This window comes from Shewanella sp. (genome assembly GCF_047975355.1).
Lineage (GTDB): Bacteria > Pseudomonadota > Gammaproteobacteria > Enterobacterales > Shewanellaceae > Shewanella.
Map to the genome: position 1 here is coordinate 1 of NZ_JBKEDJ010000028.1, position 57671 is coordinate 57671.

The following is a 57671-nucleotide window of genomic DNA, read 5'->3' on the forward strand; positions in this document are numbered from 1 at the left end:
ATCGCTTGGGAAGGATGGGAATTGGCAGAAAACCAGCCGCGTTATCAAGAGGTCACTCAGGTGAGCAAAGTGGTGACCTATGAACGTGAGTTTGCCTTTTTAAAGCAAGATGGCACTGTGGTTGATGGTCACTCTGGGCCCAAAACTGACATTACTCAAGCAACGGATATTTTTCCCACGGGTTTAGGCTTCACGGTTAAACGCCAAGATGGCTCAATTGCAGTATGGATGGGGGAAGATCCAGCGGTGACGCTAGATAAGCAAGCCGTTGATTTGAGTCACATGCGCGATATTCGCAGTAATTTACTGGATGTGATTGCCCTAATGGACAATGGCACGGTACAGGCTTGGGATGTAATAGGTAGAACGAGCCATGTGCTCTAAGCCAATGAGCAATCCCATTTGAAGCTATCAAGCTGATAAAAACAAAGGGCTAAGATGAACATCTTAGCCCTTTGTTTTTAAGCGAGGCTTTTCTCGCTTTCGGTTTGATTGGCTTTGATTTCACGCAGATAGCGATAGATCGAATGCACTGATATCCCCAAACGAGTGGCGGCCACTTGGGCGCTGTCCTTGAGTTCAAAAATCCCTAACTCATGGAGTTGATTGACGATTTCGCGACTCTTTTGTGAAGGGGAAATCGCGGGATTCGCACGTACCTCGTGGTTAACACTATCTATAGTGCTGTGCAGCGCCTCATCAATATTGCGCGCAAACACCTCGGGCGAACTGGTCAGTTCGCTGCCAAGGAGTTGCTCCGGCATCATAGTGCGCAGCACAGATTGCAGCGGTGCATCCATATCGCTATTAATGCACAGCAACCCAATCGGCAGGTTTTTGGGATTGCGGATCACAGTGGTGATCGAGCGTAAGGTCTTACCATTGGCACATTTAGTCAGATAAGAGTTGGAAATATCCTGACCCGTTTTAAGCTTAAGCAAGGCAAGGTTGGTAATGGGCGCACCGACCTCGCGGCCAGTAACATGGCCATTGGCAATTTTGATCACCGAAGGGTGCTTAGCATCCAAACTGTGCAGCACCACTTCAGTGTGTTGGCCATACATGGCAGCAATCCCATCGACGATATTTTCGATGGACTTGAGTATATCCAGATCGCTTTGAGTTAAGTCTTGCAATTTCACTCTTTTGACCCTTTTCAGCTGCTTATCAGGAATAATCGTCTTATTCTGACATGATATTAATGATGGTGACATCCGTAGATGACATGCCGTTAAGTACCATTTTGCCTATGTTCTTAATGGTTTTCTCTACATCTTTGGCTATGATGCCTTGGCCTGACACGTTTTGGCTACTTAGCGCCATTAAGAATGAACGTACAGCCGCACTCGAAGAGGTACTGACCTTCATAGCGCAGGAGGCTTTGGCACCGTCACAGACCATGCCCGAGCTGTCACTGATGACGTTTTGAATCGCATAGCAGGATTGCTCGAAGCTGCCGCCCGCTAAATACACCATGGCCATAGAGGCTGCGGCACTGGTGACCGTATTGCCACAGAATGCCGATAACGGCGGGTAGTGGGATTTGATATAAATCGCCCCGAGGTGGCTCATGATCAGCGCGCGAGCCAGTTTCTCTTCGCTGACCTTATAACATTGGGCGGTGATCACCACAGGAATCGTCGCCGCAATCCCTTGGTTACCACTGCCTAAATTGCTCATGGCGGGCAGATTAGCGCCGCCCATACGCGCATCCGAAGCCGCCGCGGTGAGCATCACAATCTTATTGAGTAAGTCTTCGCCAATGATCCCAGCGGCAATGCCGTTTTTCATGGTACGGCCAACTTCCAAACCATAGGGTTTGGACATGCCTTCATCGGATAATTTACTATTTAATTCAGAGGCTTTAAGGATAAATTGAATTTCTTCAAAGGGGACTTCTTGGGCGAAGCGGTAAATCGATTCAATATTGATATCTATGCCGTCGCAGATGGAGCCCGTGGCCTTGGCTTGGGCGCTATCGGCGGTAAACACCAACTCACCATTTAAACGCTTCTCGGCGATTAAGGTATGGCCGCCACAGATTTTTACCATGGCCTCTTGCTCGCCTGCGGTTAAGGTCACGCAGCAATAGATAAATTCGTCGGTTTCGGTACGCTCGACCTTCACTTTACCTGCATCGATTAGGGTTTGCGCCTTTGTGACTTGCTCTGGGGTTACGTTGGCAAGGACCTCTAATCCCGCTTCGGCATTACCCGCAAGTGCGCCAGCCGCTGCGGCGATCGCTAGGCCGATTTTACCCGTGCCGGGCACATAGACGCCCATCGAGTTTTTATACAAGTTATCAGAGACTTGCACTGCAATTGACTCTGGTTCTATCGGTAACAAGGTACGAGCCACGGCCGCCGCATAGGCCGCGGCAATGGGCTCGGTACAGCCTAAAGCGGGTTTAACCACTTGGTTAATGATCTGAATATATTGCTGCCATAAAGGTTTCATCGGGCTACAACCTTACCAATATTTATGCGTGAATGTGGGCGATAGCTTCGACTTCTACTTTGACACCCAGTGGAAGATCTTTTACCGCAAAGCAGCTGCGGGCAGGGCAGTCGGTTTTGAAATAGCTTTTATAGACTTCATTAAAGGCGGCAAAGTCGCTGATCTCACTTAAGTAACAGGTGGTTTTTAGCACGGTTTCTAGGCTGCCACCGCCGGCTTCAATCACGTATTTCAGATTCTCGAGGCACTGCACAGATTGTTCGCTGATCCCGCCAGCGACAACGCCACCTTTCTCTTTGCAAACCGGTAGTTGTCCAGAAGTAAAAATAAGGTTGCCATAACTCGTGCCGTGGGAATAAGGGCCAATGGCGGCAGGGGCACGTTCTGCATGAATGATGCTTTTCATTATCTCTCCAATCTTGCAAATAAAATTGAATGTTATCGAATTTTTCTGTGCAATATTATTTGCACATTTCTGTTTGGTTGCAATTATTTTTTAATTTTTTCTGCCGTAAAGACGAGTTTATGCGTCTTTTGGCGCGTTTTAGACCTAATTGTGAGCGATGACACTTTGTTCAACAAAAGTTGAATATTTTGTTTGCTGAGTTTGTTTTGTTCAAATATATTTGCATAAAATAACGTCAACTCGGTTAGGTGAGATATGGATGCAACGATAACAGCAGCACAATGGAAAGAGGATACCCGCTTCGATAGTACGGATTGGGGTTGGATCATTATGAGTATTGGTATGGCGATTGGGGCTGGGATCGTTTTTTTGCCAGTACAGGTGGGATTGATGGGTTTGTGGGTATTCTTGCTCTCAAGCGTGATTGGTTATCCCGCCATGTATTTGTTTCAACGCTTGTTTATCAATACCTTGGCCGAGTCGCCCGAGTGTAAGGATTACCCGAGTGTGATTTCGGGGTATCTGGGCAAAAACTGGGGCATCTTACTCGGCGGCTTGTACTTTATTATGTTGGTGATTTGGGTGTTTGTGTATTCCACGGCCATCACCAATGATAGCGCCTCCTTTTTACAGAGCTTTGGTGCGACCACCTCATTACTGTCTGAAAACCCCTTCTATGGCTTGGCGCTGATCTGCGGTTTAGTCGCATTGGCTTCCCGTGGTGAAAATCTCTTATTCAAGATTTCCACTTTTATGGTGCTCACAAAGCTTGGGGTAGTAGCAGTGCTCGGGCTAATGATGGTCGATAAGTGGCATATCAATAATATCGGTAGCGTGCCCAGCACGGGCGATTGGCTCAAGGATGCAATTGTGATGCTGCCTTTCACGCTGACATCGATTTTATTTATCCAAAGTTTAAGCCCTATGGTGATCTCCTACCGCTCGCGGGAAAAATCCCTTGCCGTTGCTCGCTTTAAGGCGATGCGCGCGATGAACATTGCCTTTGGGGTATTGTTTGTTGTGGTGTTTTTCTATGCAGTGTCCTTTACCCTTGCCATGGGTCATGAGCAGGCGGTGCGCGCCTCCCATGAAAATATCTCCGCCTTAGCCATGGTTGCTCAGGGCATGCCAGGGCAAACCTTAAAACTGCTTAGCCTGACTTTAAATATCTTTGCCGTGATGACGGCGTATTTTGGCGTGTATTTAGGCTTTAGAGAGGCGTGTCAGGGATTGACCATGAATATGCTGCGCCGCGTGATGCCCGAGGAGCGGATCAATAAGTCGTTAGTGGGTTACGGCATCATGATCTTTACCATTCTATTGTCGTGGGGTGCGATTGTATTAAATGCCCCTGTGTTGAGTTTTACCTCTATCTGTAGTCCTATCTTCGGTTTAGTGGGATGCTTGATCCCCGCTTATTTGGTCTATCGAGTGCCTGCACTGCACAAGTATAAAGGCGTGTCGCTGTACATCATTATCATCACTGGCTTGCTGTTATGTGTCTCTCCTCTGCTTGCCTTTAGTTGACCCTTTATTCTTATTGATACAAAACAGGTATGGCATCAATGCTGTACCTGTTTTTTTGTCTTATATTCAGACAAATTGTCTTAACCCACTCGGTATTTGTTAGGTTCATTGTGCGCTAGTAGCGGTTTTTAGCACGCCGTCATGCTTGGAGGCTATTCGACGATTGTGTCGGATCGATAACTTCCTATAATCCTGCTAAGTACTTTAGTGATCTCTTTTTTTCTAATGCTTATCAAACTAAGGAATGCCTAATGCAAAGACGTGATTTTTTGAAGGGTGCAGCCATTCTGTCGGCGGCGGGAACCGTGATGCCAGTATTGGCCGCGTCGACGCAAGACCATGGCATGGCCGATAAGAACTGTGGCCGTCGACGTTTTATCTTAACGAACACCTATCAGCTCGTCGCGCCTGAAGGCTCCGAGGGCGTGGTGAAGTTATGGGTACCGCTCCCCGAAAACACGGCTTTTCAGCAGGTTGAAAAACTTAACTTTAGCGGGACTTATCAGGATGCTTATATCAGTGCTAATAACCACTATGGTGCTAAAACCCTGTTTGCTACTTGGCCCGATGCCAAGGGGAAGATGACCCTAACGCTAGAATTAGTGATGGAAACCCAAGATTGGGAACCCGTTAAAAGTGGCGAGTTAACCCATTATCGCGCGCCAGCCAAGCCTGAGTATCCTGCCGACGTCGCCATCTACCTTAAGCCAACTAAACATATGCCAGTCGATGGTATCGTTAAGCAGACCGCCGATAAAATTATCGGTAAAGAGACAGAACCGCTCAAACAAGCGCAACTGATTTATAACTGGGTGAGTGCGAATATGTACCGTGATAACAGTGTGATTGGATGCGGTAATGGTGATGTGGCCACGATTCTTGAAAGCGGTAAACTCGGCGGCAAGTGTACCGATATCAACTCGGTATTTGTGGCGCTGATGCGCGCCGTGGGTGTGCCTGCCCGTGAAATGTTTGGTATTCGTTTAGGCCAAGCCATCAAGATGGGCAAGTATTCTAAGAAAGCATTTGGTAGCGCCGATGATAAGGGATTTGCCGATGTGACTGGCGGCCAACACTGCCGTGCCATGTTCTACCTTGCTGGCTATGGCTGGTTACCCGCAGATCCTGCGGATGTGACTAAAATGCGCCTTACCGAGAATAAGGAGCATAGCGATCCTGCAGTGCAAGCGGTGAATGATTATCTATTTGGGAACTGGGAGATGAATTGGGTTGGCTTTAACTATGGCCGCGACTTTGACTTATTCCCTGTAGCGGAGCAGACTCCACTCAACAATTTTGGTTATCCCTATGCCGAAGTGGACGGCGATCCAGTTAATTACTATGAACCAAAAGTCTTTGCCTATGACTACAAGTCAAGCGAGCAGCGCTAAACCGCTGCTTGCCACCATGGCTGCCGCCGTTGTTGCGGCAGTTGCCTCCAGCCTTTGCTGTATCGCGCCTTTAATCTATTTAGTGTTTGGCGTGTCTGCGGCGGGGTTGTCGGGATTATCGAGTTTAGCTTGGTTGCAAGTGCCTATGTTGATCCTGTCAACAGGGCTGATCTTGCTTGGCTTTTGGCGTTTATATTTTGCTAAAAAGCCGCTTTGCACAGGCAAGTTTAGTCAGGGACAAATGTTATTAGTCTATTGGCTGACGGTGCCTATTGTGTTGGCGTTCCAACTGTATCCCTTTGTTCTACCTTGGCTACTTGAGGTGTTCGAATGAAGCCACTATTACGTATTACACCACTCCTACTCATCACATCGCTGGGGTTTACGCCATTCACTTGGGCGGATAATGTGCAGGTCACACTCGATGTTAAAGGCATGACCTGCCCACTGTGTGTCACCGTCGTTAATCAGGCGCTGCGCAAAACCGATGGGGTAATCAAAGCCAAGGCGAACTTGAAAACCGAGCAGGCCGTGGTCACAGTCGCCGATGATTTTAACCTCGATAAATTAATTACCGCCGTTGATGCCACAGGCTACAAAGGCAGTATCAATAAGGTCGAAAAGCAGAGCTGAGAAGATTTCAGCCGTTCGAGTGACTACTTAGCACACGCTAATCTTGTCTTTCTAGAATAGCTTTTATGCGCGTAAAGGTTTTCATTGAGCCCATGGCCGACATCTTTTGATACTCTGGATTTTGGTTGTGTAACTCATATTGATTCGGCGCAATCTTACGCATAACGCATAATCACCAGATCTCATTTCGTTGATAGAGATAAGTTGGAACAGATGAAGCCATGTAGCACACTCCTGTAGCACAGTTGTGTCAGGCTCAGAAAAGAAAAAAGGACTGAAACCTTAATGGAATCAGTCCTTTAGGAAGGTGGTGGAGGCGGCGGGACTTGAACCCGCGTCCAGAAAACCTACATCCAAGGCGCTACATGCTTAGTCTTTCTATTGTTTAACCGTTTGAACTCCGAAAGACAGGATTCCACACGGTGAGTCCGGTACTGTTTCGCGGTTCACCCCCGGACAAGGTTCCCTCGCTAGCACGATGTGAGATGACCATCAAATCCACTGCCCATGTGCGAAACGTGTGGTAGATGGCTAGCGGCATTAAGCGGCTAGAGCGTAGTTATCGTCGTTTGCAACTATAACTTTGCGGCTTTTTACGAGGCCAACCGCCCCTCGGCATGCTCCCAGGGTTTCGTGAATCCTGTCGAATCCAGAATCGCCCCCAAGAAAGTTGATTGTAACTCGTAGCGTGGCGATAACCTAGTATCATTTGCTGCAAGTTCAATCGTTTGTTCATTATCCGCGCGTTTTTTCCTTTTTCATTACGCGGGCTTTTTCAACTTCCCACTCGCGCGCTTTGGTATCTTCACGCTTGTCGTGGTCTTTTTTACCTTTACCTAGGCCGATTTCCACTTTGACCCAAGCCCCTTTACGCCAGTACATGGAGATAGGGATAATCGAGTAGCCTTGGCGCTCAACAAGACCGGCTAATTTGTCTAACTCTTTACGACTTAAGAGCAATTTCTTCAGTCGAATCGGGTCGCACACTACATGGGTCGATGCGGTATTGAGCGGAATAATGGTACAGCCGTGCATAAAGGCTTCGCCATTTTTTAAGAAGACGTAGCAGTCCGATAGGTTCACTTTACCCATGCGGATAGACTTCACTTCCCATCCCATAAGGGACAGGCCGGCTTCCATTTTTTCTTCGAAACGGTATTCGAAGGTTGCGCGCTTATTACGTGCGATTGTCGCAGGCGCGGCTTTTTTTGAGTTTTTCTTTACCATAGTGGCGCCATTATACGCACGGTGAATCAATTTGAAATGGATATAAGGGTTTATTTGAGCTATTTCAAGCCCCCATCAATTTATTGCTGTTTTTTTATGCGGTTTTTGCTGTGTCATCATAGGGATATGTGAGGGGTGCGTTTTTTAAGTATCGTGGTAGAATCCAAACCAATTTTGTTAGCTTCCCTAGAGATTAGGGCGCGCGGAGTTCGCTTGAGATCGCGTGTTTCCTTAGATTGAGAGTGCCAAGCCCTATGCCGCAGATTTCTCGAAGTGTGTTAGTTCGTTTTAGTGCGATGCAAATGTATGATTTAGTGAATGATGTTGAGTCATACAAAGAGTTTTTACCCGGTTGTGTTGGCGGTAAAGTGCTTGAGTTTGATGGTAAGACCATGGTGGCTTCGGTTGATGTGAGTAAGGCGGGGATCCGTAAGACCTTTACCACGCGCAACCAGGTAGTGCCGGGAAAGAGTATTGAGTTAAGACTTGAAAATGGGCCTTTTAAACACTTATTCGGCCAGTGGCGTTTTACCGAGTTGACAGAAGATGCCTGTAAGGTGGAGTTTGACTTAAATTTTGAGTTTTCCAGCTCATTGGTCGATATGGCTTTTGGTAAAGTGTTTAATGATCTTATGGTGTCAATGGTGACGGCATTTACCAGCCGCGCTAAGGTAATTTACAGTGACAAATGAAGCAGATAAGTTCGTCGTCGATGTTATTTATGCGCTGCCTAGTCAGCAGAAGGTGATTTCTGTTAGCGTGTTGCCCGGCACGAGTGCGATTGACATAGTGCGTCAGAGCAATATGGTGAGTTTTTTCCCTGAGATTGATTTAGAAACGGTAAAGCTTGGGGTGTTTAGCAATGTGGTTAAGCATGACCAAGTGATTTTACCGGGGCAGCGAGTGGAGATTTATCGCCCGCTGATCGCCGATCCTAAGGATGTGCGTCGCCGCCGTGCCGATAAGGCCAAGGATGAAGGTCGTGCCAATAAAGTGACTGGTGGACGGGTGTCTTAATTGGTCCGCAACACGAGCAAACAAAAAGCGCCATGGGCGCTTTTTGTGTTTAAGGCAAGTGTTTAACCATTGTGCTTACTTGATTGGCTTTTGAACTTGCGATTCTGTTTGATTTTCTTTCACTAATGGTTTTTCGTCAGGGCGCTGTGCAGGCACGAGCGGCGCAGACTCGGCAGTGTTTGTCATAGGTAACTTACTCTGCTCAAGCGGCGTATTGAACTCTGGGCTTAATTCATAGTCGCCCTTCACTAAGCTCAATTTATTACCAGTAAAGTGCAGGATCAGTTCTTTGTGGATAATGCTCGCATCACGGCCACTCTTATAATGGTACACATAATACCAAGTGTCATCGGCAAAGCTGTCACGCAATACTGGTCGACCAAGAATGTATTCGGCCTGCTCTTTGGTCATGTCGATACGCAACTTTTCAACCTGTTGCGGCTCCATGTAGTTGCCTTGCGGAATATCGGGCTTATAGATCAGCCAATCAAACACGCTACAGGCACTGAGCGAAACTGAGAGCGCAATGGCGCTCAGCAGGGTAAGACTTTGCTTTTTATTGATCATTGTATGCGCTACTTCTGAAAATCTGGCGGCCATCATACCCAAGCACTCCCCCTTATGACAAGGGTAATTGGGCGTTGCGGTGCTTATCGTTGCAATTGTGTGAGTTTTCGACCTAAGCTGCGGGTTTTAGTTCGCTGTGTGCGAAGACTTTTATGCTGTTTATTGAGCCTATATGAACTGACCCGGGGTAAATTGCGCTGCAAAACCGTAAAGTTAAGCAAAGTCGAGATGCTGATGTAGCAATGTTGTAAAAACATGGGTAGAGTTGTGAAAATGTTTTACTTTGATGATGTTAGCATTTTTTCGCTACTTTAGGGAGTAGCATAGGGTTTAGCGGTTGCTATCAAGGTTTCGGTTTGAGTTCATGAATAAAAGCCTGTGGTAGTGCATTTTAGGAGAGACCATTGGGATCACTCGTCTGTGTGGGTACGGGGTTACAGCTTGCGGGGCAAATTAGCGTGTTAAGTCGCAGCTATATTGAACATGCCGATATTGTATTTTCACTCTTACCCGACGGTTTCTCGCAGCGTTGGTTGACGAAGCTCAACCCAAATGTCATCAATTTGCAGCAGTTTTATGCGCAAAATGGTGAAGTTAAAAATCGCCGAGAAACTTACGAGCAAATGGTTAATGCCATTCTAGATGCGGTGAGAGCGGGTAAAAAAACCGTGTGTGCACTTTATGGTCATCCGGGGGTGTTTGCCTGTGTATCCCATATGGCTATCACTCGCGCCAAGGCCGAAGGTTTTTCGGCCAAGATGGAACCGGGGATTTCGGCCGAAGCCTGTCTATGGGCAGACTTAGGGATTGATCCAGGTAATTCAGGGCACCAAAGCTTTGAAGCCAGCCAGTTTATGTTTTTCAATCATGTGCCGGATCCCACTACCCATTTATTACTCTGGCAAATCGCCATAGCGGGTGAACATACCTTAACCCAATTCCATACCTCGAGCGATAGGTTGCAGATCCTCGTGGAGCAGTTGAATCAATGGTATCCCCTCGACCATGAGGTGGTCATATACGAAGCGGCCAATTTGCCAATCCAAGCGCCGCGTATCGAGCGTTTACCTTTAGCGAATTTACCCCAAACGCACTTAACGCCGATTAGCACTTTGTTAATTCCGCCAGCAAAAAAGCTGGAGTACAACTATGCTATTTTGGCTAAGTTAGGGATCGACCCCGAAGATTTGGGCTAAATTGAAGTGTGATATTGAGTCATTATTAACAATAAGGAATAAGCATGTCTGCATTATCTGATTTTTTTACCCAGTTAGGCCAAGATGCGCAGTTAATGGAAGACTATAAACAGAATCCAGAGGCGGTGATGCGCGCCCATGGGTTAACTGATGAAGAAATTAACGCTGTAATGACTGGGGATATGGAAAAGCTCAAAGTCTTGAATGGCGACCAAAATTATCAAACCTTTGTTTTAGTTAATCACGGTAATAATTAACTTATCTTGAAACGGTTGCGTTGTGCCCTATTAGCCATCTTTGCTTTGTGTTCGACAGCGTTGATGGCTAACTCTTTCGATTTTGATCAGGCACTCAATGAGCTTGATGTATTACTGCAATCTGATCTTAGTACTGCGCAGAAAAAACTGGCCGAATATGAGAAAGAATTCAGTAAATTAACTTCAGTGCAACAAGGTCGACTGAGGATAGATAGAGCGATAGGTTATTTTTTCACAGGTGAATATGCCAAAGCGTTAGACGATCTGCATCAGGCGGAAACCTTAATCACAAGTTCTGAGTTATTAGCGTCGGTTTATAGTTATAAAGCCACGGTCTATATAGGGATGCGCGACTATGATAAAGCCTTGTCGGCTGTCGCCAAAGCATTAGCCCTAGTGGTGAATATCGATGATGTTACGATTAAACGCCACTCTTATCTGAAAATTGCCAATATTTATTCCGAAATGGACGCTTATAGTGATATGGGCCTCTATGCCAATAAGGTGTTACAACTCGCTCAGGAAACCGATGTTCGCGATATTTGCCATGCCAAATTGCTGCGGGCGATTTACTTGCTCGGTGTGAAAAGTCCCGACACCTTCAATGCCTTCGAAGATAGCCGTCAATATTGTGATGCGCAGCAATTTCCCCTTTTGGCGACTATGTCGATGAAAGGCAAAGGTATGGTTTTGCAGGAGCGGGGTGACTATTTAGGCGCGAGAGCGATTTTGCTATTAGCGTTAAAAGGGTATGAAGCTTTTCAATTTCAATTAGAAATCAGCCATGTGCATGCACTACTTGCCGAGAATTACTTTGCAACGGGTGAGCAGGTGCAAGCAAAAAGTCACGCTGTTAAAGTGCTCACATTTCCCGATGATAATAGTTATATCGAACATAAGCATATTGCCTATAAAGTGTTTGCCGAGTTGATGGCGGCGGATAAACAATTTGAACAAGCCTATGAATACTCAAGAAAAGAGCAACATTATAATCAACTGATTTTTGACCAATCGAAGATGAAAACCCTTGCTTATCAGGCGGCTAAGTTTAATGCCGATGAGCAGGCGCGTGAAATCAACTTGCTGAATAAAGAGCGTCAACTTTACATCGCTCAGCAAACGGTAAAAGAGCGTGAATATACTAATATGCTGATGTTTATCACGATATTAGTTGGTGGGCTGTTTTTCCTCGCGATTTTGTTAGTGGTCGGCAGTTTGCAAAAACGTCGATTTATGCGTATGGCCAGAATGGATGCGTTGACGGGCGTGCTTAATCGTGGTGCAGGGCAGGATTTGGGCGAAAATCTGTTTGTACAAGCCGCCGCCCGTGGGGGCGATTATTGCGTGATTTTATTCGACTTAGACCATTTTAAACGGATTAACGATTCCTACGGCCATGGTACGGGTGACTGGGCGCTGAAAAAAGTCGTGGAAGTATTAAAACCCCATGTTCGTAATGGCGATGTGTTTGCTCGGATTGGTGGTGAAGAATTTGCGTTGTTCTTGCCCTATGCCAATGAGGCCAAGGGGATGGAAGTTGCCGAACAATGTCGTCGACGACTCGAAGCTATTGATACTCATCTGTCGGGGCATAAATTTACCATTACCGCGAGCTTTGGGGTCAGTGGTATGACAAAAGAAGATTTAAGCCTAGACCCTCTGTTGCACCGTGCCGATATGGCGCTTTATGCCGCGAAATCGAGCGGCCGTAACAGTGTGTTCTGTTATGAGGATGCTTTAGCCTCAGATAAACGCGCTACGAATATTACTAGCAAATTGGCAAGACAGACTTAAACTGATTTGTACTCTCTATGTAACTGATTGTTTAGGCTTATGTAAATCTGTTTCCTTCTTTCGTTTCCTAGCTCCTTTTTAGCGTTCTTTCGATGATTTTCAGGTCAATTTTTCACACTTTTTCCTGCATAAGTAGAGTATGATTGCGAGCGGTAGCCAAAGCTTTTTTCGCTTAAGGTCATACCCATATTTTTGCCTTTCGCTAACGTTGTGGAGCCCTAATGGAAGAGTCGAGTCTGCTCACTTCTGTACTGTTATTTTTATTGGCCGCGGTGATTTTTGTGCCCTTGGGCAAACGTTTTGGCGCAGGACCGATTCTGTCTTATCTCGCTGCCGGGGTGATTCTAGGCCCCGGAGGCATGGCGCTGGTGTCTGATCCCGCCGCCGTGCTGCATTTTGCCGAGTTGGGTGTGGTACTGATGTTGTTTGTGCTCGGGCTTGAACTCAATCCGAGCAAGTTATGGGAGCTACGCAGTGCCATTTTTGGTCTCGGTAGTGGTCAGTTACTCCTTTCTTGGGCGGCAATAGGCGGTTTAGCCTGGGGATTTGGCTTATCCATTGAGGCGGCATTAGTGGTTGGCGCAGCGTTATCACTATCATCGACGGCTTTTGCGGTGCAGTTGATGAGTGAACATCGACTACTGACCACCCCGCTTGGCCGCGATGCCTTTGGGGTGTTGTTAATGCAAGATCTCGCAGTGATCCCCATGTTGCTGTTAACCGCTTACCTTGCGCCTAATTCGGCCCAGATTGAGCACCATGCTGTGCCATGGTATTGGACCTGTGTGGCCTTAGTGGGCTTTGTGTTGGTGGGCAAATATCTGTTGCCGCGGTTACTTAAACTCGTTGCCAGTAGCGGGGTTCGAGAGGTGTTAACCGCCTTTGCATTATTGCTGGTGATGGGCAGCGCCGAATTGATGGAATGGCTGGGGCTGTCGGCGGGTATGGGGGCATTCTTAGCCGGAATTATGCTGGCGAACTCCAGTTACCGACATCAGCTCGAAACCGATATCGAACCTTTTAAGGGCTTACTGCTTGGACTGTTTTTTATGGCCGTGGGCATGAGTATGGATCTCAAGCTGTTTTTAACCGATCCCTTACTTATCCTCGCGATTTTGCTGGGCATGTTACTGATTAAGACCCTCGTGCTGATGCTCCTTGGGCGCTTGCGCCACCATACATGGCGCCCGAGTATTGCCCTAGGTCTTATCTTGGCTGAGGGCGGTGAGTTTGCCTTTGTGCTGCTGTCGCAGGCGCAATTATCCAGCATAGTGGATGATAAAATCGCTCAAATCTTAGTGCTCGCCATCGGTTTATCCATGGCAGTCACGCCGATGATTTTCACGCTTTTTAGAGCCACTAAACCTAAGGTGGTGGATACACGTTTGCCCGATACCATTAATGTGACTGAATCTGAGGTGGTCATTGCCGGATTTGGGCGGGTAGGGCAGATCACTGGGCGGATTTTAGCGTCATCGGGTATTCCGTTTGTGGCCTTAGATAAGGATGCCAGCCATGTGGATGTGATCCGCAAATACGGTGGTGAGGTCTATTTTGGCGATGCCAGACGTTTAGATATGTTGATGTCGGCGGGGATTGCACGCTCGCGCTTGTTGCTGCTGGCCGTTGATAATGTTGAGGATTCGATTGAAATTGCTCTGCAGGTGAAAACCCATTTCCCCCATATCAATATCGTCGCTCGGGCGCGGGACCGTAACCATGCCTATCGATTAATGAGCCTTGGGGTGACTGATGTGTTTCGTGAAACCTTTGGTTCGGCTTTATCCGCCAGTGAGAAGATATTGCAGGGCTTAGGTTTATCGCAGGTGCAAGCCAATGAACGGGTGAAGATTTTTGCCGAACACGATAAAAAGCTGGTGATAGCCAGCGCGGCCCATCAACATGATTTAGCCAAGCTCCTTGATTTATCCAATAAAGGGAAAGCTGAGTTAGAGTCGCTGATGCGTGGCGACCGGGAAAACGTCAGTTAAGTCCGCCAGTTAAAACAAGAGAGCCTATTGGCTCTCTTGTTGTTTATGGGCTTAAGGAAAACGCTTAGAAGCTGTAGCTATATTGCAGCTTCACATTACGCTCTTCGCCCGGCATGCCACCGAGGAACATGGCCTTGCTGTAATAGTCTTTATTGAATAGGTTGTTGATATTCAATTGTAACTTCCAGGAGTCGGTGGCATAGCTGATGGCTGAATCCACTAAGGTGTAGCTCGGCACATAACCATCTGGGATACCAAATGAGCTTGAGTGTGTGCTTCTATCATCCACATACTTAGCACCTAAACTCAGCTCAATAGGGCTTGTTAAGGCAAACCAGTCTGCACCATAGGTTACCCAAGCGCTGGCGGTCACATAGGGCACACCTTTTTGACGGCTGTCGTAGTTGGCTTTGTCATTCGGGTTTTGTTTATCCCTAGCGTCTTGATACATGCCGTTAAGGTTGATGCGCCAGTTATCGTTTAAGTGGGCATTGAGATCCAGCTCGACCCCTTGGGTATCTTCGCTGCCATCGTAAAAGTACACGGGCACCTCGGCACCAGACACGCCAGCGTTATAGTCTGGGTTGTTGTAAGGCACATTAGTGCGTGAGCTTTTAAAGAACACCAGCGATGCTAGCATCTGATCGTCAAAGGCTTTAAAGCGCATACCGAGATCGTTACTGACGGATTCTGAGTCTTCGCGGTCGGTATTTTCCCCAGTGATAGAACCTAAAATGCTATAGGCGGTACGGCCCTTTGAGTAATTGACGAAAAATGATAAATCATCAATGGGCATATAAGTTAAGCCCAAGTTGTAGGTCACACCGTTATCTTTGCTATCTTCCTCAGGGGTTGGGCTGGCTTGACTCGCGCTGTAGCGCTCATCCACGCCTAAGTGCTCATAGCTCTGTTTGATTTCGTTAAAGGCCACGCCAACACGGGTGGTAAAGCCATAACCTAGATAACCCACATGTTGCACGCCTAGGCCCCAAGCGCTGACTTTTTTGTTGTAGTTGGCGGTTTTGAGTGGATCATCGTCGGCAAATTTACCCGTTCCCCAGTTTGGATTGCGGATATCGTAAATGTACGGTAGCGAACCACGGTAAATCACTTCGCCTTGTTTGTTTTTAATGACTTGGTCTGCATCGTAAATCGAGAATTGCTCGAGGCGAATGTTGCGATCTTCGTAGTTAGCGTTCACCAGTAATTCGTTGTCGATATTGCCGATTTGGAAGTCGTAATGTAGATCTGCAAAATACTGCCATGAGGTTTCTTCGGCATCGAGCTGGCGGTATTCCTGACGTCTGGCGGCAAAGGGATAGAGCACGCCATTTTCAACCAGTGGCGCGCGGGGATCGGCGTTTATCTTGCCTTTGTTATTCCAGTACACATAGTTGTAAGCGCCAGTTTGACGGGCAAAACCTGTGGTGTAGTCGCGATATTGCAACTGTTGGTTGAGGAACAGATTATCGGTAAAGTAGATATTGTGGGTCAGCTTGAACCTTAATTCTTCACCTTCATTATCCTTTGCCATGGGAGAAATTAATCCCGCGTCACCGAAGGAGTAGGGAGTTAAACCATCACCGCTAGCGAGTGACGCCGCCAATTGCTGACGCTGCTCGTCGGTTAGCTGGATGCCTAGCCCCTTAGGATCGTTAATCAAATCTTGCCAAGTGACTTCGCCCGCGGTTTTACCGCCGACAGAATCGGCATTGTAGATACGGATTGGATGGCCGATGGAGTCAACGGCAATGGCGTCTTTGATATACGCGCCGGATAGCATCAGATCTTGGCTATCACTTAATACCCATTTGAGTGAGCCGAACACTTCATCACGGTCGGCGCCTAAATCACGGTAGCCTTCACTGCGGGCGGTTTTGGCGACTAAGCGGTATGCAAGATCATCGGTAATTCCCCCCGTACTGTCGATAGCGAGCGAGTAGGTATCCCACTGACCAACTTCTGTGGTGATTTTGTGTTTGGATTCAAATTGCGGTTTCTTTTCAATCAGGTTGATTACGCCGCCCGCGCTGCCCATGCCATAGAGTCCTGTCGCTGGCCCTTTTAAAACCTCAACGGATTCCACATTGGTTAGGGAGCGAGTGGGGTTAAAGGTATTGCCAAGGCCGGCACCGCCATACATGCCGTCATAGGTGTAGTTTGCGCCGAGGCCGCGAATCACTAAGTTATCCCCAATGCCGTAGTTATTGCCCGCTTGAGTCACCCCGCTGATATTGCGAATCAAGTCCTGCAGATTGTCGACTCCTTGGCTGTTAATCAGCTCCTGGTCAACGATAACAACCGCCGCAGGGGTTTCCATTAAGGACATATCTGACTTAGTCGCAAGTCCTGAGTTTTTCACCACAGAGTTTTGTCTGCCATATACCGTTATACGCTCGACGTTTTCATCGCGAGCTGAAGGTGTGTCATCGGCGTAGGTTGTGTGTGGTAAAGCACTGAGGCAGGCGAGTGCAATAAGCGATAAGCGAAATACAGGCTGTAATACTGGCATTGAAAGTCCCCCAATCAGAAAGGTCGCGAATGATAATGATTTTCATCTAGTTTGCAACCCCTTGTTCGGCACTTAAAAGACCATGAACCTTGGTTATCTTTACATACAAAATACGGTTAACTGCGTTGGGTATAAAGACCTTCACTATCACCTGTTGCCCTCATTTGAAGCAACACTGGGTCAGAATTCTAATTTGTTTCATTTTTTTTATAAAAAAGTGATTTATTTTTTGGGTTAACCATATCGACTCGGCTTTTTGATCGAGAAACATAACCCGTGATCCCTGTCACTCTCTCTCTCTTTGTTTGACTGTTTACGTAAACGTAATAGTTAAACGAGTGTTTAAATTTTTAATCTGTTTCTATTTTGTTAATTGATTGGTTTTGTTGATTTTTACCGCTTTCCTCCGGGTGGAGTTCAAAACGCGCACTGCTTTCTACTTAGGTCGAATAGGTCAAAAATGCTGTATATTTAAATTTTCAATCAGTAATTAAATTACGTATAAAATTACAATGGGCTTTAAGTGGTAAAGTTGTCTGACAAATTTCACGATAAGAAAATCCTTATTTACCGAATGATTTTAAATTCAATATTTATTAATGTCTTATTGTGTATTTATTATCTTGGTCAGACCAATTTTGAGAGGTTTTTTGGTCAAATTTTTTAGCGGTTATGGCACTTTTGGATAGTTGCAAATACAAATGTTTGTCTGTAAGTTTTGGTTCTAAACGAACATTTGAATGTTTTTAGGTGAATGTTTGTACATGTTACTCATGTCTTTGCTGGTAACGAGTCGTAAACGAGCAAAAGGTTAGCCTCTTGGGAGGGCGAGAAGATGACGGAACACACTTTAGGTGAACAGCAATTGAATTCGACACAGAATAAGGCCACTGCGAATGGCACTCTGGCCTTAGTGGGAAATACCATCCCTGGGCAGGAGGTGATTTTTACCGAAGGCGCGCTGGCGTTGCTTGAGTCACTTTGCCGTGAATTTGCGACAGAAGTGCCCACCTTACTCGCCAAACGTAAAGATAGACAGGCGCGTATCGATAAAGGGGCTTTGCCTGACTTTTTACCCGAGACTCGCGCTATTCGTGACGGTGCATGGAAGATCCGCGGCATTCCGAATGATTTACTCGATCGCCGTGTCGAAATCACCGGTCCCGTCGAACGTAAGATGGTGATCAATGCACTCAATGCCAATGTCAAAGTGTTTATGGCGGATTTTGAAGACTCCTTAGCACCGAGCTGGCAGAAAGTGGTGGAAGGTCAGATTAACCTGCGTGATGCGGTGCGTGGTGAGATTGAGTATACAGCGCCAGAAACCGGTAAACACTACAAGTTAGGCCCAAATCCTGCGGTATTAATCTGCCGTGTGCGTGGCCTGCACTTAAAAGAGAAGCACGTTGAATTTAACCAGCAGTCCATTCCCGGCGCCTTATTCGACTTTGCGATGTACTTTTACCATAACTATCGCCAATTGCTGGCGAAGGGCAGTGGTCCTTATTTCTATATTCCTAAACTCGAGAGCCATATTGAAGCGCGTTGGTGGGCAAAAGTGTTTGCTTTTGTTGAAGAAAGATTCTGCCTACAGCCTGGCACAATCAAATGTACTTGTTTGATTGAGACCTTACCCGCGGTGTTTGAAATGGACGAAATTCTCTATGAATTACGCTCAAACATTGTCGCGCTCAACTGTGGTCGCTGGGACTATATCTTCAGCTATATCAAAACATTAAAGCGTCATAGCGACCGCGTTTTACCGGATCGCCAAGCGGTGACCATGGATACGCCTTTCTTAAGCGCCTATTCAAGACTGCTGATCAAAACCTGCCATAAACGTGGCGCACTGGCGATGGGCGGCATGGCGGCCTTTATTCCGGCGAAGGATCCCGCTCAGAACGAAACCGTGTTGCAACGGGTGCGTAAGGACAAAGAGCTTGAGGCGCGTAATGGTCACGATGGGACTTGGGTTGCTCACCCTGGTCTTGCGGACACGGCGATGGGGATCTTTAACGAATACATAGGCCAAGATCATCAAAATCAATTGCATATCACCCGTGATGTGGATGCACCGATCCTCGCAGCAGAGTTATTAAAACCCTGCGATGGCGAGCGTACTGAGCAAGGGATGCGCCTGAATATTCGCATCGCTCTGCAATACCTTGAGGCGTGGATCAGTGGCAACGGTTGTGTGCCGATTTACGGATTAATGGAAGATGCGGCAACCGCTGAAATCTCCCGCGCCTCGATTTGGCAATGGATCCAACATGGCAAGTCACTCTCAAACGGCAAACCTGTCACTAAACAATTGTTTAAGGACATGCTGGTGGAAGAGTTAGCGAATGTGAAAAAAGAAGTGGGCGGTGACAGATTCACCCACGGCAAATTTACTCAAGCGGCGGTATTGCTTGAGGATATTACCACTTCGGATGAGTTGGTCGATTTCTTAACCTTACCCGGTTACGAGATGCTAACGGCTTAATGATTTGCGTTTTAATGCTGTAACACTGAATGCGTTTACATGGAATGCGTTATGGCGGTCAAGCCGCCAATTAAACCAATGGGCAGAGTGAGGCTGTGGGGCAGCTTCACTTGCTACAACATCACAGAGAAAGGAGTGACACTATGACTAAGGCAACACAGACTTCACGTCAGGCACAGATTGACGCGATCAAAAAAGATTGGGCTGAAAATCCACGTTGGAAAAACGTGCGTCGCCCATACACTGCAGAGGAAGTTGTGGCTCTTCGTGGTTCTATCGTACCCGAAAACACCATTGCCAAACGCGGTGCCGCTAAACTGTGGGATTTAGTCAACGGTGGCGCAAAAAAAGGTTATGTGAACTCGTTAGGAGCACTGACTGGCGGCCAAGCGGTACAACAGGCTAAAGCCGGAATCGAAGCGATTTACCTGTCTGGTTGGCAAGTCGCGGCCGACGCTAACTTAGCGGGCACTATGTACCCAGACCAATCGTTATACCCAGCAAACTCAGTACCTGCTGTGGTTGCCCGTATTAATAACTCCTTCCGCCGTGCAGACCAAATTCAGTGGAGCAATGGTGTTAATCCGGAAGAAGAAAACTTTGTCGATTACTTCCTGCCGATTATTGCCGATGCGGAAGCGGGTTTTGGTGGCGTACTGAATGCGTTCGAGTTGATGAAGTCAATGATTGACGCGGGCGCTGCGGGCGTTCACTTCGAAGACCAATTAGCTTCAGTGAAAAAGTGTGGCCATATGGGCGGTAAAGTATTAGTGCCAACCCAAGAAGCGGTACAAAAGCTGGTTGCGGCGCGCCTTGCGGCCGACGTGAGCGGTGTTGAAACCTTAGTTATCGCTCGTACCGATGCGAACGCGGCAGACTTACTGACCTCTGATTGCGACCCATACGATCGTGACTTCGTGACTGGCGAGCGCACCAGTGAAGGTTTCTACCGTGTGAAAGCGGGTCTGGACCAAGCGATTTCTCGCGGTCTAGCCTACGCACCTTATGCGGATTTAATTTGGTGTGAAACCGCTAAGCCTGACTTGGAAGAAGCACGCCGCTTTGCTGAGGCAATCCATGCTCAGTACCCAGACCAATTACTGGCCTATAACTGTTCACCTTCGTTCAACTGGAAGAAAAACTTGGACGACGCGACGATTGCGCGCTTCCAACAGGAACTGTCGGACATGGGCTACAAGTACCAATTCATCACTTTAGCGGGTATCCATAACATGTGGTACAACATGTTTGACCTAGCTTACGACTACGCTCGTGGTGAAGGTATGAAGCATTATGTTGAGAAAGTTCAAGAAGTTGAGTTTGCAGCTGCGAAGAAAGGCTACACCTTCGTGGCGCATCAGCAGGAAGTGGGTACAGGTTACTTCGACCAAGTGACTACAGTGATCCAAGGTGGCCACTCATCGGTCACTGCACTGACTGGCTCGACCGAAGAAGAGCAGTTTTGAGCGAAGTCTGTTGTATCGCGAATAGGTTCTACCCGTAAGATGTTGTACCCGTAACCCCTGTGTTTAGCTGCATTGCAGCTGTTGTCCCCCGTGCAGTTCGCCTACATGTGCTGCACGGGTTTTTAAGTCAAACCTTGTGACTTAACTTCCTACCCAGTCAATACATTGCTTGCCTGAGCTTGGCGACTCTCTGAGTCGCTATTTTTTTATCTAATTGATTATTCTGGTGCAACTCTGACTCGAGTTGGTGCAAATTTTTAACCGTTTTACAAGAGATCAATACTATCTCATTGTTATTAAATGGTTATTTGTCATGGCCTAAATAATGCTGTGCATTAGCTGTAAAACTTGGCATTCACAGTGAGGTCACCGTCATGAAATATTACAGTCGTCGTTTAGTCAAACCTGAACATTTAAATCCTGCAAATACCCTATTTGGCGGCCAGTTATTGAGTTGGATTGACGAGGAGGCGGCCATCTTTGCTGCGTGTCAAATGAAGAGCAGCAGCCATGTGACTAAGCTGATTTCAGAAATCAATTTTATGACGCCGGCGCGCCAAGGGGATGTGTTGGAATTTGGCTTGGAGCTTGTCAGCCTTGGGCACAGTTCCATTACGGTCAGTTGCCAAGTGCGTAATAAGATGACGCAAGCGCCTGTAGTGAGTATCGATAAGATGGTGTTTGTAAACGTGAATGCCCAGGGGTTGCCCGTGCCCCATGGTATTCGTGCCAATGCGGCCTAAGGATTGAGCCCCGATAAAGCAGAGTGACGCATGGGCGTCACTCCGAATCTTCAGTCAGTTCTTCTTTGACCGATTTCACCGCATCCCTTGAGGCATGACCAATGGCTTTAGTGGTGTCGCGGGTAGTGTGACCAATGGCTTTGGTGGTGTCGCGAGTGGCGTGACCAATCTCTTTCGTCACATCTTTAGTGGTGGTGCCTATGGCGCGACCCGCATCCTTTAAATCGGCGCAGGCTGTGGTGGCAAATAGCAGTGGCAATATTAACAGTGTGGCTTTTTTCATTGTACTCATCCTGAAAACTTACGGTTGCTAGGCAAGATACCAAATACTGCTGTACCGCGCCTTAATAATCTGAAAATCCAATCATCGGAACCTAATCTTTTGAGCCCAATGTTTTAGTAGAGATAATGCATAAGTTTGCTTGAGTGAAGCTTAAATGTCTCTTGCTCAAGATAACAAGGTGTGCGCCTGTGGCGGATTGACGACGGTTTGAGAATGGATTCTGAAAGGTGCGTAAAACAAAACGCCAGAGCGTTGCTCTGGCGTTTTATGGATATTTTACTTAGCGATTAGCCGCTTGCTGTGACACGTAACCATTTATAAGAATTATGAAGCTTTTTCGAGTTTTGCTAAACGCTGCTGATAGTCATCAATCAGGTGCTGCATAATTTCTTCGGGAGCAGCATCGTCGCAGCAGGTGTCGAGGAAGATTTTAAAGGTAACGAGTGCGTGGCCATCATTTTTAAGCCTATCGCTTTGCATCGAAAAATAGGCTTCTTCATTATCCGCTTTTCGGACGACAAACTTACTGGTTTCGAAGGATTTAGTGCCTGAGAGTTCATGCCATTTGGTGATACGGTTTAAGGCAATTTCACTGGATTGGTTCAATTCTATGTGATTTAACCAACTCACTGGATGTTCGGGATCTTTGTAATGCGGACATCTAACTGTGTAGTTATAAACATGAGTAATTGCTGTCATAGCGTACCTACCTGTTGAGGATGTTGCTGCCATCATAGGCATCGTTTTTGAATTCGGTCAATCATTAATTGCGCTGATATCGCTCGTGTTAAATCACAGTTTTCACAAGTGTTTTTGTATGAAAATGAGCCAGTTAATTCATTTCCTTCAAGTGTTATTTAGCATGAGTTTTTAACGAATATCTATGTGCTATCTCTCAGTTTTGCACTCAAATTCGTTTTTGCTTAATTACTGCACAATAAAGCAGCAAATAGGCAAGGTGATATGAAGTCATTAAACAGTAGCAAAAAATTGGGGAGGTGTACGGGTAGGGGCTTAAATGGACAGAGGCCCGTTCCTTAAAACGGGCCTCTCAGCTGGCTTCATCTTTTGCAGGGAAAAAGCGAACTGGAGCCAGTCTAGCGGATTTGTAACAGCATGTAACCCACCGAGATCACGTTTTTACGCTATTGGAGCGATTTTTCGAACTATGCGATCCCAATTGGCGAAGATTAAAGCTGCGCAGCGAAATTGTACTCAAACTAATGGCGCAAAGCGGTCATTTCTACACAAAAGAAAAGCCCAAACAAGGGAGCTTGTTTGGGCCGATTCTATGGCGTTAGCTTGCGCTAGCCGAACAACATCATGTCAATTGGCGCGTGACGGACGACGTTAATGCTTGTGGACTTATAACGCGTTAGTAAAGATCTGACAGATCTCTTCATGGGTAGCCTGTTTAGGGTTAGTGAAACCACAGGCATCCTTCAAGGCATTTTCGGCCAGCGTTGGAATATCTTCCGCTTTAACCCCGAGTAGAGTCAGGTTTTCTGGAATGTTCACCGCAACGGATAGGGCTTTAATCGCGGTGATCGCTGCTGCCGCGCCTTGCTCATCGGTCATATTGGTAACATCGACACCCATAGCCTTAGCAATATCTTTTAAGCGATGTGGTACCACTTTGGCGTTGTATTCCTGCACATGGGGTAATAACAAGGCGTTACACACACCGTGGGGCAGATCGTAGAAACCGCCCAACTGGTGCGCCATCGCATGTACATAACCTAAGCTGGCGTTGTTAAAGGCCATACCCGCTAAGAATTGGGCATAGGCCATTTGCTCACGGGCCTCAATATCTTGGCCTTGATTAACCGCATTCACTAAATTGCCTTGGATAAGCTCAATGGCTTTTATGGCGCAGGCATCGGTAATCGGGTTCGCAGCGATAGACACATAGGCTTCAACCGCGTGGGTCAGCGCGTCCATGCCTGTTGCAGCTGTGAGGCTCGCGGGCTTTTTCAGCATCAGCTCAGGGTCATTCACGGACAGTAATGGGGTGGTGTGTTTATCGACAATCGCCATTTTAATATGGCGAGCTTCGTCAGTGATTATACAGAAACGTGTCATTTCACTGGCGGTGCCGGCTGTAGTATTAATTGCCACTAATGGCAGTTGTGGCTTAGTGGATTGGTCTAACCCTTCATAGTCTTTGATGCTGCCGCCGTTGGTGGCAACGAGGGCGATACCTTTAGCGCAATCATGGGGTGAACCACCGCCTAATGAAATCACAAAATCACATTGATTGGCTTTTAATAAAGCCAGACCCGCTTCGACGTTACCAACCGTTGGGTTAGGTTGTACGCCATCAAACACGGTTGAGTTAATGCCGTTTTGGCCGAGTTTTTCGGTCACTTCACCGACCAGACCAATCTTGACTAAGGGTTTATCCGTTACGATTAACGCGCGTTTAAAGCCTAAGGTTTTGATATCACCGATAGCGTCATTGACGGCGCCTTTGCCTAATACGTTGACAGAAGGGATAAAAAATTTAGCAGCCATAAGTCCACCTATTTGCTTGTAAATTAAATTTGTTTCTTTCTGGTGACCAAGCTACCAATTAAGGGGTAAGCAAGATGTGATCTAGATCGGCTTAGGCGGTTTATTGAGGCGAAATTCCCACTAAAGTTGGAACTAGATAACTAAATAATGAACTTTTATGACAGGGATCAGGCTTAGTATGCGCAATGTTTTTTAAGGTTTTTTTCAGCACATGCTTGTTTAGCCATTCGAGGGTAAATGACCGATAAAATCGCCCTTCTAGGTGAGTTGTGGCTGAGTTTCTGGTAAGGTGCGCCCGTTGGGTTGATGAGGAGCATGCGAAGCACGATGGAAAAATACGAACAACTGCTGATTTCACTGCGCAGGGTGATACGCGCTATCGACATTCATTCGCGGCAACTCAATAAACATTCGGGCTTGACGGGGCCGCAGTTGATGGTGATGCAGAAAATTGCCCAACTCGGCTCTCCCTTAGCCAAGCAAGTGGCCGAAGAAATCACCCTCAGCCCTGCCACTGTGACGACGATAATTGACAGGCTCGAAGGGCGCGGATTAGTGATCCGTAAGCGCAGCGAGTCCGACAAGCGCAAGGTGCATTTGCATTTAAGTGAGGCGGGGCGCGCATTATTAAAAGAATCTCCTAAACCGCTTCAAGAGCACTTTATAAAGCAATATCAAAATCTTGAAGAGTGGGAGCAGAGCCAGTTGCTCTCATCGGTGGAGCGCATTGCCGCCATGATGGACGCAGATAAAATCGATGCAGCGCCTATGCTGTTGGTCGGTAAAATCCAAGGGGACGAATAATCCCCTTTCGGTCCAAAATAATTAAAAAGCACTGGATACAGTGCTTTGTTGTTTTGGCTAGGCGGCGGGGCAGTTAGTTTCCGTCACGCTATTGATCAAAATCTCATTCACTGGCGTGTCGCTAAAACCGTTGCTGGTTTTGGTTGGCACAATGCTTATCTGATCGACCACATCCATCCCTTCGACGACTTTACCAAACACGGCATAACCATAGTTACTCGCCGAGGCATCAAGCTGCGGATTATCTAACACATTGATAAAGAACTGTGATGTCGCTGAGTCAGGCACTGTAGTGCGCGCCATTGCGATAGTGCCACGCTTGTTGCTGATGCCGACAGCGGCCTCGTTTTTAATTGGCGCGCTGGTTGGTTTGCTTTGTAACCCCGTAGTGAAACCGCCGCCTTGGATCACAAAGTTATTGATGGTTCTGTGGAATAAAGTGCCGTTATAGAATGACTTATCGACATATTGTTTAAAATTCTTGCCCGTGATGGGCATATTGGTGAGGTCGATGGCTAAGGTCAAATCCCCCTTAGTCGTGCTCATTAAATAGCAGACATCAGCACTTAGACTCGGTGGGGTTGGATTGGGAGTCGGGATCGTTGGGGTTAATTCATCGTCGCCACTGCCGCCGCAGGCGCTGAGGGCCAAGCTCAAACTGCTAGCGAGTAAAAGTCCCGTGATTCTTTCCATATCAATTTCCTTATTTTACGTCGTCGCCATTTATTCCTGCCACCTTGGCTGATTAAGTAGGTATGGGTAAATGTTGCGATTAAGTGTTGTTTTTGTTTTGAACGCGCATAGTGACAGAGCGATGAAGGGGAATTCAAGGTAAAAAATACAATTGATACAAAGTGTTGCAGTTAATTTTTGTTTCTGTTGTTACCGTTTATGCGGGAGATTCAACCTCAGCGATTTTTCGCGGAATGGTGCTCAAAAATAAGACACTGTTTTGCCTGCGCCATTTAAGCGCGTTGCACCTTTTTTAATCACTCCCTGCTTCAAACTAGTGCGCTTGTCGGATTATCCCGTGGGCAAGGCTTTGGGCGATGATGATTGGTATTTTATTCAAGATGCTGATTTATAAGTTTTCTTTATTGTAATTTGGCTGACACAAATCTGTCTTCATGCTGTTATTTTGCGCTGGCATGGTTACTGCCTATCTAAGGCTATGGATGAGCAGTCGCGGGGGCGACAAATATGGGGCTGGAGAAGTTGCTGTATTTGCGGGGCGTGGGAGCAGACTTTATCGACTGCTTCGGCCAGTACATCCGCATTCCCGAGGCTGACAGGCAAGGGATTTTGACCTGTATGCTGCAGGAAAAGAACACTCAGGCCTGTGAAGCGAAGGATGAGCCATTAACGAGTTTACCCAGTGGAGGCGAGCTTGATGCTCAGGTGTATCAACTCGATGCACATCATTGGACGCAAGGTTCGTCGGCATTTCACTGGTGCTATGTCGACGAACCTTGGGTTTGTCTGTATTTACCTCAATCTTACCGTGGCGATCTGCTGCTCACTTTTACCTGTGAGCAAGGTGAGAGGGTTATCCTCGAGGTGCCGTTTTCGGCGCTAAAACCGATTGGGGATTACCGTATTCAGGCGCAGGAGTTGGCGCAGTTTGGCACCAGCCCCTTTGCCAATGAGTGTCAGTTCCTGCAATACCGCCTCGATCTCTTAGGTCATGAGTTTTATTGCCGTGATGCGGGCGATATGAGTGAGCAACATAGCAACTCTGAGCCGCACCGTTCATGGGAAAACGTCAGCGCCGCGCCAAATGCGTCAGGCAATAAAGACAACTTAAGCGATTTATCATGCTTGGGGCTGGGCTACCACACACTGAGTGTCAGTTTGCTTGGGCTGGCAGATGCTCAGCGAGCCGTAGCTACGGCTTGCTCGTCAGCAGCAAGCAAGACGACTGAGTTCCATGGCACTTTTATGGTGGCGCCGAGAACCGCCTATCAAGGGGTGATGAGCGCTGTGGCTCAAGGAAAGCGCCATAAATCCTGGGGCGTGAGCCTTCAGCTTTATAGTCTGCGCAGCGAAAGCCAATGGGGTATCGGCGACTTTGGCGATTTAGATCAACTTATCGGTTTAGTGGCTGAGTATGGCGCCGATTTTATTCAACTTAATCCATTGCATGCCTTAGATATTGCCGCGCCGGAACATCCGAGTCCCTATAGTCCCTGCGATCGTCGAAGGCTGAATCCGCTGTATATTCATTTACCTAGTGTGCCTGAATTTGAGCCATTAAAGACGGAGTTTGCCGCAAAGGAATGGCAAGAAGCCATTGCCCTACTCAATGCGGAGAACTGGCTCGATTACCCCAAAGTGAGCGAGCTTAAGTATCGCGCCTTTGCACGTTTATACACTGTCTTTTGTGAACAGCATATACAGCCAAACACACCAAGGGCGCAGCGATTTGAGGATTTTGTGGCAGAGCAGGGCACGCCGCTCAGGGAATTTGCCCAAGCCGAATCGCTCCGCAGCCCAAGGGCCATAGCACAGGATGAAGGCTTTTATTTATACCTGCAGTTTGTGGCTGAAGATCAACTGCAATTGTGCCAACTCAAAGCCAAAGAAGCGGGGATGGGCATAGGGCTCATCCGCGATTTGGCCGTAGGCGCTGCGTTACAAGGCGTTGAGGTTCAAGCTAATTCGCAGCAGTTCTGCTTAAACGCCAGCATAGGCGCACCGCCAGATCCCTTCGCGCCGCAGGGACAAAACTGGGGACTTACTCCCCTCGATCCCGTCAAGCTAAAGCAGCATCAATATCGCCATTTTATTGAGCTGACTCGCGCCAACATGACCCACTGCGGTGCGCTGCGAATCGACCATGTGATGGGGCTGCTGCGACTTTGGTGGTGGCCATTGGATAAGCGCCTTGGCCATGGCGCCTATGTGTATTACCCGGTCGAAACCCTGTTGGCGATTCTGTGTCTCGAGAGTCAACGTGCCCGCTGTGTGGTGATTGGTGAGGATTTGGGCCTAGTGCCGCCCGATATTATTCATCGCCTGTATCAGGCGGGGGTCTATTCCAACGAGTTGTTCTACTTCTGCAAAGACCATCAAGGCTTTAAGCCGCCGAGCCAGTATAAGTTCCAGAGTTTGATGATGCTGGCAAACCATGATGTCCCGACCTTAGTCGCTTGGTGGACGGGCAGCGATTTACACCTGAGGCGGCAACTCGAATTACTCAAGACTGATGAAGAACTGGGTGATGCGCTCGCTGGGCGTGAGCAGGAAAAACACCAGCTCGCACAGTGCTTAATCTCCCAGGACTTATTGCCAGAGACAGATATTCAACAAATTGATATTGAAGATTTATTAACGGCGTGGATGCCATTTGGCGCCTCGGGCAACAGCGCACTTTACAGCGTGCAATGGTGCGATCTGCTCGGGGATCGCCATGCGGTGAATATCCCCGGCACTTGGCTCGAGTACCCCAATTGGCAGCGGCGATTGCCCATCAGCCTAAGTGAAGCCGCTGGTAGGCCTACGCTGGCTGAGCGTTTGCAACGCATTGCTGCAGCGAGACATTTGCCAGAAACGGCTGCACATACAGATACCCTTTGACTAAAAATGGAAGCCAAATGATGACTCAAGCCCAGACTTACTTCTATGACGGTAGCGATGTCGCGCTGTTAAACGGTCAATATACGGATGTGTTTTCCCTGCTCGGCATGCACAGCATCAACGAGGGCAAGGCCTTGGTGGTGCGCTGTTTTTTACGCAATGCCCACAAGGTTGATGTGATTAGTCTTAAGGATGGCCGTAAGGTGGCGAGCCTTGAGCGCGTCAATGAGGCTGGGCTTTTTGCGGGTACGCTTGGTAGACGGGTTAAGCCCTTTTTGTATGCGCTGCGGGTGACTTATCCCCTCTGCGAGCTGGATATTATCGACCCCTATCAGTTTGGCTCCCTCCTCGATAGTCAGGACTTGTACCTCTTCGGTGAGGGAAGTTCTGAGCAGGCCTATCGCTTTTTAGGTGCGAATTGGCGCCAAGTCGATAGCGTCGAAGGCGTGCATTTTTGCGTATGGGCGCCCAATGCTAAGCGAGTCTCTGTGGTAGGGGATTTTAACCACTGGGACGATACTCGTCATGTGATGCGCCAACATCAGGCCAACGGCTTGTGGGAGATTTTCTTGCCTGATGTTGCCGAAGGCGCGCACTATAAGTTTGATTTGGTTTATCAAAATGGCGAGCGCCACGCCAAATCTGATCCCATGGCGACCCAAATGGAATGTGCGCCGCACAATGCCTCCATAGTGCCGAAAAAACACCAACATCCGTGGGCAGATACACAATGGATGGGCAAACGAGCGACCACGGCCTGGCATCGCGCAGCCATGTCTATCTACGAAGTGCAGTTAGGCTCTTGGCGCCGAAAAGGTGAGTTTGGTGAGCAATATTTTGATTATCAAGACTTAATCGAGCAGTTGATCCCCTATGTGAAGGAGCAAGGCTTTACCCATATCGAGTTGATGCCGGTCAGCGAGTATCCCTTCGACGGCTCTTGGGGGTATCAACCCGTTGGCCTGTATGCGCCGACCCATCGTTTTGGCGATGCTAATGGCTTAAAGGCCTTTATCGATGCTTGCCATCAGGCCGAGATTGGCGTGTTACTCGATTGGGTGGCGGCGCATTTCCCTAAGGATCCCCATGGCCTTGTGCGTTTTGATGGCTCTTGCCTCTATGAGCATGAAGACCCGCGCAAAGGCACGCACCCCGATTGGGATACTCTGATCTATAACTATGACCGTGGTGAGGTGCGCAGTTTTCTGCTCAGTAATGCCTGCTATTGGCTGCGGGAATTTCACTTAGATGGCCTGCGGCTAGATGCCGTGTCATCCATGTTGTACCTCGACTACAGCCGTGAACCCGGGCAATGGCTGCCCAATGCCTATGGCGGACGGGAGAATTTAGAGGCGATTCACTTTCTGCAAATGCTGAATCAGCGTTTGTATCAAGCCTTCCCCGGCATTTGCATGATTGCTGAAGAGTCGACCGCCTTTGCGGGCGTGACTAAGCCGACGGACTGCGCTGGGCTGGGTTTTGGCTTTAAGTGGAATATGGGCTGGATGAACGACAGCTTAAGCTACTTGGGGCGCGATCCCATCTATCGCCAGCATCACCATAACCAGCTGACCTTTAGCCTGATGTATGCCTACTCAGAGCAATTTATGCTGTCGATAAGCCACGATGAAGTGGTGCACGGCAAGGGCTCTTTGCTGCATAAAATCCCCGGTGATGATTGGCAAAAGTTTGCCACCCTCAGGGCCTATTACGGCTTTATGTGGGGGCATCCAGGCAAAAAATTACTGTTTATGGGCAGCGAGTTCGCCCAGCGCGACGAATGGAACCATAACCATAGTCTCGATTGGCATTTGCTTGCTTTTGAGCCCCACCAAGGCGTGCATCGCTGGCTTCGCGATCTGAATCAGCTTTATCGACAATACCCCGCCTTATCCGTGCTCGACTATGAGTCACAGGGTTTTCGCTGGCTCGATTGTGACAATGGCCGCGACAGTATTTTTAGCTTTGTTCGCTATGGCGAGGGTAGTGATGTGCCCTTAGTGTTTGTGGTGAATATGACACCCACTCTGCACCAAGGATTTCGTATCGGCTTGCCCCAAGGCGGAGATTTCTGTGAGTACCTCAATAGCGACAGTCATCTCTATGGTGGTAGCAATCAGGGGAATGCGGGCAAGGTGATTGCCGAAGATTTACCTTGGCAGGGTATGGCATCGAGTGCGCTGATCACTGTGCCGCCTCTAGGGTGCTTAATCCTTGGGCCTGCGACGGGTGTGCCAAGAGATACCAGCCTATGACGAATCCTGCGCCTGTAGATGCTGATGGCTCAACCTTGTATAACCTAAGCGCGGGTCAACCTTTTCCCTTAGGGGCGACAGTCGATGATGGCGGGGTGAATTTCGCCCTGTTTTCGGCCCATGCTACAGGGGTGGAGTTATGTCTGTTTGATGCCCAAGGCGAGGTGGAAATTCAGCGCATCGCCTTGACGGAGCAGACCCAGCAAATCTGGCATTTGTATGTGCATGGACTGAGTGCCGGTCAGCTGTATGGCTACCGTGTTTATGGTCCCTACGAGCCGCAATTAGGGCACAGATTTAATCCGCATAAATTGCTGTTAGACCCTTACGCGCGCCAGCTCGTGGGGCGTTATCACCACCATATTGCCAACTTTGGTTATGAGATTGATAACCCCAGTGAAGACTTATCTTTCAGCACCTTAGATAACGCGGACTTTGTGCCAAAGTGTAAAGTGGTCGATATTCGGCCCCTTTTTGATGCCGCTAAGGCGCATACTATTCGGCCGCTTGAAAGCAAGCGTGAGCCATTGCCATTTGAGCAGTGCATTATCTATGAGATGCACTTAAAGGGATTTACCGCGCTGCACCCTGAAATAGATGCGCCGCTGCGTGGCACTTTTGCAGGGCTGGCATCGAATGCCGCGATAGATTACTTAGTCAAACTCGGGGTGAATTGTGTCGAGTTGCTGCCGGTTCAGGCATTCTTCTCCGAGCCTTTTCTACTTGAAAAACACTTATCTAACTATTGGGGCTATAACAGCATCGGCTTTTTTGCGCCTGAGCCGAGTTATCTGTCGAGTGAGGATATCGGTGAGTTTCGCACTATGGTGGATGCGCTGCACGGCGCGGGCATCGAAGTTATTCTCGATGTGGTCTATAACCACAGTGCCGAGGGCAGTCGCCTCGGGCCAACCTTTAGTTTTCGCGGTATCGACAATCTGAGTTATTACCGCCTGCATCCAAATGATAAACGCTTTTATATCAATGATACTGGCTGCGGTAATACCTTAAACCTCAACCATCCGCGCATGTTGCAGTTGGTGTTAGATTCGCTGCGTTACTGGGTCGAAGTGATGGGCGTCGATGGTTTTCGCTTCGATTTAGCCGCTTGTCTAGGCCGTGAAGCCTATGGTTTTGACCCTGGAAGTGGTTTTTTCGATGCGCTGCTGCAAGACCCTGTATTGTGCCGGGTGAAGCTGATTGCCGAGCCTTGGGATATTGGCCCTGGCGGTTATCAGCTGGGGAGTTTCCCGGTGGCCTTTAGCGAATGGAATGACAGATACCGAGACACTATGCGGCGTTTTTGGCGTGGCGATCACGGCATGTTGCCCGAGTTTGCGCGGCGGTTTCATGGCTCGGGGGATTTCTTTGAGCATAGTGGTCGACCTCCTGCCGCCAGTATCAATTTCTTAACCAGTCACGATGGTTTTACCCTTAAAGATTTAGTGAGTTTCTGCGAGCGGCACAATTGGGCCAACGGTGAGGAAAATCGCGATGGCCACCATGAGAACTTTAGCTATCACTATGGGGTAGAAGGCGACACCGACGACGCCACCATTCTCGCGCTGCGCGCACGCCAGCAACGCAATCTATTGACCACATTATTCCTATCCCAAGGCGTGCCCATGTTACTCAGCGGCGATGAGACAGGCCGCACTCAAAGTGGAAATAATAACGCTTATTGCCAAGATAACTCATTGAATTGGTTTGATTGGTCAGCAGATGGAATGGATAAATCACTGCTGAGTTTCACATCGCAATTGATTGCTTTGCGTAAACGCTTTCCACTCTTGTGTTCCAAACGTTTTATCCATGAGCAGCTAGTGGCCAATGCCTTCGATTGGTCGTCTGATTCATCTTCAACTCAAGCAGCAAGCCCTGTATCAACCCCATTGGGGGCGAGGCTGGATTGGTTTAGTCGCCAAGGTGAGCCCATGAGCAAAAGCCTGTGGAGTGAGTCCATGGGTCGCAGCCTTTGCGTGGTGTTATCGGGTAATTTAACCGCCACTCAACCACAGGCTCAGGGTGACAGCCTCCAAGCGCTGCTGTTGATGGTCAATGCCGATGAGCATCCCTTGGCCTTTACCCTGCCGATTTTTGACGGTTTAGGGCCGTGGCAATGCCTGCTGCATACCCAAACTGATCCACAATTTTTAACTCCCACTGAGCCGCTGGATGCTCAGTCCTCACCGACGCGGTACTTGCTACAGGATCGCAGTCTTATGCTGTTTCATGCTGATTTTATAAGGAATTAACTATGAGTCATAACAGTGAGCTGAGCCCAAATACCAGCGGCGTTCCCCAAAAAAAACGTGCCACTAAGGCCGCGCCGAGTAAGCCAAAAGCGACACTCGAACCCTGCGAGCCCTGTGATGCCCTGCCCGCGACCTTTAATCGCCATGTGCGTTACGGATTAAGCCGCGGCGAAGTGGCTCACGGTGAGTTATTTCAAGCGCTGGCACTCAGCGTTAAAGAGCAAATGTTAGATGAGTGGCGTGAGACGCGCATCAAAGATAGCTGCTATGACAACAAGCAAGTGGCCTACTTATCGCTGGAGTTTCTGATGGGCAGGGCATTAGGTAATGCCTTGTTAAATTTAGATTTAGACCAAGATAGCCGCGAGGCGCTTAGCCAATATTCCGTGTCTCTTGAGGAGCTTGAAGAGGCCGAACACGACGCAGGTTTAGGCAATGGTGGCCTTGGGCGACTCGCCGCGTGTTTTCTCGATAGCTGCGCCAGCATGGACTTATCCGTGACTGGGTATGGCATTCGTTACGAATACGGCATGTTCGCCCAGAAGATTGTCGATGGCTATCAGGTGGAGCGTCCTGACCGCTGGCTGCGTGAGGGCAACCCGTGGGAGGTACGCGTTCCGCACCATAATGTGACTGTAAAGTTCTTCGGTCACACCGAATCCTATGTGGATAAACAAGGGCGCAGACACATGATTTGGGTCGACACTCAAGATGTGCTCGCCGTGGCCTATGACATGCCCGTGCCAGGTTATCGCAATGGCCGGGTGAATAGCCTCAGACTCTGGAAGGCCGAAGCGACGGATGACTTTGATTTAGCAGAGTTTAACCAAGGGGATTACACAGAGGCGGTGGCATGCAAGAACCTCGCTGAACAAATCACTATGGTGTTGTACCCCAACGATGCTAGCGAAAACGGTAAAGAGCTGCGGCTACGTCAGCAGTACTTTTTGTCCTCCGCCAGCCTGCAGGCGATCTTGAAGCGTTGGGTGCATCACCACGGCCATGACTTCAGTGAGTTTGCCGCGAAAAATGTGATCCAACTGAATGACACTCACCCCAGTATTGCCGTACCCGAATTAATGCGGCTGCTGGTGGATGAATATGGCCTCGAATGGGACGCCGCTTGGGCGATTACCAGCCACACCATGGCTTATACCAATCACACATTATTGCCCGAGGCGTTAGAACGCTGGCCCGTGCGTATGATGGCGCTGATGTTGCCGCGAATTTTAGAAATCATCTATGAAATCAACGCCAGATACCTCGATTTAGTTGCCCATCACTGGCCGGGGGATGGTGCCAAACTGGCCAGCATGTCGATCATTCAAGATGGCCCCGATCCCCATGTGCGCATGGCGTACTTAGCCATAGTGGCTAGCTTTTCGGTAAACGGCGTGGCAGCGCTGCATACCCAATTATTAAAATCGGGCCTGTTTAAGGATTTTTATAGCCTGTGGCCGGAGAAGTTTAACAATCGCACCAATGGCGTGACGCCAAGACGTTGGTTAGCCCACTGCAATCCCGCGCTCGCCAAACTGTTAACCAGCCATTTAGGCAAGGGCTGGGTGACGGATTTAAGCCAGCTGACGGCGCTCAATGCCTTAAACCAAGACGCTAGCTTTATTCAAAAGTGGCGTGAGGTGAAACAAGCCAACAAGGTGCAACTCGCCAAGATGATCGCCAAGGAATGTGGCGTCGAGTTTGACCCTGCAATGCTGTTTGATGTGCAGGTTAAACGGATCCACGAGTACAAGCGTCAGTTACTCAATATTCTGCATGTGATCCATCTTTACCATCAAATCCAGCAGGGGCACACGGAGCATCTAGTGCCACGCTGTGTGCTGATTGGCGGTAAAGCGGCGCCAGGTTACTTTATGGCGAAACTCATCATCAAACTCGCCAGTAATGTTGCCCATATGGTCAACTGCGATCCTGTGGTGGCGCCTTATCTGCGCTTTGCGTTTCTGCCCAATTACAACGTCAGTGCCATGGAAAAAATTTGCCCAGGAACTGATGTCTCCGAACAAATCTCCACCGCGGGTAAGGAGGCCTCTGGCACGGGCAATATGAAGTTCATGATGAACGGCGCACTCACCATAGGCACCTTAGATGGCGCCAATATCGAGATGCTCGAAGAGGTCGGCGAGGATAACTTTTTCCTCTTTGGCCTCAACGCCGAGCAAGTGACCCAAATGCGCTGCGATTATCAACCGCAACGGATTATCGCCGAGTCCCACGCCTTATCCGAAGTCATGGCCTTACTCAAGAGCGGCCATTTTAACCTGCTGGAACCGGGGATTTTCGATCCTATTATCGCTTCGATTGAAAGCGCGGATGATCAGTGGATGACGGCGGCGGATTTCGACAGTTATCGCCTCGCTCAAGAAGCGGTGGCGAAGGCCTATAAAGATCCGAAAAAGTGGACACAAATGAGTATTCGCAACACGGCGGCCAGTGGTCGCTTCTCCAGTGATGTGACGATTGCTGGCTATCGAGATGATATTTGGAAACTGTAACGGAGAGGTTAATGAGCAAAGGAATGCGCAGTTGTATGCAATCCTGCGGCCTTAGGGCGGCAGGGAAGAGTGGTTGTGAAGCAATCGGCACTGATGTGCTATTTGGGGAGTAGAGCCTATGTCTAATGTACGTTATATCAGTAATTTAACTCGTGAAACCTATGCATTGATTTTGGCTGGTGGCCGAGGCTCGCGTTTACATGAACTCACCGACTGGCGCGCCAAACCCGCGCTGTATTTCGGGGGCAAGTTTAGGATCATCGATTTTCCGCTGTCGAATTGCATCAACTCGGGGATCCGCCGCGTTGGGGTAGTGACCCAATATAAGTCGCACTCGTTAATTCGCCACGTGATGCGTGGTTGGGGCCACTTTAAAAAGGAATTAGGTGAGTCGGTGGAAATTTTACCTGCCTCACAACGTTACTCTGAGAATTGGTATCAAGGCACGGCCGACGCGGTATTCCAAAATATCGACATCATCCGCCATGAGTTGCCTAAGTATGTGATGGTACTCTCGGGTGACCATGTGTATCGCATGGATTACGCTGGCTTACTGGCCGCCCATGCCGAGTCCGGCGCCGATATGACAGTCTCCTGCCTCGAAGTGCCCGTGGCAGAAGCGGCGGGTGCATTTGGGGTGATGGAAGTCGATGACGAGATGCGCATCCTAGGATTTGAAGAAAAGCCCAAACATCCTAAACACTCCCCTGGCAATCCCGAGAAGTGCCTCGCCTCGATGGGGAACTATGTGTTTAACACTGAGTTTTTGTTCGAACAGTTGAAGAAAGATGCGCAAAACGCCAATTCCGATCGCGATTTTGGCAAAGACATTATTCCCTCGATCATCGAAAAACATAAAGTGTTTGCCTATCCCTTTAAGAGCGCCTTCCCCAACGAGCAAGCCTACTGGCGCGATGTGGGCACCTTGGATTCCTTCTGGCAGGCCAATATGGAATTGTTATCGCCAACGCCTGCTTTAAACCTATACGATGCCAAATGGCCGATTTGGACTTATCAGGAGCAATTGCCCCCCGCCAAGTTTGTGTTCGACGATGACGATAGACGCGGTATGGCGGTGGATTCGATTATTTCCGGCGGCTGCATTATCTCGGGCGCGACCGTGCGCCGCAGCGTATTGTTTAACGAGGTGCGGGTCTGTTCCTACTCTGTGGTTGAGGATTCGGTAGTACTGCCCGATGTGGTGGTGCTGCGCCATTGTAAGATTAAAAACGCCATCATCGACAGGGGCTGCATCATCCCCGAAGGCACAGTGATCGGTTATAACCATGACCATGACAGGGCAAAAGGCTTTAGGGTGTCCGAGAAAGGCATCACCTTAGTCACCCGCGATATGCTGGGGCTGCCGGTGGGCTACGAGTAAGGCCAAGCCGATAATTTGCTTGAATATTAACCCTGTTGGAGTATGAAGTTAGGTGAAACGCATATTAATGGTCGCCGCGGAAAATGGGGCGCTTAAAGGCGCAAAAGTGGGCGGTATGGCGGATGTGATACGTGACTTGCCCCAAGCCCTCGCTGGTGTTGAGATCCAAGCCGATGTCATTATGCCAAGCTACGGATTTTTAACGGGTCTTGGGGCAAAACTTACTCATGAGTTCGAGGTGAGTTTTGCCGGGCGTAATGAACCGATTAAGCTGTATTGGTTGGCGCATCCTAAGGTTGAGGGCGCCAATATTTACTTGCTCGAACATGGACTGTGGCAATCGAGCCCCGGGCAGATTTATAGCCAAGGCACGAATGATCGCCCCTTTGCCGATGATGCGACTAAGTTTGCACTTTTGTGTGCAACCGTAGCCAAAGCCTTAGTGACTGGGTTTGTGCCTATGCCTCAGCTTTTACATCTGCACGACTGGCATACGGGATGTTTAGCCATGCTGCGGGCGCTGGCGCCTGAGTATCATGCATTGCAAAGCATAGAATGTGTGTTTTCGATTCATAATCTTGCGCTGCAGGGGATAAGGCCGCTCAGCCATGATACCTCAAGCTTTGCGGCTTGGTTTCCTCACTTATTTACTCAGTTAGATGAAAGCCAACGCGCCCAGATTATCGACCCCCGTTATCCCCATTGCATCAATCCGATGCGGATGGGGATCATTCTGGCTGGGAAAGTTCATTTAGTCTCACCGACCTATGCCAAGGAGGTATTGCTTCCCTCTCGTCCCGAATTGGGCTTCTTCGGTGGCGAAGGGCTAGAAGCCGATTTGCAACACAAAGCCGAGCAGGGGCGGGTGCTTGGTATTTTAAACGGTTGTGAATACCCCGAGGCTTTAAGTAAAAGATCCCTAAAACGCATGGGATTAACTGAGTTTAGGGCGTTACTAGGGGGTATCGAGTCGGCTTTAGTCCAGTGGCAGGGAGCTAAGAGTCAGGTCAGTGGCGTCGATATGATTGCCTTTACTCGACTGCAGGCGCTGTGGCGTCAAGCCTCATCGGGAGAGTTCCCAGCATTTTTGCTGACGTCGGTTGGTCGGCTTACCGATCAAAAGGTATTGATCCTGCGCCATATTTTGCCTTCGGGGTTATCCGTATTAGAGACACTACTCTTGCAATTACAACAGATGCAGCCCAAGGCACTGTTTGTGATGCTTGGCAGTGGTGACCCAGAGATAGGGCAATTTTTTCAAACCCTTGCTGCTAAGTATGCCCATTTTGTGTTTTTACAGGGATACCATGAGGAGCTGTCCCTGAGTCTTTATCAGCACGGAGACTTGTTTTTAATGCCAAGTTCCTTTGAGCCATGCGGCATAAGCCAGATGCTTGCTATGCGTTGCGGTCAGCCTTGCCTAGTACACGGCGTTGGTGGATTACAAGATACGGTCGAGGACAATATCGATGGCTTTGTGTTTTATGGCGAAGATACTAGGCATCAGGGCGTGGCCTTGCTGGTAAAACTTGCCGAAGCGCTGGTAAAATTTGACGGCAGCGACTGGACGCAATTAAAACGTAAGGCGAAAGCGCGGCGCTTCGAATGGCATGACATAGCACTTGAATACAAGAAACATCTCTACAACATTTTGTGAGTTACCCCTTGTAATTAGATCATGATTTGTAAGCGATTCTGCTACACTTGTGAGGGATAGTTTTATGTAAGATAAACCGTTTCCTCATTTTTGGAGTTGCTTCCACATTCATGGATAAAAGCATTTTCTTACCCTTAGTACAAAATGCGGCGTTATTGCTCGCTCTCGTGTTTTTGTACGATGCTATTCCTAAAAAGCATCAGCGACAGTATTTTCTTCTGTGGCGGTTGGGGATCGGATTACTCATAGGTGGCATAGGTGTCACTATCATGAGTACCCCATGGATGTACGAACCCGGTATTATCTTCGACACTCGCTCAGTGCTTTTATGTGTCACCGGCCTTTTTTTTGGTGGTTTGCCCACTGTGGTGGCGGTAATTATTACCGGTATTTACCGGATCAGTATTGGTGGCGCGGCCATGTGGGTCGGTCTTGGCGTCATTATGTCCTCGGGCTTGATTGGCGTGATATGGCGTCAATACCGTAAGTCCTATCTTGCCAATATCTCGGGTAGAGAAATCTTCAGTTTTGCCTTTGTGGTGCACATAGTGATGCTGTTGTGGTTTTTCCTGCTGCCGAGCAATGTCGCCATTCCCTTGCTGCAAAAAATCATGTTACCCGTGTTAACCATATATCCCCTCGCGACTTGGTTACTGAGTCGCTTGCTCTCCCGCCGTTTTGAGCTGGAGCGTGACGAGCAGATCCGCCTTCAGGATGATTTTCTGTTCCGCAGCCAGTTTAATGTCGGCAATATCGGGATTGCGATTACAGATATAGATCAAAAGTGGATCAAGGTGAACCCAAGACTGTGCCAGATGCTGAAATACTCAGAGGATGAGTTATTGCATATGACCTGGAAACAACTTACCCATCCCGACGATATTGAGGCGGACATAGTCAAGTTTGAGTTAATGCTGGCGGGCAAAATTGATAACTATGAAATGGATAAGCGCTTTATCGCCAAAGATAATTCAGTTGTTTATACCCATATGACGGTGGCCTGTAAGCGTGCGAGTCATAATGTGTTATTGGTGATTGCAGGCTATTTGGATGTCACGGCGCAAACCCTAGCCGATAGGGAAGTGCTCGCTAGCCGTGAGCAACTTGAGCTGGTATTGAGTAGTAGCGATCTCGGTGTGTGGGATTGGGATATCCGCAATGACCATATTGAGCGCAATGCCCGCAGCGCCGATATTTTAGGTTGTGACATCGACACGCTCAATGCCAATAGCCGCCAGTGGATGGACTCGATAGTGGCCGAAGATAGACCCAAGGTGCTGCATTCTATCGAAGCCCATATTCGCGGGGAAACGCCACAACATAAGATGGAATATCGCTTAAAAACCCTCAATCGTGATATCCGCTGGATTTTAGATACTGGCAAGGTCGTGAGCCGTGATGCCGATAACAATGCTTTGAGAATGTGCGGTACCTATACCGATATTACTGAGGCTAAGTTGATTGAAGAATCCCTAAAGCTCTCGGCACTGGTGTATGACAACAGCTCTGAGGCCATGAGTGTACTCGATGAAACGGGCATTATCATCACAGTCAACGCGGCCTTTACCGAGATCACTGGCTATAGTGAATCGGAAATTCGTGGGCAGCATATTCGCATGCTTTACTGCGATCTCAACGGCCACGGCTTTTATACCGAGATGAATAATGAAATCCGCGAAAAAGGCCAGTGGCAGGGGGAAATGCGCCAACGACGTAAAAACAATGAGGAATACGTTATTTGGCTAACCATAAACACCATTAACGATAAAGATGGCCAACCTTATCGCCGTGTGGCGCTGTTTTCCGATATCACGGATAAAAAGCACAGTGAGCATCTGATTTGGAAACAGGCTAACTACGATACGCTCACGGGCTTGCCGAATCGGCGTATGTTGCTCGAGTATTTGGGCGCCGAAATCAAGAGTGCCGACCGTAATCGCAATCACTTTGCCTTGATGTTCCTCGATCTGGATTACTTTAAAGAAGTGAACGACACCCTAGGCCATGCCATGGGGGATCTGTTACTTATCGAAACCGCCAATCGCTTGAAATCCTGTGTGCGGGATGCCGATGTGGTGGCGCGACTCGGCGGCGATGAATTTACTGTCGTGCTCAGTGCTATGGCGGATCATAAGGGGATTGAACGGGTCGCCGAACATATTTTAAGGCGCATTGCCGAGCCTTATGTGCTCGGGGAGGAAACCGCCTATATCAGTGCCAGCATCGGGATTACCCTTTATCCCGATGATGCAACCAGCATCGAAGGGCTACTCAAACATGCGGATCAGGCCATGTATGCGGCGAAAGATCAGGGCCGCAATCGTTTCAACTACTTCACTCCTTCGATGCAGGAATATGCCAAGTATCGGATGCGCTTAATCCAAGATTTACGCCAAGCGGTTGTTAACAAAGAGTTTGAACTGCATTATCAACCCATAGTGACTATGGGGACTGGCGAGGTGCTTAAGGCCGAGGCGTTATTGCGTTGGTTCCACCCCGAACGGGGGCAGGTTTCACCGGCGGAATTTATTCCCGTTGCGGAAGATACTGGGCTGATTGTTGAGATTGGTAACTGGGTATTTGAGCAAGCGGCACGCCAAAGTGCTCAGTGGCGCAAAACCTTTGGAATCGAGATCCAGATCAGCGTTAACAAGTCCCCTATCCAGTTTCGGGACGAGGGCACCTTGCTGCACAATTGGCTCGAATTACTCCAGAAATTAGATGTCACCGGCACGGGCGTGTGCGTCGAAATTACCGAAGGGTTACTCCTCGATGCCAGTATGGGCGTCACCGAAAAACTCCTCGCCTATCGGGATGCTGGCGTGCAAGTTTCCTTAGATGACTTCGGCACAGGCTATTCATCACTGGCGTATTTGAAAAAATTCGATATCGACTATTTGAAAATTGATCAATCTTTCACCCGCCATATCGATACCGATGAAAGCGACCAAACCCTGTGCGAGGCGATTATCGTAATGGCCCATAAATTAGGAATGAAGGTCATTGCAGAAGGGGTCGAAACCGAGGCGCAGCGCCAAGTATTGCTCAATGCGGGGTGCGACTACGGACAGGGCTATTTATTTTCTAAACCCGTGACAGCGACTGAGTTTGCGAACCAGTATTTACTCAAAGAGGCGTAGTGACTCACCCTGTTTCGCAATAGTCTTTCGTTTGTGCCTATAAATGTAGCGCAAATTTTGCTAGACTCCGCGGCCCAGTTTAAGGGCATGATGCAGAAATCAACAATCTTGAAGAACATGATTTATCATCTCTTCGATTCTTCTCTTTTCTGCTGCGCATTTAGCAAATCCTATCGACTAACACCTAAGAGTTCCTATGAAATTTGACACACTCGGCTTATCTTCCCCCATTTTGAATGCGATAACTGAGTGTGGCTATCAGCAACTCACGCAAGTGCAGCAGCAGGTGATCCCCTTAGCACTCGAGGGGAAGGACATTATGGCCTGCGCCCAAACGGGAACGGGCAAAACTGCCTCTTTTGCTTTACCCGTTCTCGAGCAACTGTCAAAGCAGTCAAATGATAAGCCTTTGCTTAGGGCGCTGGTGATGACGCCGACCCGTGAGCTGGCGATTCAAGTTTGCGCTAATATTCAAAAATACAGTCAGTTCTTACCCCTGAAAACCTTAGCGGTTTATGGCGGTGCGAATATGAATCCCCAGCGCAAAGGGGTGGAGCAAGGCGTCGATATTCTCGTCGCGACGCCGGGGCGATTATTCGACATTATTGGCCAGTTCAATTTAGATCTGTCCACTGTGACCACCTTAGTGATCGACGAAGCGGACCGCATGCTCGATTTAGGCTTTGTGCGCGACATTGAAAAGGTGAAGCGCCTTATTGCGACAGAGCACCAAACCATGTTGTTTTCAGCCACCTATAGCGATGCGGTGAAGCAACTCTCCCATAAGATGCTCAATCAACCCGAGTGGGTCAATGTGGCCGAAAATGCCACTGCATCCACAGTTGAACAGCTCGTTTATCGAGTCGATAAACGCCGTAAGGCCGAGTTATTGTCCGAGTTAGTGGGGCGCAACAATTGGCGTCAAGTACTGGTGTTTGCTAGTACCAAGGAATGCGCCGAGCATTTATTGCAGGAATTAACCTTAGATGGGATCAGTGCTGGCGTCTTCCACGGGGACAAGACCCAAGGTGCACGTAATCGTGTGCTCGAAGATTTTAAAGCGAGCAAACTGCGGGTGCTGGTGGCGACGGATGTCGCCGCGCGTGGGTTAGATATTCAGGCACTGCCTTTAGTGATTAACCTAGAGCTGCCTTTCCTAGCAGAAGATTATGTTCACCGTATTGGCCGTACTGGTCGTGCGGGACTCTCGGGCCGCGCGATTTCATTTGTCTCCCCCGCAGACGATGAGATGCTGGCCGAGATTGAAGCCTTAATCGGACAAACTTTGCCTGTCACTGTGCAACCTGGTTATGAAGAAGGCACGCCGCTGCCCGCGCGCTACCGTGATGCACCTGCGGCAACCACTAAGACCAAATGGAGTTATAAAGCGCCAAAGGATCGGACTATTGGCAAAGCAAGTTCTGCCGGAAAGTCGAGTGAGAGCCAAGCCCGTGCCCGAAAATCCCCATCCCGCGAAGGTAAGTATTCAAAGGATAAGGCGAAATTTAGCTCATCTCAGACTCCGCTCTCTCGTGGAAAGCCCCAGAGTGGCAATAAACTAAAAAAGTGATGGGTTTATCACTGCATCAGCGCGCCTAAGGCGCGCTTTTTGTTGAGCTTTAAAGGGATAATCCCTACACTCGAATGCCCTCAATTCTGTTCGTTGCCATGAGAGTGTCGTCCATGATAGTCAAAGCCATTCCCACTAATATCATCACAGGTTTTTTAGGCGTAGGTAAAACCAGCCTTATTAAGCAACTCCTCAAGACCAAACCCGAGGGAGAAACCTGGGCGGTATTAGTGAATGAGTTTGGTGAGGTCGGTATTGATGCCGGGCTGATGGATGCCAGCGATAGCGGCGTACAAATCCGCGAAGTAGCTGGTGGCTGTATGTGCTGCGCCGCGGGCGTGCCTACTCAAGTGGCCATTAACCAACTGATTGCCCGCGCTAAGCCCGATAGATTGCTGATTGAGCCGACGGGGCTGGGTCATCCCAATGAAATTATCAAAGTGCTCAGCGCGCCCCATTATCACAATGTGATCAGCTTGCGTAGCACCCTATGCCTTATTGATGCCCGTAAATTAAGGGATGAACGCTACCGTGGGCACGATAATTTTATCCAGCAGTTGCAAGTCGCCGATGTGATAGTCACGACGAAAACCGATTTATACCCCGAGTTTGAAGCGGCGCAGGGCGGGCAATTAGCGGACGAATTAATAGAATATCTCAATGAGTTACAGCTGAGTCATACCTTGGTACTTGAGCATAGTGCATCACAGGAATTATCCGCATCCTTACTTGAATCACTCAGGCAACCCAGACGTCAATTCGCTAAGACATCGAGTAGCAAGTCCGCGGCTTTTAAGCCTATAAGTTCGTCTTCGAGTCTCTTGCGTCTTACCGCCGACACTATAGGCCAACAGGGGATTTTTGCCGGGGACGCCAGCAGGCAAGGATTTAGGTTCGATGCGCGCGGCATAGTGCGTAAACACAATCAGGGCGAAGGTTGTTTTAGCTGCGGCTGGGTATTTGAGCCGATGCAGGAATTTGATTTTGATAAATTGCTGCAGTTTATTGCGATGCAGACGCAGGCCAATTCGATGCTACTAAGGTTAAAGGCAGTGATGATCACCAGCGATGGCATTGCGGGGATCAATTGGAGCGATGGCGACATGGCGGTCACTGAGTTGGACGATAGCCTAGACTCGCGCTTAGAAATGATTGCGACCCAAGAGATGAATTGGGATGAGGTTGAACAGGCATTAATTGGCTGTTTAGTGGTTTAGTCCAACGAGATGGTGCTTAAGCATCAAGCTAATCACATTATTTAAGGCGCTAAGCTAAGAGGTGTAAGTTTAGAGACTGGCGCTAGTTGGTGAGCTGAGTGTCGGGAATCGATACTCCACGAGCCTTGGCAAGGCTAGCCAGTTCGCCGCTTTGCACCATGTCCTGCATAAATAGGTCGAAACTTTCCTGAAGCGGTTGAAATTGTGAGTATTTCGGAAAAGCCATAAAACCATCTTGTGTATCAATCGTGGGTGAAATTGGCGCAATAGCCTGTGGGATCTTGATTTGAGCTAGTAGTGCCTGGGTGTTGCGGATATTACTGGCGAGTAGGTCGAGATCGCCACGGGATAAGCGTTCAATACCACTCTTAAGATCAGAAAATTCATTGATTGTGAGCGACCTGGTGCGCTCGTTAAACAAATAGCCGTAACTCCAGCCTTGCATTTTACCAATTCTAAGCCCACGAATACTGTCGTAGTTGCCGTCCCAAGGTAAGGGATTATCGGTTCTGGCGTAAAAAACGATGTCATCACGGTAAAAGGCGAGGGAGGAAAAGGCTAAGATTTTTTGCCGTGCCTCGGAAATATAGGGGCCAATCAGAATATCCGCTTGCCCTCGTTCGACCATGGATTGGGCGCGGCGCCAAGGTGCAATTTGATAGTGAATGGTTACTTTTTGCTTTTCGGCAAAGCGATTCAGAATATCGACACCTAAACCACTGTATTCGCCATTGGCGTTCTGTTCAAAAATCTGACTAAAAGAGGTGCCAACGGCAAGAAGTTCCTCCGCCTCCGCTTGTGGGCAGAGGCTAGCGAGGATAAAAAGGCTGTAAGAGATAAGCACTTTTCTAAATGCCATTGACGGTTCCTTTATGACTACTATAGGAATTTAGTTCAATTTTGAGGCGGTGAGTTGTTAAACATCCTTTTTCCGCAATCTTGGCAAATTGTACACCGATTTTTATTCTTATTCGCAGCTTGTAAAGAGAGGTAATGGGATAAGAATATTCCCTTAAATGGAAGATAAACAAATAAATTCATTAGTGTTTTGCTTGTTTTTACTCTGGTTATACCTGTTTCAATTTGTATCTGTTTAATTCTGGGCATGGATCTACGACGCGGATATTCAGGCAGGCTCAAGCTATCTGAGGTATGCTGCGCCGCCATGCGTTTTTTTCGATAAGAAGTGAGCCGATGAAGTTACAGCAAGTAGATAAAACGATTTACCGTAGCAATATGAACCTGTTTATGGTGGCCTTGGTATTAGGCTTGATTGTGTTATCCCTAAGCTTTGGGGCGGGATTGATTGCGCTCTTTGGCGTAGAGGCTGTGCCCGGTGAGCCGACGGGGAATTTCCATTGGAATCTACTCGGGGTGATTCTGGCGGTGTTGCTCTGTAGCGCCATAGTGTATCAGCTTAAGACTCAGCCCTTTTTTAAAGAAATCTATTACGTCTGGCAGTTAAAGCAGCTGCAAAATCGCATTTATCGTAAGTTGAGTAAAATCCGGGCAGCGGCGGCGAATAATGATATAAACGCCTTGATTACAATGCTGTTTTACTTCACCAGTTTACGCCAAGTCTATCAGCTGGATGATAATACCTTGACCTTATCCACCGTCGATAAGGAACTGACAGAGTTGCAAACACAGTGCGACGCCTTGGGATTAACCCTGTCGGCCGAGCAATTTGAGGTCGAATTCTTAGCGGGCTTTTAGTGGCTTTAGTCAAGCATCCAATAAAAAAGTGAGTGTTTGCACACTCACTTTTTAGATTTAGGATATTGGGGTTTGATATCGCCCCTAAAAAATTAATCCACTAATGCGCTGCTTGTTGCGCCCGTTGCTGCGACAGTAACCACTTACCATAGATATAAATCCCTACAGCCGAAATGGTGCCGATCGCGGCGATAATATACCAAGCCATACCGATATTATGGCTGTGATACAGCAGCTGAGTCAGGTCGTTGGCGTTTTCGCCAGTAAAACTGACTAAGGTAGTAAAAGCTTCCCCTTGCGGGATAGCATTCACATCCGCCGAACTCATGCCTCGCTCGAGTAATAACTCGCGTGAGAACAACTCTTTAGAGGCGAAAATCTCATAGAGTTTAGGGCCGAAATAGCCTTCTAAGCCCCAACCAATCCCTTGCGGTAGCATCACAAAGCCAAGGTACATGGCTTTTTTACCTTCGGGGGCAATGTTACCCATAAACTCGTTCTTCTTTGGGCTTATCATCATTTCGCCAATCGAGAACATGGCGATAGCGAACACGATAAACCAAGCGGCATGGAAGGCGCCGATAAACACAAAGGCCAAGATACTCAGTAAACAACCAATTAGCATGGCGGTTGTGATGCGGTATTTGGCGGTCAGGGCGGCAATTAAAAAGCAGCTGGTCATAATTAGGCCCGCATTGAGGTTAAGCATGCCCTCGGGCATTACCTTAGTGCCTTCGTTATTTAACCCGAGCCAGAATTGTAAAATGCCGTTGCTGGTGCCTTCGCTGCCAAACAGGCTGGTCACAATCACGCTAGTATCGACCCACTCCGAAATATGGATGGGCAGTACGTCGAATAGGGAGTTATACAGGAACCAAAAGCCTGCAAACACCAGCATGTAATAAATCACGATAGGCTTTTTCAGTTCATGCCAAGCATCGCGCCATAGGGCTTCTTGCTTAACTTCACCGGATTTAATTTGTTGATTACGGGCGATACGCTCGGCCTTGCCTGGCTCGGTATACGTCAATAAAAACAGGAAGTTTAGCGAGATAATCGCGGCGCAAGCATAAAACACATTATCCCAAGAAAGCTGGCGCATATGTACGGCAACGAGTGGCCCTAAGAAGCCACCGATATTCACCACTTGGTAAAATATCCCCCAAGCCATGGAGGTGTTATTGCGATTGGTGGAGAGCACTAAGGTGCCTTGAATACCGGGTTTAAAGATACCTGTACCGATGGCGAGTAACAGTGCTCCCGATAAAAAGCCCCAAAAGGTCGGGAAGAACGCCATAGTCAGGTAGCCTATGATTTTAATCACGGTAGAGGCAAAAATGGTTTCCTTGTAACCGACCCGGTCGGAAATCCCGCCAGTAAAGACAGGTACAAAGGTCTGCATAATGGCCCAGAGCGAAATAATGATGCCATAGTCGCTGAGGCTAATCCCAAGACCGCCAGCTGATTCGGGGGCTTTGGCGTATAAGCCCGCACTGGCTTTGACGCCGTAATAGGCGATACGTTCGACCAGCTCCATGCCGCCCACTAACCAAAAAATATAACTTAGGCTAGTGATGGAGGCCCACATGCCTAACTGCTTGACTTCGCGCAGATCATTCTCTGCATTTGGACTACTGTGACTCATGTCCTTCCCTTTATTATTGTTATTGAATTTAATGCCGCTAATTTGTTATTAATTAGATGATTAGCTAAATTATTTCGGCAAGTAATACCTAGATAATTAACCTATTTCGGGCAATTTAAACCTACACTTTACCTAATTAAGGGTTAAATACCAAAAAAGTAGTGAAAAATGATGACTTTCGCCACATCTGTTATTGAGTGGTAGCGAATTTGTCGCCATGGATGGGTAAAAGTGTCTGGTGGTAAGGTATTGTGCTGATTAGTTTTTGTTACAACTCTATCCCGTTAAACGCGATTGGTATTAAGGTAAAATTTAGGTACAATCCACTGCCGCATTTTTGTTCATCATTCTATTTATCTAAGTGAATACCGCCAGAACAATCTGAGTGCGCACCCTGCCTTTATTTTTGTGAGATTAGGTTATGACTGCTATTTCCCATAGCGCAACGGATCAACGCCTGCTGCAAGAGCCGATTTCTAAGCTTTTCTGGCGCTATACCATTCCAACGATTGCTTCCATGTTGGTGACAGGGGTGTATGTCACCATTGATGGTATCTTCGTTGGTCATTATCTCGGTGAAACTGGATTGGCGGGCATGATGTTGGCCTATCCCGTGGGCGCGATTCTCTATGCAGTTGGCGCCATGATAGGCATGGGCAGCGCGGCGTTAGTTTCGATTAACTTAGGGCAAGGTAATGTCGCCAAGGCGCGTAAGTTGCTCGGCAACGCCTTTAGCTTGTGTTTACTGGCGGGGGCATTTTTTGCCTTAGTCGGCGGGATCTTTTCTCGGGATATTTTAATTGCCCTCGGCGCCGAGGGAGAGATACTCGAAAACGCTAACGAATACCTGTTCTGGTATTTTGCCTTATGTCATTTCCCTATTATTTCAATGGCATTTACCACCTTGCTGCGTAACGATGGTCGTCCGTCTATGGTGACCTTTGTGCTGATTTTAGGTGGTGTGCTGAACACCTTTTTAGATTGGCTGTTTATTGTGGTGTTTCCCTTCGGCTTGGCTGGGGCGGCGATTGCCACCATGTTGTCCCAGGCCGTGACTGGTTTACTCTGCCTGCAGCATTTTTTTGGGGCGCGCACGCAGCTCAAAATCAATCTTGAGCAGATGAAGCTAAAGCTCGACAACTGCCTCAATATTGCCCGTGTTGGCCTGCCAAGCTTTTTGATGAACCTGTATTTGTCGATTGTATTGACCCTGCATAACACCGCATTTTTATGGGTCGGTGGTCCTCTGCATGTGGCGGCATACGGGGTTGTGAGTTACACCGAAGCGTTTTTCTATCTGATTTTTGAAGGCATTGCCCTCGGTACTCAACCGATTTACAGCTTTAATGCGGGGGCAGGGCGTTTCGACAGGGTTAAGCAGGCACGCAATATCGCCTTTGGCATGACCTTACTCACAGCGGCACTCGGTTTAGTGTTGATTTATTCCCGCCCCGAATGGTTGGTGTACTTATTTGCCGGTGATAACCCAAGCTTAACGCCCGTCGCGATTGAAGGCATGCGTTGGTATTTCTGGGGCTTACCGATGGAAGGCTTGATTTTAGTTGGCGCGAGTTTCTTCCAAGCGATTAATTGTGCCAAACAGGCATCGATTCTCACTGGGGTGAAATTGCTACTGATCGCCGCCATTATCTATTGCTTTGCTTGGGCGTTTGGGGTGATTGGTGTGTGGGTGTCGCTCGCGACCTGTAGCACTATGCTGGTGATTTGGATGTTTATCGCTATGGGGCGGCTCGAAGTTAACGCTAAAGCCAAAGCCTAATACTGTTTGGCATTATCTTTATGCTTGAAACCGACTTAATACTAGCGTGTCGGCATGCGCTCTGATACATTTCGCTGGTTTAATCCCAGCTTAAAATTAGCGCAGTTTTTAGCGTGTTTTTTGTCACAAAAATACGGCTGCTGACTGACGGTAAAAGCGTGTGGATAGGATAGAATTCTGGGCCGTTTAGGCTCGTCGTTTGTTATTTATGTTTTATGAGGCTCTTATGCGCACCGCTGCAGTCATCTCAATGCTGTTGTTTGGCGTGTTAACCAGTGTTAATGCCAGTGCCAAGGATAATGAGCTAGTGTTTGCTAGCGATTTTGAGGGTAACCGCTTATCCCAACCTTGGTCTTGGATCATGGGCTGCCAATTTGAGGGCGCAGAGCCCCACAGTGGTGAGAGCGCATTGTTATGTGCCGAAGGCAATAGCAGCATTGTCAGTAAATTCCCTGTCTCCGAAGCGGGTCTGTTGGAGTTTTGGGTCAAGACACAAAATATCCAAACCCAATACCGGATTAATGTACTCACATCGCCCGTATTAAAACTGGATGCTCAGTGGCAGCATGTGGCGCTTATTGATATCACCCCTGCAACTACCGAATATTTGGCCCACAGGGTGTCGATTGACGACCCGAGCCGCCAGTATATTCGCCTCGATATCGAATCCATCAATGGCCCCATCAGTTTGGATGACTTAACCCTAGATAAAATTCGCCTCGATATTGCACTGCAAAAAAACGAGCAAAAAATCATTGGCGGCATTTTAGATAAGCTTAAAGAAGACAAAAACTACGAGGTTCAGGCCGAATCCTTTAGAACCCTGGGCAAAAACTATGCCGCCCAGCTCGAAAGCCAAAGACAGTACCTCGAATATTCCAATGCGATTTATTCGAGCATCACCTTCGTATTGGCGACCTCTGAACGTAATAAAATGTCTAACCCATTGGGTTATAACACCTTTAGGTCGGTCTTGACCGATGCTAAGCGGGTGGCGTCGCCCATTCAGCAAGCGCGTTTAGGCTCTATGGTTAAACCCTTTGGTGATTTAGCCACCGCCACCTTAAATGTGGTGAGCGCAGGCGCTTATTCGGCGTTTGCCGAACCCTTTAAATCTTTCCTCGCGGCAACCTTTGACCGTTCAAACTATGACAACAGCGACTTAAGCCGCAGTGATAAAAAGTTTGCCGAGGAAAATGGCCTTAAGATCTATCAGCAGGCCGAACGTTTTATGGCTGAAATCGAGAAAGAGCTGCAACAGGTTACGGCGCTCGATAATGATTTAGTTAGTATGCAGAAGAACTTAGATTATTTCCGTAAGGATTTAGATAAGCATCTGCGCAGCTACCTGCAACACGCCAGTATTGCCCGCACCCCTGAAAATTACAGTAAGGTGATGAGCAAAGATGAGCAGACACGGGCGCAAATTATGGCTGACGTCAATGCCAATATCAGCGCCAAGGCAGAAGCCTTATTAGCTGCGAACAGCAATGCCGAGCTAGTGCAATATATGATTAAAACCACTGAAAAAATGGATGAGTTTCAGGAGTTTAAAGAACGCTTTAACCAAATTACTTCGGCCATGTTAACCTTCTACGACCGTTTTGAGCGCTCGATTGCCGCCGAGCAAAATCCCTTCACCGATCCAAGCGATAGGGCGGTATGGGAACAACATGCCCAAAGTGCACGCAACTATATTCGTCAATCGAAGGAAGCCTTTACTAAGGCCTTTATGTAGTGGGATGCTTATCGCTAAGTGGCAGTAACAGACTAAAATCATGAGGCTTTCGATTTTAGCTTTGGGGTTATTAAGGATATAACAGGACGTCAGAATCATATTCTGTTCGTAGGCAAGGATGATGAGTCAACCCTATACAAGCACTCGATTTGACACAGATACCGCCACAATGGCGGTCTTCGACCCCGCGGCATTAGTCCATCGCTGCGAAGATACGGCCGATTGGTGGTCAGTGCCAAGTGATGAAATTTCAGAAATCAATCAAGGCCATGTGTTATTTGTCGGACTCGGTGCCGATGGCTGTTATGAGGTCGATATTTTCCACAAGCTAGGGGAGGCGGGACTCAGCGGGAATTATCTCAGTGCAAACTTAACCGTATTGTCTGGGTGTTTATATATAGGCGCCGCGGAGCAAGTGCCAGCAGGAGATTTAGGTCCTGAAACGACCCATGGCGGCGCATTAATTTATGCAATGAGAGGCAATATTGAGGTTAGAGTCTATCGACTGACTCCCAACAAACTGGTAGTGGAATATGAGTCAACCTCGGAAGAGGCACTAAACGAGTTTACTTCGAGTCCATCGCTTTAAGCACATGCTGTCTACCCTAACTCCCCATCCAATAGAAAAGCCGCCCAACTGAGGCGGCTTTTTGTAAGTGTTATAGATCATTATTCCAAAGGATGTTCGGGTCACTATTGACGGCTCTTACCATTAGGTTCTATCGGTTATTTTTTCTGAACATATTGCTGTAAAACTGCTAACATAGATGCGCCCGATAAGCCGATCATCAGGGCGCCATTTACAGCCTCTATTGGACCTAATAATTTCCATTTTTCGCTCATCACAATATCGCCATAACCTAAGGTCGCGAAGTTGACCCCTGAGTGGTAAATGGCTTGATGCAGGTTATCGAACTCGCCTAAAAACAGAAACAAGCTGCCCCAAGCGACAATCTGTAAAAGATTGCCTAGTATCACAATCGTTGTGATGCCAAACAGGCCTAATACCCCTGCAGTTAAACTTTCGTGGTCCCGTACCCGCTTTTTGTAAAAACGGATACACCACATAGTGGCAAGAGATTGGAGTAACATATTGATTAATATGATGGGTAAGCCAACCACTAATGCTGATAACATTTTATTCTCCAACAGGGGCTTCTGCGGCGGGCCGACCAGCGGGCCATCGCTGCTCGAGTACCATAAAACAGAGCCAACCATATCCAGCGACTAACAAATACAGACCGCAGCGCATCGCGGCGGCTAACCATACATCTTTACCATTCGCGCTGTCGGCAATCGCAGGCCCAAATAAGATGAGGGCGGTGATCCAACTATTACTCCAAAACGAAGGAGGAAAGCCCGTTGGTACTAATTGGATAAGCCGTTGTGCCAGCCATATCGTCATTAGGCTAAGTAGAAGAATAAGCATTAAGAGCGAAGGCCAAATGCTTAATCCCATCCACAACGCGAATGCCAGTAGGGCGCCCATTAGGGTGGATAACACCAGCTCTTTACCCGCTTGCTTTGCATTCAGCAGGGTACTTTGTTGTGCCAGCATCACAGTCTTCATCACCGCGGGGATATAAAACGCCGGATCGCTGAGTGCGAGTAACCACACAGGGATGACAATAATCGTGGCGCGTAGGGCCAGTCTTTTGGGGTGTTCTGGTGGGGATAGCACTGGTTGTTCTGCGGCGGTTAAGGGGGCGGGGGGGAAAAGGGCATGGGCGATGCCATTAACTAAAGTGCCAATTAATACCCCGACAGCTATCAACTGTGCAATAGCGAGTGCCAATGCTTGCTCCATTAATCCCGCCACAGGAATGAGCGTAATGGCCATCGTCAGTAACATGGCGAGTACGCCTTTGCCTGTGACCGACATGAGCATCAAGTAGTACAGCAGTAAGGCCACTAAAAGCACTGCGGCCTGGGTGTAATAACTCAGTAGGGGGACTAACAATATGCCCGCAGTCATGATTAGCGATAGGAGCGCGCCGCCGATAATGCCCTTTTTTAAACTCAGAGCCTCACCGGGGCGGCATAATATGACCCATGCCATAATACAACCAAGATGTGGCATAGGTAGCCCTAAACCAAAACACACAAACACCGTTAATGCGGTGCCTAGGCTAATTCTGAGTACTGCGCTGTCGGCGTGATGCATGTCTGGCCTCAATACAGGTATGAGAAGAGACTCATGATCCGGATATAGAGGGCGCCGAGTGGGTTCATGAGGCTATGTTCTTCGGTATACACCAAAATATCCGCTTGACCTCCAACTCGTAAGCTCGCCGCTGGCGGCATATCGTCCGATGAGAACGACACTTTAACCGGGAATCGCTGCGCTTGCCTGAGCCAATCGCGGCTATTGCTGACCGTTGGCAGTGAACCTACAGCCTGCTTTTTACCATCGTCGACCCCATAGCCGATACTGCGTATTTGTCCATGAAAAAGCTGTCCTGGCATGCTGTCGAGCAGGATAGCGACGCTGTCACCCACTTGAATATTACCTAGGTTGTTTTCGGTTAACTCCGCTGAAATCCACACATCATGAATGGCAATAAGGGTCATCGCTGGGGCGCCAGCGTTGATAAACTGCCCCACGTCGGTATTTAAGTCTGTGATAACGCCGCGACTTGGCGCGACGACATGGGTATTTTGCCTATCACGCTCGGCTTTGTTCACCGCCGAGCGGGCACTTAATAGTTGTGAGTTGTTTTCGCCATTAACACCAGCGGCCTCAATGGCACGTCTGACATCGGCCTCGGCGGCCGTTACTTGACTACTGGCGGTTTCTCGCGATGCTTGCGCAATTTCGAGTCGGCGTACCGAAATGGCGCCAGGGTCCTGGCGATAGAGACGCTCTTGTCGCTCAGCATCTTTAACTGCGTTACTGTAAGAGGCCCGCATCGCTTGTAATTTTGCTTCTGCCGCTTTAACACCCTCGTTATTGGCTTTAACGCTATTTAACACAGTTTCATAGTCAGATTTTGCTTTAGCAAGCGCAATATCATAGGGCTCTGGATCGATATCAAATAAGGGATCGCCCTCGGCAACATCCTGATTATCTTTTACATACACTTTTAAGATCTGCCCGGTGACTTCAGTTGCAATCGGCACCACAAAGGCTTGAACCCTCGCCTGCGAACTATAGGGAGTCATTCTGTCGGCCAAAAGATACCAGAACAGCAAGATTACTATTGTTGCCAGAAGGCCAAGGGTGGCATATTTGCTGGCCTTTCCTGGAGTCGCTGTACTGTCAGTCATTCACAATTCCCTTTTGAATAGTCGATGTTGGCTGAGCATCTGCTGGAGTGCCAGCTTTGGGCTGATTCGCATCGAACTGCTTGTTATCGAGATGCGGCAGCCATTCATCACGCTTACGAAACTTTTTATCTACCTCTGAGCTCACCAGCGGGCGTTGTCGCCCTTGCTCCCATCCACCGCCAAGCGCTTTGTAGAGGGTGATGAGATTGCCTATATGGGCGCCGCGACTGTTAACGAGCCGTTCTTGTTGGCTAAAGAGGGCACGCTGCGAATCGAGCACGCGTTGGAAATCTGCCATGCCTTCACGATATTGAGTGTTGGCAATTTCGAGTGAACGACTCGCGGCTTCACCTGTTTGAGTCAGCAAGGTAATTTCGGTTGCGCTGTTGGCATAAGCAATGGCAGCATCATCGACTTCCCGCGCCGCTTTAAACACTGTCTCACGGTAGAGTTCGTGTAATTGCTCAAAGCGTGCATCTTCCACTAGGATTTGGTTGGTTAATCTACCGCTGTCGAGAATATTCCAGCTAATCGATGGACCCACACCCCAAGAGAAAATGCTGTGACCGCTGCCCGTGGCATTTAGTCCTAGCGTGCCAGCCAAGGTGATAGAGGGATACAGATCGCTCTCGGCAATGCCAATCAGCCCTGATTGGGTGGCGAGTTGCCGCTCGGCGGTTCTTACGTCTGGACGCCGACGCAATAAATCTGCAGGCATCTCAGTGACTAATGCCAATTGCCCCTGTGGGATCACGCCTGTATTGCTCGCCATCTCGGGTAATGGCCCCGGCGCTCTTGCCAGTAGCGTGCTTAGGGCATTTTGGCTTTGGCGCAGATTTGTCTCTAATGTCGGAATCGTCGAGAGTGTGCTTAAATACTGAGTCTTGGCTTGTTGCACGTCCAGCTCGGCAGTATTACCGCTGCGAAACTGATGCTGAGTGATTTCTAAGCTACGTTTTTGGATTTGCGCATTTTCATGGGCAATTTGCAGCCGCGCCTCTAGGGTGCGAATGGTTACGTACAGCTGCGCCACCTGAGCAATCATCAACACTTGTACATCGTCATATTGGGCTATGGTGGCAAAGTAGTTTGCATCGGCAGACTCGATACTGCGCTGGAATTTACCCCAAAAATCCAGTTCCCAGCCAAGATTGAATGCCGCGCCGTAACTGCTGCCTGAAGTACTGTTGCCACTTTCGGTTTGGCCTGCGCCAATCCATTGGGCTGTGGCCTGGGTTAACTGGGGATTTTTAAGGCTTTCAGCGATACCTAATTGTGCTTGCGCTTCGAGTATGCGTAATCCTGCTATTCGAACATCCGGATTTTTCAGCAAGGCTTCGTCAATCAGACTGCTAAGCGCAGGATCGTTAAGTTGCGACCACCATTGTTGATAATCGCTGGCTGCTGGCGCCGCGCTAAATAACTGCGAACTGGCGTTCTGCCATGTTTGGATCTCTGGCACATCGGGCTGTTGATAGTCTGGGCCTAACACAGTACAGCCGTTGAGCAGAGCACAGGCCCCGCCTAACAGTAGGCGGGGAAACAAGCGATCAATTGCCATCTTGCTCTCTCAACGAATCTTCAAGACCTTCGTCCACCCATGCCATAAATATGCGGTAGCCGATAGACAGGAGTGTGGCGCCAATAAACATCCCTAAGATACCGCTGGTAGCCATGCCGCCTAAGGCGCCGATGAGTACCACTGGCATGGGAGCATCGACTCCGCGGCCGAGGAAAATAGGTTTGAGCACGTTATCCACCGCACCCGCAAGAATTAGCAACACTGTATAGATGATGCTGCCTACCGTGCCGTTGTCACCCGCCATCCAGATATAAGCTATCGCTGGAAGCGTCACTAATAGCGCGGGAACTTGTGCAATCCCTAACACTAAGACCAAGATAAAGAAGATACCCACCAAGGGGATACCTGCGACGGTCATAACAATACCGACCAGCAGTGCCTGAATAAAGGCAACACCTATAACCCCAAGCGCCACGGCACGAATAGTAGAAGAGCAGATATTGACCAGTTTGGCGCCGCGCTCAGGGCCGGCTATCCGAGTGGCAATACGAGTCGAACTTTGTGCACCGGCGCGGCCATAGGCCATCATGATGCCTGCGATGATGAAGGAAAACATACTCATCAACAGACTGCCACTGATGCTGGCTAACGCATGAATGACTTGTTTGGCAGCATCGCCTAAGTGCGGTTGTAAACTTTTGACTAACGAGGGTAAATCGGTCGATGCTTTCTGCCAAAAGTCATAAATTTTTGCTCCAACAAAGGGAATATTGGCAATGCTTTCCTTTGGTGCAGGAACTTCAAGGGTGTTTTGATTGACGCGCTCAACCAAGCTACCCATATTATCGGTCATGGAACTGACCATCATAATAGTTGGTAACACTAGTAGCATTAACCCTAAAACAATCAATAATGTAGCGGCTCGCCCTTGCTTATCACTCAGACGTTTAGCGATACGTTGATGAAAGGGATAAATGACCACGGCTAAAATCACTGCCCAAAGCATTATATTTAAAAACGGGGAGAAGATGGTGTAGCAGAAGGACGCTAGTGCTAGGAGCATGCCAAACTTGATAAACATGTCCAAAAACTTAGTGACGATACGATTTTCAACCGCGATTAATTCGTTGTTTTCCATTCCGTTGTTACCTCAACGAGTTATAAAC

The 57671-nt window shown here is 48.4% G+C and carries 44 protein-coding genes, 1 other RNA gene and 1 pseudogene; 28 read left to right on the top strand and 18 right to left on the bottom strand.

Annotated features, from left to right (window positions below; translation table 11 throughout):
* Positions 1 to 384: pseudogene (locus tag ACK5NH_RS09450) on the top strand (hypothetical protein); the annotation flags it as partial.
* 77 nt (positions 385 to 461) lie between these two features.
* Here the strand turns inward: ACK5NH_RS09450 and ACK5NH_RS09455 are convergent.
* From ACK5NH_RS09455 to ACK5NH_RS09465, 3 genes are read right to left on the bottom strand one after another with little or no spacing between them, the layout of a single operon-like run.
* The gene (locus ACK5NH_RS09455; RefSeq protein WP_416919511.1) at positions 462 to 1142 is read right to left on the bottom strand and encodes a helix-turn-helix transcriptional regulator; all 681 of its coding nucleotides are present in this window, start codon (positions 1140 to 1142) and stop codon (positions 462 to 464) included.
* 40 nt (positions 1143 to 1182) lie between these two features.
* Positions 1183 to 2457 carry a serine dehydratase subunit alpha family protein gene (locus ACK5NH_RS09460; RefSeq protein WP_416919513.1) on the bottom strand — a complete coding sequence of 425 codons (1275 nt, stop codon included), beginning with the start codon at positions 2455 to 2457 and terminating at the stop codon, positions 1183 to 1185.
* A 22-nt stretch (positions 2458 to 2479) separates the two neighbouring features.
* The gene (locus ACK5NH_RS09465) at positions 2480 to 2863 is read right to left on the bottom strand and encodes a RidA family protein (RefSeq protein WP_416919515.1); all 384 of its coding nucleotides are present in this window, start codon (positions 2861 to 2863) and stop codon (positions 2480 to 2482) included.
* A 255-nt stretch (positions 2864 to 3118) separates the two neighbouring features.
* Between ACK5NH_RS09465 and ACK5NH_RS09470 the strand changes: the two genes are divergently transcribed.
* The 4 genes from ACK5NH_RS09470 to ACK5NH_RS09485 all read left to right on the top strand — a co-directional run bounded on the left by ACK5NH_RS09470 (position 3119) and on the right by ACK5NH_RS09485 (position 6414).
* The gene (locus tag ACK5NH_RS09470; protein WP_416919517.1) at positions 3119 to 4390 is read left to right on the top strand and encodes a hypothetical protein; all 1272 of its coding nucleotides are present in this window, start codon (positions 3119 to 3121) and stop codon (positions 4388 to 4390) included.
* A 251-nt stretch (positions 4391 to 4641) separates the two neighbouring features.
* Positions 4642 to 5781 carry a transglutaminase domain-containing protein gene (locus ACK5NH_RS09475; RefSeq protein WP_416919519.1) on the top strand — a complete coding sequence of 380 codons (1140 nt, stop codon included), beginning with the start codon at positions 4642 to 4644 and terminating at the stop codon, positions 5779 to 5781.
* A 16-nt stretch (positions 5782 to 5797) separates the two neighbouring features.
* The gene (locus ACK5NH_RS09480; RefSeq protein ID WP_416919718.1) at positions 5798 to 6115 is read left to right on the top strand and encodes a hypothetical protein; all 318 of its coding nucleotides are present in this window, start codon (positions 5798 to 5800) and stop codon (positions 6113 to 6115) included.
* Positions 6112 to 6414 (top strand): heavy-metal-associated domain-containing protein, encoded by a 303-nt coding sequence (locus tag ACK5NH_RS09485; protein WP_416919521.1) that lies wholly within the window; start codon positions 6112 to 6114, stop codon positions 6412 to 6414. The genes ACK5NH_RS09480 and ACK5NH_RS09485 overlap by 4 nt, the downstream gene beginning before the upstream one ends.
* Before the next feature lie 308 nt (positions 6415 to 6722).
* On the opposite strand, the gene ssrA is transcribed toward ACK5NH_RS09485, so the two are convergent.
* Positions 6723 to 7077: a transfer-messenger RNA gene (gene ssrA / locus ACK5NH_RS09490) on the bottom strand.
* 72 nt (positions 7078 to 7149) lie between these two features.
* Complete coding sequence (gene smpB / locus ACK5NH_RS09495) at positions 7150 to 7641, bottom strand: SsrA-binding protein SmpB (protein WP_011071661.1); 492 nt, start codon at positions 7639 to 7641, stop codon at positions 7150 to 7152.
* Positions 7642 to 7895: 254 nt separating this feature from the next.
* Here smpB and ACK5NH_RS09500 point away from each other — a divergent pair, with 254 nt between their 5' ends.
* Together ACK5NH_RS09500 and ACK5NH_RS09505 are read left to right on the top strand one after the other, a co-directional pair.
* A complete protein-coding gene (locus tag ACK5NH_RS09500) occupies positions 7896 to 8333 on the top strand; it encodes a type II toxin-antitoxin system RatA family toxin (RefSeq protein ID WP_011623526.1) in 438 nt (145 codons plus the stop codon).
* Positions 8323 to 8658, top strand: coding sequence for an RnfH family protein (locus ACK5NH_RS09505; RefSeq protein WP_416919524.1), 336 nt, complete (start codon positions 8323 to 8325; stop codon positions 8656 to 8658). The genes ACK5NH_RS09500 and ACK5NH_RS09505 overlap by 11 nt, the downstream gene beginning before the upstream one ends.
* 75 nt (positions 8659 to 8733) lie before the next feature.
* Here the strand turns inward: ACK5NH_RS09505 and ACK5NH_RS09510 are convergent, their stop codons facing one another.
* Positions 8734 to 9225 (bottom strand): outer membrane protein assembly factor BamE, encoded by a 492-nt coding sequence (locus ACK5NH_RS09510; protein ID WP_416919526.1) that lies wholly within the window; start codon positions 9223 to 9225, stop codon positions 8734 to 8736.
* 404 nt (positions 9226 to 9629) lie between these two features.
* Between ACK5NH_RS09510 and ACK5NH_RS09515 the strand changes: the two genes are divergently transcribed.
* The 4 genes from ACK5NH_RS09515 to ACK5NH_RS09530 all read left to right on the top strand — a co-directional run bounded on the left by ACK5NH_RS09515 (position 9630) and on the right by ACK5NH_RS09530 (position 14463).
* Complete coding sequence (locus tag ACK5NH_RS09515; RefSeq protein WP_416919528.1) at positions 9630 to 10421, top strand: SAM-dependent methyltransferase; 792 nt, start codon at positions 9630 to 9632, stop codon at positions 10419 to 10421.
* A 44-nt stretch (positions 10422 to 10465) separates the two neighbouring features.
* The gene (locus ACK5NH_RS09520) at positions 10466 to 10678 is read left to right on the top strand and encodes a hypothetical protein (protein WP_240130362.1); all 213 of its coding nucleotides are present in this window, start codon (positions 10466 to 10468) and stop codon (positions 10676 to 10678) included.
* Positions 10679 to 10741: 63 nt separating this feature from the next.
* Positions 10742 to 12472 carry a diguanylate cyclase gene (locus ACK5NH_RS09525; protein WP_416919530.1) on the top strand — a complete coding sequence of 577 codons (1731 nt, stop codon included), beginning with the start codon at positions 10742 to 10744 and terminating at the stop codon, positions 12470 to 12472.
* 221 nt (positions 12473 to 12693) lie between these two features.
* On the top strand, positions 12694 to 14463 hold the full coding sequence (locus ACK5NH_RS09530; RefSeq protein ID WP_416919532.1) for a monovalent cation:proton antiporter-2 (CPA2) family protein: 1770 nt from the start codon (positions 12694 to 12696) through the stop codon (positions 14461 to 14463).
* Between the two features lie 64 nt (positions 14464 to 14527).
* Here the strand turns inward: ACK5NH_RS09530 and ACK5NH_RS09535 are convergent, their stop codons facing one another.
* The gene (locus tag ACK5NH_RS09535; RefSeq protein ID WP_416919535.1) at positions 14528 to 16975 is read right to left on the bottom strand and encodes a TonB-dependent receptor; all 2448 of its coding nucleotides are present in this window, start codon (positions 16973 to 16975) and stop codon (positions 14528 to 14530) included.
* Positions 16976 to 17810: 835 nt separating this feature from the next.
* Here ACK5NH_RS09535 and aceB point away from each other — a divergent pair.
* The 3 genes from aceB (at position 17811) to ACK5NH_RS09550 (ending at position 21669) form a co-directional block, all read left to right on the top strand.
* Positions 17811 to 19460 (top strand): malate synthase A, encoded by a 1650-nt coding sequence (gene aceB / locus ACK5NH_RS09540; RefSeq protein WP_416919537.1) that lies wholly within the window; start codon positions 17811 to 17813, stop codon positions 19458 to 19460.
* A 143-nt stretch (positions 19461 to 19603) separates the two neighbouring features.
* The gene (aceA, locus tag ACK5NH_RS09545; protein WP_086904378.1) at positions 19604 to 20926 is read left to right on the top strand and encodes an isocitrate lyase; all 1323 of its coding nucleotides are present in this window, start codon (positions 19604 to 19606) and stop codon (positions 20924 to 20926) included.
* A 374-nt stretch (positions 20927 to 21300) separates the two neighbouring features.
* Positions 21301 to 21669, top strand: a complete 369-nt coding sequence (locus ACK5NH_RS09550; protein WP_011623516.1) for an acyl-CoA thioesterase — start codon at positions 21301 to 21303, stop codon at positions 21667 to 21669.
* Positions 21670 to 21706: 37 nt separating this feature from the next.
* On the opposite strand, the gene ACK5NH_RS09555 is transcribed toward ACK5NH_RS09550, so the two are convergent.
* The 3 genes from ACK5NH_RS09555 to yiaY all read right to left on the bottom strand — a co-directional run bounded on the left by ACK5NH_RS09555 (position 21707) and on the right by yiaY (position 24466).
* Complete coding sequence (locus tag ACK5NH_RS09555; protein ID WP_416919540.1) at positions 21707 to 21952, bottom strand: hypothetical protein; 246 nt, start codon at positions 21950 to 21952, stop codon at positions 21707 to 21709.
* A gap of 324 nt (positions 21953 to 22276) precedes the next feature.
* Positions 22277 to 22651, bottom strand: a complete 375-nt coding sequence (locus tag ACK5NH_RS09560) for a cytoplasmic protein (protein WP_416919542.1) — start codon at positions 22649 to 22651, stop codon at positions 22277 to 22279.
* Positions 22652 to 23317: 666 nt separating this feature from the next.
* The gene (gene yiaY, locus ACK5NH_RS09565) at positions 23318 to 24466 is read right to left on the bottom strand and encodes an L-threonine dehydrogenase (protein WP_416919544.1); all 1149 of its coding nucleotides are present in this window, start codon (positions 24464 to 24466) and stop codon (positions 23318 to 23320) included.
* A 327-nt stretch (positions 24467 to 24793) separates the two neighbouring features.
* Here yiaY and ACK5NH_RS09570 point away from each other — a divergent pair, with 327 nt between their 5' ends.
* Positions 24794 to 25270: a MarR family winged helix-turn-helix transcriptional regulator gene (locus ACK5NH_RS09570; protein ID WP_416919546.1), complete on the top strand. Its 477-nt coding sequence runs from the start codon at positions 24794 to 24796 to the stop codon at positions 25268 to 25270.
* Positions 25271 to 25327: 57 nt separating this feature from the next.
* Here ACK5NH_RS09570 and ACK5NH_RS09575 read toward each other — a convergent pair whose 3' ends face one another.
* Positions 25328 to 25963 (bottom strand): peptidylprolyl isomerase, encoded by a 636-nt coding sequence (locus ACK5NH_RS09575; protein WP_416919548.1) that lies wholly within the window; start codon positions 25961 to 25963, stop codon positions 25328 to 25330.
* A gap of 507 nt (positions 25964 to 26470) precedes the next feature.
* Between ACK5NH_RS09575 and malQ the strand changes: the two genes are divergently transcribed.
* The 9 genes from malQ (at position 26471) to ACK5NH_RS09620 (ending at position 44837) form a co-directional block, all read left to right on the top strand.
* Positions 26471 to 28846, top strand: a complete 2376-nt coding sequence (gene malQ / locus ACK5NH_RS09580) for a 4-alpha-glucanotransferase (RefSeq protein ID WP_416919550.1) — start codon at positions 26471 to 26473, stop codon at positions 28844 to 28846.
* Between the two features lie 17 nt (positions 28847 to 28863).
* The gene (gene glgB / locus ACK5NH_RS09585) at positions 28864 to 31101 is read left to right on the top strand and encodes a 1,4-alpha-glucan branching protein GlgB (protein WP_416919552.1); all 2238 of its coding nucleotides are present in this window, start codon (positions 28864 to 28866) and stop codon (positions 31099 to 31101) included.
* Positions 31098 to 33356 (top strand): glycogen debranching protein GlgX, encoded by a 2259-nt coding sequence (gene glgX / locus ACK5NH_RS09590; protein ID WP_416919554.1) that lies wholly within the window; start codon positions 31098 to 31100, stop codon positions 33354 to 33356. The genes glgB and glgX overlap by 4 nt, the downstream gene beginning before the upstream one ends.
* A 2-nt stretch (positions 33357 to 33358) precedes the next feature.
* On the top strand, positions 33359 to 35872 hold the full coding sequence (locus ACK5NH_RS09595) for a glycogen/starch/alpha-glucan phosphorylase (RefSeq protein ID WP_416919556.1): 2514 nt from the start codon (positions 33359 to 33361) through the stop codon (positions 35870 to 35872).
* 118 nt (positions 35873 to 35990) lie between these two features.
* A complete protein-coding gene (gene glgC, locus ACK5NH_RS09600) occupies positions 35991 to 37253 on the top strand; it encodes a glucose-1-phosphate adenylyltransferase (protein WP_011717793.1) in 1263 nt (420 codons plus the stop codon).
* 67 nt (positions 37254 to 37320) lie between these two features.
* Positions 37321 to 38910 (top strand): glycogen/starch synthase, encoded by a 1590-nt coding sequence (locus ACK5NH_RS09605; protein WP_416919720.1) that lies wholly within the window; start codon positions 37321 to 37323, stop codon positions 38908 to 38910.
* Between the two features lie 110 nt (positions 38911 to 39020).
* Positions 39021 to 42050 carry an EAL domain-containing protein gene (locus ACK5NH_RS09610; protein WP_416919558.1) on the top strand — a complete coding sequence of 1010 codons (3030 nt, stop codon included), beginning with the start codon at positions 39021 to 39023 and terminating at the stop codon, positions 42048 to 42050.
* Positions 42051 to 42246: 196 nt separating this feature from the next.
* A complete protein-coding gene (locus tag ACK5NH_RS09615; RefSeq protein WP_416919560.1) occupies positions 42247 to 43620 on the top strand; it encodes a DEAD/DEAH box helicase in 1374 nt (457 codons plus the stop codon).
* A gap of 113 nt (positions 43621 to 43733) precedes the next feature.
* The gene (locus ACK5NH_RS09620) at positions 43734 to 44837 is read left to right on the top strand and encodes a CobW family GTP-binding protein (protein WP_416919562.1); all 1104 of its coding nucleotides are present in this window, start codon (positions 43734 to 43736) and stop codon (positions 44835 to 44837) included.
* 82 nt (positions 44838 to 44919) lie between these two features.
* On the opposite strand, the gene ACK5NH_RS09625 is transcribed toward ACK5NH_RS09620, so the two are convergent.
* Positions 44920 to 45696, bottom strand: a complete 777-nt coding sequence (locus tag ACK5NH_RS09625) for a substrate-binding periplasmic protein (RefSeq protein WP_416919564.1) — start codon at positions 45694 to 45696, stop codon at positions 44920 to 44922.
* A 335-nt stretch (positions 45697 to 46031) separates the two neighbouring features.
* Here ACK5NH_RS09625 and ACK5NH_RS09630 point away from each other — a divergent pair, with 335 nt between their 5' ends.
* Positions 46032 to 46553, top strand: a complete 522-nt coding sequence (locus tag ACK5NH_RS09630) for a DUF3087 domain-containing protein (protein WP_416919566.1) — start codon at positions 46032 to 46034, stop codon at positions 46551 to 46553.
* A 100-nt stretch (positions 46554 to 46653) separates the two neighbouring features.
* On the opposite strand, the gene ACK5NH_RS09635 is transcribed toward ACK5NH_RS09630, so the two are convergent.
* Positions 46654 to 48198 (bottom strand): MFS transporter, encoded by a 1545-nt coding sequence (locus ACK5NH_RS09635; RefSeq protein WP_416919568.1) that lies wholly within the window; start codon positions 48196 to 48198, stop codon positions 46654 to 46656.
* Positions 48199 to 48619: 421 nt separating this feature from the next.
* Here ACK5NH_RS09635 and ACK5NH_RS09640 point away from each other — a divergent pair, with 421 nt between their 5' ends.
* The 3 genes from ACK5NH_RS09640 to ACK5NH_RS09650 all read left to right on the top strand — a co-directional run bounded on the left by ACK5NH_RS09640 (position 48620) and on the right by ACK5NH_RS09650 (position 52305).
* Complete coding sequence (locus ACK5NH_RS09640) at positions 48620 to 49978, top strand: MATE family efflux transporter (RefSeq protein ID WP_416919570.1); 1359 nt, start codon at positions 48620 to 48622, stop codon at positions 49976 to 49978.
* Between the two features lie 226 nt (positions 49979 to 50204).
* Positions 50205 to 51716: a BAR domain-like protein A BdpA gene (gene bdpA, locus ACK5NH_RS09645; protein ID WP_416919572.1), complete on the top strand. Its 1512-nt coding sequence runs from the start codon at positions 50205 to 50207 to the stop codon at positions 51714 to 51716.
* Between the two features lie 121 nt (positions 51717 to 51837).
* On the top strand, positions 51838 to 52305 hold the full coding sequence (locus tag ACK5NH_RS09650; RefSeq protein WP_416919574.1) for a DUF6386 family protein: 468 nt from the start codon (positions 51838 to 51840) through the stop codon (positions 52303 to 52305).
* Positions 52306 to 52442: 137 nt separating this feature from the next.
* On the opposite strand, the gene ACK5NH_RS09655 is transcribed toward ACK5NH_RS09650, so the two are convergent.
* From ACK5NH_RS09655 to ACK5NH_RS09675, 5 genes are read right to left on the bottom strand one after another with little or no spacing between them, the layout of a single operon-like run.
* A complete protein-coding gene (locus ACK5NH_RS09655; protein ID WP_416919576.1) occupies positions 52443 to 52853 on the bottom strand; it encodes an ion channel in 411 nt (136 codons plus the stop codon).
* Between the two features lies 1 nt (position 52854).
* The gene (locus ACK5NH_RS09660; RefSeq protein ID WP_416919578.1) at positions 52855 to 53880 is read right to left on the bottom strand and encodes a DUF2955 domain-containing protein; all 1026 of its coding nucleotides are present in this window, start codon (positions 53878 to 53880) and stop codon (positions 52855 to 52857) included.
* Between the two features lie 8 nt (positions 53881 to 53888).
* The gene (locus tag ACK5NH_RS09665; RefSeq protein ID WP_416919580.1) at positions 53889 to 54983 is read right to left on the bottom strand and encodes an HlyD family secretion protein; all 1095 of its coding nucleotides are present in this window, start codon (positions 54981 to 54983) and stop codon (positions 53889 to 53891) included.
* Positions 54976 to 56544 carry an efflux transporter outer membrane subunit gene (locus tag ACK5NH_RS09670; RefSeq protein WP_416919582.1) on the bottom strand — a complete coding sequence of 523 codons (1569 nt, stop codon included), beginning with the start codon at positions 56542 to 56544 and terminating at the stop codon, positions 54976 to 54978. Before ACK5NH_RS09670 ends, ACK5NH_RS09665 begins: the two co-directional genes overlap by 8 nt.
* Positions 56534 to 57643, bottom strand: coding sequence for an AI-2E family transporter (locus ACK5NH_RS09675; protein ID WP_416919584.1), 1110 nt, complete (start codon positions 57641 to 57643; stop codon positions 56534 to 56536). Before ACK5NH_RS09675 ends, ACK5NH_RS09670 begins: the two co-directional genes overlap by 11 nt.
* Positions 57644 to 57671: the final 28 nt, after the last annotated feature.

Coding starts and splice junctions, on each gene's coding strand:
- ACK5NH_RS09460 (WP_416919513.1), bottom strand. CDS start 2,457: ATGAAACCTTTATGGCAGCAATATATTCAGATCATTAACCAAGTGGTT.
- ACK5NH_RS09465 (WP_416919515.1), bottom strand. CDS start 2,863: ATGAAAAGCATCATTCATGCAGAACGTGCCCCTGCCGCCATTGGCCCT.
- ACK5NH_RS09470 (WP_416919517.1), top strand. CDS start 3,119: ATGGATGCAACGATAACAGCAGCACAATGGAAAGAGGATACCCGCTTC.
- ACK5NH_RS09475 (WP_416919519.1), top strand. CDS start 4,642: ATGCAAAGACGTGATTTTTTGAAGGGTGCAGCCATTCTGTCGGCGGCG.
- ACK5NH_RS09480 (WP_416919718.1), top strand. CDS start 5,798: ATGGCTGCCGCCGTTGTTGCGGCAGTTGCCTCCAGCCTTTGCTGTATC.
- ACK5NH_RS09485 (WP_416919521.1), top strand. CDS start 6,112: ATGAAGCCACTATTACGTATTACACCACTCCTACTCATCACATCGCTG.
- smpB (WP_011071661.1), bottom strand. CDS start 7,641: ATGGTAAAGAAAAACTCAAAAAAAGCCGCGCCTGCGACAATCGCACGT.
- ACK5NH_RS09500 (WP_011623526.1), top strand. CDS start 7,896: ATGCCGCAGATTTCTCGAAGTGTGTTAGTTCGTTTTAGTGCGATGCAA.
- ACK5NH_RS09510 (WP_416919526.1), bottom strand. CDS start 9,225: ATGATCAATAAAAAGCAAAGTCTTACCCTGCTGAGCGCCATTGCGCTC.
- ACK5NH_RS09520 (WP_240130362.1), top strand. CDS start 10,466: ATGTCTGCATTATCTGATTTTTTTACCCAGTTAGGCCAAGATGCGCAG.
- ACK5NH_RS09525 (WP_416919530.1), top strand. CDS start 10,742: ATGGCTAACTCTTTCGATTTTGATCAGGCACTCAATGAGCTTGATGTA.
- ACK5NH_RS09530 (WP_416919532.1), top strand. CDS start 12,694: ATGGAAGAGTCGAGTCTGCTCACTTCTGTACTGTTATTTTTATTGGCC.
- ACK5NH_RS09535 (WP_416919535.1), bottom strand. CDS start 16,975: ATGCCAGTATTACAGCCTGTATTTCGCTTATCGCTTATTGCACTCGCC.
- aceB (WP_416919537.1), top strand. CDS start 17,811: ATGACGGAACACACTTTAGGTGAACAGCAATTGAATTCGACACAGAAT.
- aceA (WP_086904378.1), top strand. CDS start 19,604: ATGACTAAGGCAACACAGACTTCACGTCAGGCACAGATTGACGCGATC.
- ACK5NH_RS09550 (WP_011623516.1), top strand. CDS start 21,301: ATGAAATATTACAGTCGTCGTTTAGTCAAACCTGAACATTTAAATCCT.
- ACK5NH_RS09555 (WP_416919540.1), bottom strand. CDS start 21,952: ATGAAAAAAGCCACACTGTTAATATTGCCACTGCTATTTGCCACCACA.
- ACK5NH_RS09560 (WP_416919542.1), bottom strand. CDS start 22,651: ATGACAGCAATTACTCATGTTTATAACTACACAGTTAGATGTCCGCAT.
- yiaY (WP_416919544.1), bottom strand. CDS start 24,466: ATGGCTGCTAAATTTTTTATCCCTTCTGTCAACGTATTAGGCAAAGGC.
- ACK5NH_RS09570 (WP_416919546.1), top strand. CDS start 24,794: ATGGAAAAATACGAACAACTGCTGATTTCACTGCGCAGGGTGATACGC.
- ACK5NH_RS09575 (WP_416919548.1), bottom strand. CDS start 25,963: ATGGAAAGAATCACGGGACTTTTACTCGCTAGCAGTTTGAGCTTGGCC.
- malQ (WP_416919550.1), top strand. CDS start 26,471: ATGGGGCTGGAGAAGTTGCTGTATTTGCGGGGCGTGGGAGCAGACTTT.
- glgB (WP_416919552.1), top strand. CDS start 28,864: ATGATGACTCAAGCCCAGACTTACTTCTATGACGGTAGCGATGTCGCG.
- glgX (WP_416919554.1), top strand. CDS start 31,098: ATGACGAATCCTGCGCCTGTAGATGCTGATGGCTCAACCTTGTATAAC.
- ACK5NH_RS09595 (WP_416919556.1), top strand. CDS start 33,359: ATGAGTCATAACAGTGAGCTGAGCCCAAATACCAGCGGCGTTCCCCAA.
- glgC (WP_011717793.1), top strand. CDS start 35,991: ATGTCTAATGTACGTTATATCAGTAATTTAACTCGTGAAACCTATGCA.
- ACK5NH_RS09605 (WP_416919720.1), top strand. CDS start 37,321: ATGGTCGCCGCGGAAAATGGGGCGCTTAAAGGCGCAAAAGTGGGCGGT.
- ACK5NH_RS09610 (WP_416919558.1), top strand. CDS start 39,021: ATGGATAAAAGCATTTTCTTACCCTTAGTACAAAATGCGGCGTTATTG.
- ACK5NH_RS09615 (WP_416919560.1), top strand. CDS start 42,247: ATGAAATTTGACACACTCGGCTTATCTTCCCCCATTTTGAATGCGATA.
- ACK5NH_RS09620 (WP_416919562.1), top strand. CDS start 43,734: ATGATAGTCAAAGCCATTCCCACTAATATCATCACAGGTTTTTTAGGC.
- ACK5NH_RS09625 (WP_416919564.1), bottom strand. CDS start 45,696: ATGGCATTTAGAAAAGTGCTTATCTCTTACAGCCTTTTTATCCTCGCT.
- ACK5NH_RS09630 (WP_416919566.1), top strand. CDS start 46,032: ATGAAGTTACAGCAAGTAGATAAAACGATTTACCGTAGCAATATGAAC.
- ACK5NH_RS09635 (WP_416919568.1), bottom strand. CDS start 48,198: ATGAGTCACAGTAGTCCAAATGCAGAGAATGATCTGCGCGAAGTCAAG.
- ACK5NH_RS09640 (WP_416919570.1), top strand. CDS start 48,620: ATGACTGCTATTTCCCATAGCGCAACGGATCAACGCCTGCTGCAAGAG.
- bdpA (WP_416919572.1), top strand. CDS start 50,205: ATGCGCACCGCTGCAGTCATCTCAATGCTGTTGTTTGGCGTGTTAACC.
- ACK5NH_RS09650 (WP_416919574.1), top strand. CDS start 51,838: ATGAGTCAACCCTATACAAGCACTCGATTTGACACAGATACCGCCACA.
- ACK5NH_RS09655 (WP_416919576.1), bottom strand. CDS start 52,853: ATGTTATCAGCATTAGTGGTTGGCTTACCCATCATATTAATCAATATG.
- ACK5NH_RS09660 (WP_416919578.1), bottom strand. CDS start 53,880: ATGCATCACGCCGACAGCGCAGTACTCAGAATTAGCCTAGGCACCGCA.
- ACK5NH_RS09665 (WP_416919580.1), bottom strand. CDS start 54,983: ATGACTGACAGTACAGCGACTCCAGGAAAGGCCAGCAAATATGCCACC.
- ACK5NH_RS09670 (WP_416919582.1), bottom strand. CDS start 56,544: ATGGCAATTGATCGCTTGTTTCCCCGCCTACTGTTAGGCGGGGCCTGT.
- ACK5NH_RS09675 (WP_416919584.1), bottom strand. CDS start 57,643: ATGGAAAACAACGAATTAATCGCGGTTGAAAATCGTATCGTCACTAAG.